46 protein-coding genes (1 of these 46 running past the window's edge) are annotated in these 57671 nt (G+C 64.3%); 32 read left to right on the forward strand and 14 right to left on the reverse strand.

Annotation, left to right across the window (positions count from 1 at the left end):
- Positions 1–419: 419 nt before the first annotated feature.
- The 4 genes from AAFU51_15875 to AAFU51_15890 all read left to right on the forward strand — a co-directional run bounded on the left by AAFU51_15875 (position 420) and on the right by AAFU51_15890 (position 5435).
- Positions 420–1187: a glycogen/starch synthase gene (locus AAFU51_15875; GenBank protein ID MEO1572736.1), complete on the forward strand. Its 768-nt coding sequence runs from the start codon at positions 420–422 to the stop codon at positions 1185–1187.
- A gap of 184 nt (positions 1188–1371) precedes the next feature.
- Complete coding sequence (locus AAFU51_15880) at positions 1372–2586, forward strand: DUF4270 family protein (GenBank protein ID MEO1572737.1); 1215 nt, start codon at positions 1372–1374, stop codon at positions 2584–2586.
- Between the two features lie 38 nt (positions 2587–2624).
- Positions 2625–3935, forward strand: coding sequence for a hypothetical protein (locus AAFU51_15885; protein ID MEO1572738.1), 1311 nt, complete (start codon positions 2625–2627; stop codon positions 3933–3935).
- A 168-nt stretch (positions 3936–4103) separates the two neighbouring features.
- Positions 4104–5435, forward strand: coding sequence for a hypothetical protein (locus AAFU51_15890; protein MEO1572739.1), 1332 nt, complete (start codon positions 4104–4106; stop codon positions 5433–5435).
- A gap of 124 nt (positions 5436–5559) precedes the next feature.
- On the opposite strand, the gene AAFU51_15895 is transcribed toward AAFU51_15890, so the two are convergent.
- Positions 5560–6528, reverse strand: a complete 969-nt coding sequence (locus AAFU51_15895) for a formate/nitrite transporter family protein (GenBank protein MEO1572740.1) — start codon at positions 6526–6528, stop codon at positions 5560–5562.
- Positions 6529–6705: 177 nt separating this feature from the next.
- On the opposite strand from AAFU51_15895, the gene AAFU51_15900 reads away from it, so the two are divergent.
- The 9 genes from AAFU51_15900 (at position 6706) to AAFU51_15940 (ending at position 17889) form a co-directional block, all read left to right on the forward strand.
- Positions 6706–7245, forward strand: a complete 540-nt coding sequence (locus AAFU51_15900) for a hypothetical protein (GenBank protein MEO1572741.1) — start codon at positions 6706–6708, stop codon at positions 7243–7245.
- A gap of 152 nt (positions 7246–7397) precedes the next feature.
- The gene (gene secD / locus AAFU51_15905) at positions 7398–9320 is read left to right on the forward strand and encodes a protein translocase subunit SecD (GenBank protein MEO1572742.1); all 1923 of its coding nucleotides are present in this window, start codon (positions 7398–7400) and stop codon (positions 9318–9320) included.
- A gap of 122 nt (positions 9321–9442) precedes the next feature.
- A complete protein-coding gene (secF, locus tag AAFU51_15910; protein ID MEO1572743.1) occupies positions 9443–10375 on the forward strand; it encodes a protein translocase subunit SecF in 933 nt (310 codons plus the stop codon).
- An 89-nt stretch (positions 10376–10464) separates the two neighbouring features.
- Positions 10465–10803, forward strand: coding sequence for an STAS domain-containing protein (locus tag AAFU51_15915; protein MEO1572744.1), 339 nt, complete (start codon positions 10465–10467; stop codon positions 10801–10803).
- 125 nt (positions 10804–10928) lie between these two features.
- The gene (locus AAFU51_15920) at positions 10929–12236 is read left to right on the forward strand and encodes an adenylosuccinate synthase (protein ID MEO1572745.1); all 1308 of its coding nucleotides are present in this window, start codon (positions 10929–10931) and stop codon (positions 12234–12236) included.
- Between the two features lie 79 nt (positions 12237–12315).
- Positions 12316–14790: a bifunctional aspartate kinase/homoserine dehydrogenase I gene (gene thrA, locus AAFU51_15925; GenBank protein MEO1572746.1), complete on the forward strand. Its 2475-nt coding sequence runs from the start codon at positions 12316–12318 to the stop codon at positions 14788–14790.
- Between the two features lie 88 nt (positions 14791–14878).
- Positions 14879–15508 carry a hypothetical protein gene (locus AAFU51_15930; protein ID MEO1572747.1) on the forward strand — a complete coding sequence of 210 codons (630 nt, stop codon included), beginning with the start codon at positions 14879–14881 and terminating at the stop codon, positions 15506–15508.
- Between the two features lie 77 nt (positions 15509–15585).
- A complete protein-coding gene (locus AAFU51_15935; GenBank protein ID MEO1572748.1) occupies positions 15586–16521 on the forward strand; it encodes an ATP-binding cassette domain-containing protein in 936 nt (311 codons plus the stop codon).
- 54 nt (positions 16522–16575) lie between these two features.
- A complete protein-coding gene (locus AAFU51_15940) occupies positions 16576–17889 on the forward strand; it encodes an ABC transporter permease (GenBank protein MEO1572749.1) in 1314 nt (437 codons plus the stop codon).
- A gap of 6 nt (positions 17890–17895) precedes the next feature.
- Here AAFU51_15940 and AAFU51_15945 read toward each other — a convergent pair whose 3' ends face one another.
- Positions 17896–18534 (reverse strand): hypothetical protein, encoded by a 639-nt coding sequence (locus tag AAFU51_15945; GenBank protein ID MEO1572750.1) that lies wholly within the window; start codon positions 18532–18534, stop codon positions 17896–17898.
- A 161-nt stretch (positions 18535–18695) separates the two neighbouring features.
- Positions 18696–20837, reverse strand: a complete 2142-nt coding sequence (gene rnr / locus AAFU51_15950; GenBank protein ID MEO1572751.1) for a ribonuclease R — start codon at positions 20835–20837, stop codon at positions 18696–18698.
- Between the two features lie 322 nt (positions 20838–21159).
- Here rnr and gltB point away from each other — a divergent pair, with 322 nt between their 5' ends.
- Positions 21160–25911: a glutamate synthase large subunit gene (gene gltB, locus AAFU51_15955; protein MEO1572752.1), complete on the forward strand. Its 4752-nt coding sequence runs from the start codon at positions 21160–21162 to the stop codon at positions 25909–25911.
- Positions 25912–25979: 68 nt separating this feature from the next.
- Positions 25980–27431 carry a glutamate synthase subunit beta gene (locus AAFU51_15960; GenBank protein ID MEO1572753.1) on the forward strand — a complete coding sequence of 484 codons (1452 nt, stop codon included), beginning with the start codon at positions 25980–25982 and terminating at the stop codon, positions 27429–27431.
- Positions 27432–27439: 8 nt separating this feature from the next.
- On the opposite strand, the gene AAFU51_15965 is transcribed toward AAFU51_15960, so the two are convergent.
- A complete protein-coding gene (locus tag AAFU51_15965; protein MEO1572754.1) occupies positions 27440–28504 on the reverse strand; it encodes a DUF5671 domain-containing protein in 1065 nt (354 codons plus the stop codon).
- A 148-nt stretch (positions 28505–28652) separates the two neighbouring features.
- Here AAFU51_15965 and sucD point away from each other — a divergent pair, with 148 nt between their 5' ends.
- The gene (gene sucD, locus AAFU51_15970; GenBank protein ID MEO1572755.1) at positions 28653–29531 is read left to right on the forward strand and encodes a succinate--CoA ligase subunit alpha; all 879 of its coding nucleotides are present in this window, start codon (positions 28653–28655) and stop codon (positions 29529–29531) included.
- 85 nt (positions 29532–29616) lie between these two features.
- On the forward strand, positions 29617–30246 hold the full coding sequence (yihA, locus tag AAFU51_15975) for a ribosome biogenesis GTP-binding protein YihA/YsxC (GenBank protein MEO1572756.1): 630 nt from the start codon (positions 29617–29619) through the stop codon (positions 30244–30246).
- 363 nt (positions 30247–30609) lie between these two features.
- Here the strand turns inward: yihA and AAFU51_15980 are convergent, their stop codons facing one another.
- Positions 30610–30996 carry a hypothetical protein gene (locus AAFU51_15980; protein ID MEO1572757.1) on the reverse strand — a complete coding sequence of 129 codons (387 nt, stop codon included), beginning with the start codon at positions 30994–30996 and terminating at the stop codon, positions 30610–30612.
- 137 nt (positions 30997–31133) lie between these two features.
- Here AAFU51_15980 and AAFU51_15985 point away from each other — a divergent pair, with 137 nt between their 5' ends.
- Complete coding sequence (locus tag AAFU51_15985; GenBank protein MEO1572758.1) at positions 31134–31745, forward strand: rhomboid family intramembrane serine protease; 612 nt, start codon at positions 31134–31136, stop codon at positions 31743–31745.
- Here AAFU51_15985 and AAFU51_15990 read toward each other — a convergent pair.
- A complete protein-coding gene (locus AAFU51_15990) occupies positions 31737–32441 on the reverse strand; it encodes an HAD-IA family hydrolase (GenBank protein ID MEO1572759.1) in 705 nt (234 codons plus the stop codon). The two genes, AAFU51_15985 and AAFU51_15990, sit on opposite strands and share 9 nt — an antisense overlap.
- A gap of 100 nt (positions 32442–32541) precedes the next feature.
- Here AAFU51_15990 and AAFU51_15995 point away from each other — a divergent pair, with 100 nt between their 5' ends.
- Both AAFU51_15995 and AAFU51_16000 read left to right on the forward strand, forming a co-directional pair.
- Entirely contained in the window at positions 32542–33237 is a 696-nt protein-coding gene (locus AAFU51_15995) for a phosphatase PAP2 family protein (protein ID MEO1572760.1), read from the forward strand.
- Between the two features lie 104 nt (positions 33238–33341).
- Positions 33342–34403 carry a beta galactosidase jelly roll domain-containing protein gene (locus AAFU51_16000; protein MEO1572761.1) on the forward strand — a complete coding sequence of 354 codons (1062 nt, stop codon included), beginning with the start codon at positions 33342–33344 and terminating at the stop codon, positions 34401–34403.
- Between the two features lie 129 nt (positions 34404–34532).
- On the opposite strand, the gene lpdA is transcribed toward AAFU51_16000, so the two are convergent.
- Entirely contained in the window at positions 34533–35987 is a 1455-nt protein-coding gene (lpdA, locus tag AAFU51_16005) for a dihydrolipoyl dehydrogenase (GenBank protein ID MEO1572762.1), read from the reverse strand.
- Positions 35988–36212: 225 nt separating this feature from the next.
- Between lpdA and AAFU51_16010 the strand changes: the two genes are divergently transcribed.
- Both AAFU51_16010 and AAFU51_16015 read left to right on the forward strand, forming a co-directional pair.
- Positions 36213–36404 carry a type II toxin-antitoxin system Phd/YefM family antitoxin gene (locus AAFU51_16010; protein ID MEO1572763.1) on the forward strand — a complete coding sequence of 64 codons (192 nt, stop codon included), beginning with the start codon at positions 36213–36215 and terminating at the stop codon, positions 36402–36404.
- 84 nt (positions 36405–36488) lie between these two features.
- Complete coding sequence (locus tag AAFU51_16015) at positions 36489–36800, forward strand: GNAT family N-acetyltransferase (GenBank protein ID MEO1572764.1); 312 nt, start codon at positions 36489–36491, stop codon at positions 36798–36800.
- Positions 36801–37018: 218 nt separating this feature from the next.
- Here AAFU51_16015 and folE2 read toward each other — a convergent pair whose 3' ends face one another.
- Entirely contained in the window at positions 37019–37843 is an 825-nt protein-coding gene (folE2, locus tag AAFU51_16020; GenBank protein ID MEO1572765.1) for a GTP cyclohydrolase FolE2, read from the reverse strand.
- A gap of 178 nt (positions 37844–38021) precedes the next feature.
- Between folE2 and AAFU51_16025 the strand changes: the two genes are divergently transcribed.
- The 7 genes from AAFU51_16025 to AAFU51_16055 all read left to right on the forward strand — a co-directional run bounded on the left by AAFU51_16025 (position 38022) and on the right by AAFU51_16055 (position 47324).
- Positions 38022–38633, forward strand: a complete 612-nt coding sequence (locus tag AAFU51_16025; GenBank protein MEO1572766.1) for a biliverdin-producing heme oxygenase — start codon at positions 38022–38024, stop codon at positions 38631–38633.
- Positions 38633–40960, forward strand: coding sequence for an ATP-binding protein (locus AAFU51_16030; protein ID MEO1572767.1), 2328 nt, complete (start codon positions 38633–38635; stop codon positions 40958–40960). The genes AAFU51_16025 and AAFU51_16030 overlap by 1 nt, the downstream gene beginning before the upstream one ends.
- Positions 40961–41194: 234 nt before the next feature.
- On the forward strand, positions 41195–41629 hold the full coding sequence (locus AAFU51_16035) for a response regulator (protein ID MEO1572768.1): 435 nt from the start codon (positions 41195–41197) through the stop codon (positions 41627–41629).
- Positions 41630–41660: 31 nt separating this feature from the next.
- Positions 41661–42539 (forward strand): response regulator, encoded by an 879-nt coding sequence (locus AAFU51_16040; protein MEO1572769.1) that lies wholly within the window; start codon positions 41661–41663, stop codon positions 42537–42539.
- Positions 42540–42599: 60 nt separating this feature from the next.
- A complete protein-coding gene (locus tag AAFU51_16045; GenBank protein MEO1572770.1) occupies positions 42600–43175 on the forward strand; it encodes a hypothetical protein in 576 nt (191 codons plus the stop codon).
- A gap of 6 nt (positions 43176–43181) precedes the next feature.
- Positions 43182–44726 carry a sodium:solute symporter gene (locus tag AAFU51_16050; GenBank protein ID MEO1572771.1) on the forward strand — a complete coding sequence of 515 codons (1545 nt, stop codon included), beginning with the start codon at positions 43182–43184 and terminating at the stop codon, positions 44724–44726.
- A 174-nt stretch (positions 44727–44900) separates the two neighbouring features.
- On the forward strand, positions 44901–47324 hold the full coding sequence (locus AAFU51_16055; protein ID MEO1572772.1) for an HDIG domain-containing metalloprotein: 2424 nt from the start codon (positions 44901–44903) through the stop codon (positions 47322–47324).
- A 49-nt stretch (positions 47325–47373) separates the two neighbouring features.
- Here the strand turns inward: AAFU51_16055 and AAFU51_16060 are convergent, their stop codons facing one another.
- The 6 genes from AAFU51_16060 to AAFU51_16085 all read right to left on the reverse strand — a co-directional run bounded on the left by AAFU51_16060 (position 47374) and on the right by AAFU51_16085 (position 54895).
- Positions 47374–48291: a GntR family transcriptional regulator gene (locus tag AAFU51_16060; protein ID MEO1572773.1), complete on the reverse strand. Its 918-nt coding sequence runs from the start codon at positions 48289–48291 to the stop codon at positions 47374–47376.
- Positions 48288–49508, reverse strand: coding sequence for an amidohydrolase (locus AAFU51_16065; GenBank protein MEO1572774.1), 1221 nt, complete (start codon positions 49506–49508; stop codon positions 48288–48290). Before AAFU51_16065 ends, AAFU51_16060 begins: the two co-directional genes overlap by 4 nt.
- Positions 49509–49606: 98 nt before the next feature.
- Positions 49607–50764 (reverse strand): glutamate--cysteine ligase, encoded by a 1158-nt coding sequence (locus tag AAFU51_16070; GenBank protein ID MEO1572775.1) that lies wholly within the window; start codon positions 50762–50764, stop codon positions 49607–49609.
- 167 nt (positions 50765–50931) lie between these two features.
- On the reverse strand, positions 50932–51786 hold the full coding sequence (locus AAFU51_16075) for a hypothetical protein (GenBank protein ID MEO1572776.1): 855 nt from the start codon (positions 51784–51786) through the stop codon (positions 50932–50934).
- 284 nt (positions 51787–52070) lie between these two features.
- Positions 52071–53387 carry an aminotransferase class I/II-fold pyridoxal phosphate-dependent enzyme gene (locus AAFU51_16080; GenBank protein ID MEO1572777.1) on the reverse strand — a complete coding sequence of 439 codons (1317 nt, stop codon included), beginning with the start codon at positions 53385–53387 and terminating at the stop codon, positions 52071–52073.
- Between the two features lie 413 nt (positions 53388–53800).
- Positions 53801–54895, reverse strand: coding sequence for an LptF/LptG family permease (locus AAFU51_16085; GenBank protein ID MEO1572778.1), 1095 nt, complete (start codon positions 54893–54895; stop codon positions 53801–53803).
- A gap of 209 nt (positions 54896–55104) precedes the next feature.
- Between AAFU51_16085 and sucC the strand changes: the two genes are divergently transcribed.
- The 3 genes from sucC to AAFU51_16100 all read left to right on the forward strand — a co-directional run.
- Positions 55105–56274, forward strand: coding sequence for an ADP-forming succinate--CoA ligase subunit beta (sucC, locus tag AAFU51_16090; protein MEO1572779.1), 1170 nt, complete (start codon positions 55105–55107; stop codon positions 56272–56274).
- A 43-nt stretch (positions 56275–56317) separates the two neighbouring features.
- Positions 56318–57364: an ABC transporter ATP-binding protein gene (locus AAFU51_16095; GenBank protein MEO1572780.1), complete on the forward strand. Its 1047-nt coding sequence runs from the start codon at positions 56318–56320 to the stop codon at positions 57362–57364.
- A gap of 91 nt (positions 57365–57455) precedes the next feature.
- On the forward strand, positions 57456–57671 hold the 5' portion of the coding sequence (locus tag AAFU51_16100) for a GNAT family N-acetyltransferase (GenBank protein ID MEO1572781.1). Its footprint extends 192 nt past the window's final position; 216 of the gene's 408 nt are visible here — the first part of the coding sequence; the start codon lies at positions 57456–57458; its stop codon lies beyond the right edge, outside the window.

Consider the following 57671-nt stretch of genomic DNA (forward strand, 5'->3'; position numbering starts at 1 on the left):
GCGGGCATGAGCAGCGAGGGTTGGTTGCTACTCATATCGGCTCGCCCGCGACCGACTCAAATGTCAACGCTCCCTAGCGTAGGTATGGAATAACCGGACCCCACGTAGCACACTGCGGTGCCGACGCCTAGCTTCCTTGAGAAGCCAGGCGTCGGTCGGTACTGGCGTGTCGTGCGAGGGCGACAATAAGGTCTGGGCGCCTGGGAAAGCTTGGTGAAGGATCGGTTTCGAGGTGGAGCGGCGGGGTATCTCGGTTGCCCTTCGAATGGCCCAGACCGTAGATTTACGCGCTCTTTTGGCCGCGCAAGGCCGCTTTGGCTGCACAAGGCCGCGCGGACGCACTCCGTCACACGCGCAGGCTGACCAACTCCCTTCCGGCCCGACCTCACTCTCCCCATCCGCCAATGGACGACCGCCCCATGCGAATCCTCTACGTCGCCAGCGAAGTGGCCCCCTTTTCTGAAACCACCGCCGGGGCCGGGTTGGTGCGGGTCCTGCCCGAACAACTGCAGGAAACCGGGGACTACGAGACACGCATCCTGATGCCTCGCTACGGGGTGGTCTCGGAGCGCCGCAACCGCCTCCACGAGGTCATCCGCCTCTCTGGCGAAGACATTCCCGTCGGCGACGACTCGGACACGCTTAAGGTGAAGGTCGCCTCGATTCCTGGCATTCGGATCCAAGTCTATTTCATGGACTCGGTCAAGTATTTCAAAAAGAAGGGGATCTTCAAGGGCAAGAAAGACGGCAAGGTGTTCGCCGATAACGTGGAACGCGCGCTCTACTTCGCCCGCGCCACGTTTGCTACGGTCCGCAAGCTCGGCTGGCAGCCGGACATCGTCCACGCAGTAGGATGGGTGGGCGCGTTTGCGCCCGTCTTGCTCAAGAACGAACTCAGCGGCGACCCCCTCTTTGCCGAGGCCAAGTCGGTGTACACGACGGACAAAACGGACCAGGCCTTCACCTTGACGGACGACCTCGTAGCACGCCTCGGCGTAGCGGGCACAGAGCCCTACGTGGGGCAGGATCTCCGCGCGATGGGCCTCAACTCGGCTGACGCCGTGGCCTATGCCACGGGTACGTCTGGCGAGCGGGACGGCGTCGTTCTCGCGGCAGAGCCTGCTGAACTCACCCAGCAAGCCATCGCGCTCTATACCGAACTCCACGGTTCTACGGTCGAACCGTAGCGCGCACGCGTCCCCGCTCATCGCACACCCTGCCGCTCGCGGCGGGGTTTTTCATGAACGATGGCCTCCGAGCGGTACCTCGGCCAACCGATCAGGTCGCATACGATCCGTTTGTACCGTGCCGTTCTGAAATCGGCGCAACGCCCGGCCTGCGCGCATCGCTCTCGCTCACCGCTCCCCACGCATGCATCGACTCTGTTTCCTCTGCCTCATCGCCGCGCTGACGCTCTTCGCCGCATGCGACGACCCGTCCAGTGCCGGGCTCGACCTCATCGGTGAGGAGGGTGGTGTGCCGACCAGCCGGTCGCTTGCCGCGAGCTCGGTCGCACAGGACACCCTCAGTGAAGTCACCGGTGGCTTCGCGTCGACGACCAGCCCGTCGGTCTCCAGGGCGCTGCTGGGACGGGCCGAGGACCCGCTATTCGGCACCGTTGCGGCCGACACGTTCATCGACTTTATCCGTCCTGGCTCGCTGCCCGAAGGCTTCTCCGACGGCACGGTCACCGGGCTGACGCTCGAACTGCCCGTGGACTACGTCTACGGAGACCCAGACGGCATTTCCAGGATCGAGTTGTACGAGATCACCAGAAGCTGGATTCCGACGGATGCGACCCCCGACTCGTCGTACGTCAACTTCGACGACCCTAGCGTCAGCCCGTTCGGCACGGTCGAGGTAAGCCGTAATGACTCGACGATCTCCGTGGAGCTTCCTGGCTCGTATGTGGAGGCGATTGGTGACACCCTCACGTCCTCTACATTCGGGTCGAGCTACCGCGGGATCGCGCTCCGTGCTGTTGGAAACGGCGACGGATACGCGGGCCCCGGCGTCGTGCGCGGGTTCGACGCGACGCGCATCCGTCTCGTGGCGGCCATCGCGGATACGACCGTCCGTTTTCGCGCCAGCGAAGTCGCCTCGCGCATCTCGTGGAGCGATTTACCTGCGACGCCCGCCGACCGCATCGTAGCCCGTGACGGGGCGGAGGAAGCCATCGATCTCGACTTCGTTTTCGATGCTGAGGGGATCGCTGGACAGCCGCTGAACAACGCAGAGTTCCGCGTGGCGCTCGACACGCTGCTGCTGGCGACGCCAGCGGGTGCCGGTGACTTTGAGCGACCTCGACCCGAGGCCATCGAACTGCTCCTGGAAGTGGAGAGCGAGGGCAACCCTATCCAGTCGCTGGGGGCGCTGGTCTTTGACGAAGATCTGGGGGTCTACCGGTTTGCATCGGGTTTGCTGACCTCGCTCGTACAGGACGAGTTGCTCGGCGCTGACTTCATCAAGGGCTACCGTCTTCGCGCTGTTAACAATCCCGCGTCTGTGGACGTGCTGCCCGTCTTTGCCCCCACTCTACCCGACCAAACGCCCCGCTTCGAGTTCGTTGTCTCGGGGGGCAACTAAGCCCCAGTCCACTGCTGACGCACCATACCGCCTTCTTGATGCTGCATCGTTCTGTCCTGCTTCTTGCCCTCGCTCTTCTTGCGTTCGGAGGGAGCGCCGAGGCACTGGCGCAAGGAGCCAACAACTACGGCTCGCTCTACTCCCGCTTCGGTGTGGGCGAACGGGTGTCGTTCTCCAACTCCCAGGTCGACGCGATGGGCGGCGCCGGACTGGCCGTACGCAGCTTCTCGTACGTGCCGCTCGACAACCCCGCCTCGTGGGGAGATATCACCCTGTCCCACTTCACGTTCAGTGCCCAGGTCACGGGCACGACGCTTGAGGCAGCGGACGGTACGACGAGTGACCTCGCGAGCGGGGGCCTGAATGCGATACAGTTGGCATTCCCGCTACTCAATCGCAAGCTAGGCTTAAACGTGGCCTACCGCCCCTACAGTCGTGTCAACTACAGGGCGATCCGGACCGACTCGTTCTCCCCAACCGACGGCACGGACCCGCTCGACTACCAGATCAACTACGAGGGCGACGGCGGCCTGCAGGAGATTCAGGCTGGCGTAGGCTATCGCATCACCACGAATGTCTTGGTCGGTGCGAGCATCAACGCCTTCTTCGGAAACATCGACTACCTCCAGCGGACGGAATTCCCGACCAGTTTCATCTTTGAGGAAACGCGGTCCACCGAGTCGGTGCGCGTCGCGGGCGTGACTGGTACGGTCGGCGTCCTTGCCTCGACGCCACGCCTCTTCGGCGAAAGCGATGCCCTCTCGTTTGCGGCGACTGCGCGGCTTCCTGCCCGGCTCCGAGGTGAGCGCGTCGAAACCATCGGCATCAGCCTCGACCGGGACACCTTGGCGACATCGGCCGATGGGTCGCTTCGGCTTCCGATGGAACTCGCTGCAGGCATCGCTTACGCGCCATCCAACGCCCTGCAGTTTGCTGTAGACACGCGGTATGAGCCGTGGGGTAGTCAGTTCGAGAGCGATTTCGTGCTTGGCGGCTTCGTGCCCGGTGGCAACGACGACCTCCAGGACCGATGGCGCGTTGGAGGTGGTCTGGAATGGCGCCCTGCAGGGACCCGTCGCCGCGCCCCGTATCTCTCTCGGGTCGCGTACCGCCTCGGCGGCTATATCGACCAAGGCTACCTCGCCCCGACGGGCTCCTCGCTCACCACCTACGCAGCAACCGTGGGCCTGAGCCTGCCTGCGCTCATCCCAACCGCCAGCTTCGACCTCAACCTCGAAGTTGGGCAGCGCGGTGACGCCGAGGGACTACTCGTGCGCGATACCTTCCTGAAAGCCTCCGCGACCATCAACTTCGGCGAGCGTTGGTTCCTGCGCCGCCGCATCGACTAGGCATTGCCCACGAAATCGCGTCAAATCTCGCGCAAACGGTGCTAGAGTTGGCGTTCGCAACTTTTCCATGGCTTCCCGATCTTTAGCACACCCGATCCCCGCCAGCACAAGCGTTTAGCTGGCAGACCTCCGTCGTCTCCACCACCGTCCAACCACCCTGTGAGCCAGATGAACCCGCGCCTCTTCCGTCTTCCGTTGGTCGCACTCCTCGCAGCCTTGGGGCTGGCCCTAGCGCCGCAGGCTCTCGCCCAGGAGGATCCGTACGCCGACCCATACCCCATCGACTGCTCCTGGAACGACGCCGAGACGACCTACAGCCTCTACTACGAGTACTACCGTCAGGAGGACTATGCCTCGGCCAAGCCCTACCTGCGCTGCATGCTCAGCGAGTTCCCGCTGGAGCCCAACAACGATGGTCGCAACTTTGACCGCGCCATCCGGATGCACACCCGCATCGCAGCCGACGTGGAGGACGCCACCCTCGCGGCAGCGTATCGGGATTCGGTGCTGTTCTACATGGACGCACGCACCGCAGCGCTCGACGAAGCCGGGCTGGAATACAACCCCTACGAGGCGCTGATCGATAAGGCCAACTACATGTACAACGTGGTATACGACGCGGACGGTGCCACAACGGGGCAGGGAGACCCGGACGAGGTGTTCCGCCTCTACGAAGAGGCCGACACGGCATATCCGGACTCGGTGCCAGACTTTGCGATCAACTTCTTGGGGCTGCAGTACCTCGGACGCGGGATGCGCGACCGCCTCATCGAGTGGGGTAGCAGTGCTATGGAGCGCATCGACACGGAAGACGGGCAAGAGTATTTCAAGGCCAACATCCTCGAAAACACGTTCGATGGACCTGAAGACAAATTCGAGTACCTCCTAGCGCAATACCGCGAAGGCGAGCGCGATTCCGCGGTCGTGGACGAACTCTTCGACCTCGCCTTCCGCCTCAGCAAGGACGACGTGCTCGTTGAGATGAAGCCCGTCGTGCTCGACGGCGACCCGTCCCCGCGCGCGATTCGCATCTTTCTCCAGATGGCCCAGCGCGACGGCAACATCGACGAGGCGATCGCGCTGATCGACCGCGTGATCGAGGGGGCCGAGGACGACCAACAACGGATCGACTACATGTACCGCAAGGCCGTGTTGCTCCAGGGCAACAGCCAGATGGGCAACGCGCGGCGGATCGCCAACGAGATCCTCGACATGAACGAGAACCACGGCCCGTCGCTTATCCTGCTGGGCGACTACTACGCAGGCCTCGCAGGCGGCGGCTCGATCGCAGCGGCCTCGCCGGTGTGGGTGGCGGTCGACTTCTACAACCGCGCCGCTAGCCGCGACGAGGAGGTGGCAAGCACGGCGCGGCAGAAAGCATCGAGCTACAGCCGGTACTTCCCGTGCCGGGAAGATGCGTTCTTCGAGGGGCTACGCGACGGGCAGGGCTACACGACGCCGCAGGGCGTTCGTACCACCGTCCGCCTCCGCGGCTGCTAGACGGAAGGCCTCCGACATCATCAGCCTGCCAAGTAACCGGCGGCTTCCTGCGAGGAGGTCGCCGGTTTTTCGTCACGGCACTGCAAGGCGTCCGCACTACGCCTCGCTCGCGTGATTGCTGCGGCTATTCAGAGTGGGGGCTCACGGAACGGCGCATCAACATCTCCTTCCAGGTGAGTGTCCCGCGGTCGCTGAATGTGCTGTCGTGAGTCTGAGCGAAGTTGAGCACGGCCACCAGGAGCACGCCTCCGACGGTGTTGCCCGCCGTGGTCGGGAGGATGAACGACGTGAAGGCTTCCACAAAGCCAGCCTCACCGAGGAATGCGAGGAAGAACACCTCGCACGAGCCTACGATGCAGTGGAACAAGTCGGCGGACGGGATCAAGAACATGATCACGAACACCAGGAAGAAGCGGGTCGTGGCATCACGGACGGCGTGCGTCAGCCACACCATCCCAGCGACGAGCCACCCTGCAATCAGTCCTTTCCAGAACAGTTGCGTCGGCGTCGTTTCGAGCGCGTGCTTGCCGAAGTCGCGAGCGTACTCGAACGCCTCCGGCGTGAGGATCGGAGTATGCGCAATGGCAAACGCTGCGATGGCAGAGCCAAGCAGGTTGGCCGCATAGACGAGCGTCCAGAGTGTGAGTAGGCGCGGGATCGAGGCCCGTCGCGTCAGCACCAGAGCAACCGGCGTGAGGGTGTTCTCCGTAAACAGCTGATAGCGCCCCAAGACGATGAACACGAAGCCGATGGGGTAGACGACGTTGCCGAGCATTTCGGCGTCCGTAGCGCCGGTGACGCCCGCTTTCGCGATGAACGAGAGCGCGATCGACAAGCCAGCGGCGAGCCCACTGAAGAAGAGCAGGCGGTTCGGCTCGCTAAACTCTTCGTCGGCGGTCGCGACGACGCGCCTGAAGATCTCATTCGTCGAGAGGATGTCGCGCACCGCGCGCCCCGAGGCGGGTGCGCCGGAGCCTGACGAGTCCATCGCATCGCGGACGCTGCGCCCGATGTCGCCCGCCAACTCGCCTGGGGTAGTGGGGTGCGGATCGGAGCGGGCGTCGGGGGCACGTACGAGGGACTGCGGTTCCATAAGGACAAGGCGTGGATCAGAGAAGGGCTCGATTTCGACGCGACGCGATCCTGGCGGGTTTCTCGAAGACCTCGCGCGCAGAGCCTCCGAAGCAGTTGCCCTGGGTCGCAACACCGCGCTACCTTTCACGTCTTGGGTGCTCTCCCTATTCTTGCGCGCAACCATGCGTGCGTAGCCATGCGCTTTTTCCGTTCTGCCATACTCGCTCGCCTGATCGTGGGGAGCGTGCTGCTGGGCTTCCTCAGCGGCGCGGCGGGGACGGTAACCGAGGCCGATGCAGAGCACCCACGGCAGACGTGGCAGCGCGCCCTCGCTGACGGCACGCTCGACCGGGCCATTCAGCAGGCCCGCAGCGCAGACGACGTGGCAGCCTCAGACGCCCAGGTTGCGGTCTTCCTCGACGTGCTTGCTGAAGCACCCGGCGGAGATCGCCTGGTTGCCTACCTGAGCACCGTCGCAGATCCTGCGGACGTGCTGCGTGCCTTGCTCGGCACGTCGCACCTCGGTGCGGCCATGCCGTTTATGCTCGGCGACACCTGGATGGCCCCTGCGCCTCCGTCGTCGTCCACGCTTGGCGCGCGTGCGCTCGCGGCGGCGTCACTCGGCACCCCGATTCACCGACCGGCGCGTCTCTTCGGCATGGCCCCTGTTGGCGATGTCGACGGCGCTCCGGTCCCTCGCGAACGGTATCCGGCGGTTCAGCCGCTCGGACCGTAGTGATTGCTCGGCGACGCGCGACCGCGTTGCCACCCCCAGGATTTCACCACGAGCGCCCGGTGGTCGGGCGCTCCTGCACCGCGCTTTTGTGCCCGTGTGGCATGGTGCCGCGTGCGTAGCGAACTGCAACCCCCATCTATCTCCACTTAGCCATGCAAGGCAACGGATTTAAAATCTTCTCCGTCCTCGCGTTCATTCTGCTGTCAGGCTACTACCTCTTCCCGACGCTGCAGAACAACCTCTACCAGAACAAGCTGGAAGAGCTCGCGGGCGCGGACAGCACGGAATACCTCGAGGCCAACTACGAAGCCATCGAGGACGCCAAAATCAAGGCGCTCAACCTGGGCCTCGACCTCCAAGGCGGCATGCACGTCATGCTGGAAGTGGGCGTCGACAACCTCATGCGCGAGCTGGCGACGAACCGCGACGAGACGTTCACGACGGCGCTTGGCGCCGCGCAGGATCGCGTGGAAGCCGGCGACAACGGCAACTTCGTCGACATCTTCTACGACGAGCTCCAGAACGTTGACCCCGAAGTACGCCTGTCGCGCTACTACCGCAACGTCGGCGAGACGCTCAGCCGCCGCAGCGAAAACGACGAAGTGCTGCCTGTCCTCCGCGAGGAGGCCAACGAGGCCGTCATCCGCGCCGTCTCGATCATCCGCCAGCGCGTCGACCGCTTCGGCGTGTCCGAGCCCTCGATCCAGAAGCAGGGCGAGAGCCGCGTCGCGGTCGAGCTCCCCGGCGTGGATGACCCGCAGCGTGTGCGTGATCTCCTCCGTGGGACGGCTCGCCTGGAGTTCCGCCTGATGGCCGACCCGCAGGAGTTGCAGACCTCCCTCGAAGAGATCTACAACTATTACGAGGAGCAAACGGCGCAGGCCAACGCCAACGCCGCCTCGGACACGACGCAGGTGGCCGACGCCGGTACTGCCGACGCCGACACCACCGAGACGCTCGACCTCGGCTTCGGCGACGCCGCCGATCCGGCCGACACGGGCAGCACCGATGTTGCTGAGGCTGCCGTGAACCCGCTCCAGGGGCTCGTCCGTCCAGGGCAGGGCACCATCTTCGCGCAGGTCGCCGAGAGCGACACCGCGATGGTGCGGAGCCTCGTCATGGCTCAAGCCGTCCGCAGCCTGCTCCCGCAAGGCATCCAGCTGATGTACTCCGCCGACGCTGTTGGCGAGACGGAGCAGGGCTTCGAGGTTTTTAACCTCCTCGGCGTCCGCAGCCGCGCCGAGCTCACCGGCGACGTGCTCACCGACGCGCGCATTGCGTTCGACCCGACCACCAACGCGCCGGGCGTCTCGCTCTCGATGAACAACGAGGGCGCGCAGAAGTGGAGCCGCATCACCGGGGCCAACGTCGGCAAGCAGGTGGCGGTCGTGCTCGACAACATCGTCTACTCGGACCCGGTCATCCGCAGCAAGATCAGCGGCGGGCAGACCCGCATCGACGGCGTGAGCCGCCAGGAAGCGCAGGACATCGTCACGGTGCTCAAGTCGGGCGCGCTGCCCGCGCCAGTCAACATCATCGAGGAGCGCACCGTTGGTCCGAGCCTTGGTGCCAAGTCGATCCAGGCTGGCACGTGGTCGGTTATCGTCGGCTTCCTGCTCGTGGTTGTGTTCATGGTGTTCTACTACCGCACGGCGGGCCTCATCGCCGACGTGGCGCTGCTGTTGAACGTCGTGTTCATCTTCGGCATCCTGGCCGCGTTCGGCGCGACGCTGACGTTGCCGGGCATCGCGGGCATCGTGCTCACGATCGGTATGGCGGTCGACGCCAACGTGATCATCTTCGACCGTATCCGCGAGGAGATGAGTACGGGCAAGACGCTCAAGGCGAGCATCCAGGGCGGCTATGATAAGGCGCTCTCAGCGATCCTCGATGCCAACATCACGACGTTCCTGACGGGCGTGATCCTCTACAGCTTCGGCGTCGGCCCGATCCAGGGCTTCGCCGTCACGCTCATGGCCGGCATCGTGTCGTCGCTCTTCACCGCCATCGTCGTGACGCGCCTCTTCTTCGACTACCTCGTCGCCGAGAAGCGCCAGAGCGTGGCCTTCGGCTGAGACCCGCCACCACGCACGACACCGACTTTCATCTTCGTGTCCGTTGTCATTTGTCTCTGGTCCTCTGCGTCGCCCCGTGCGATCACCAGGACCGATGACAACGGGCCAGTGACCAACCTCTCATGCGACTCTTCGAAAACGCCAGCTACAACATCGTTGGCAACCTGAAAATCGGGTATATCATCTCTGGTGTACTCCTCACTATTTCTGTCATTTCCCTGCTCACCCGCGGCGTTGAGACGGGCATCGACTTCCAGGGCGGCACCGAGTTCGTCGTCGAGACGAGCGAGCCGCTCACGGTTGGGGCTGTGCGTTCGACCCTCGCGGACGCGCTCGGCACCGAGCCCGAGGTGAAGGAATACGGCTCGGCCAACGAACTGCTCATCCGCTCGACGGTCGGCGGCGACGTGACCGAACTGAGTGCCCTCGTCGTGGGCGCGCTCGAATCAGCCAACCCCAACGTCACGCTCTCGCTGCAGAAGACCGACTCCTTCGCGCCGCGCTTCGCGGACGACCTGAAGCGAGGCGCGCTCTATGCCGTCCTCGGTTCGCTGTTCGTGATCTTCATCTACATCCTCGCGCGTTTTGGCTCGATCATTCCGACGCGCATCGAGGACCTGGCCTTCCCGCTCGGCGCCGTCGCCGCGCTCGCGCACGACGTGACGATCACGCTCGGGCTCTTCTCGCTGCTCCAGGGCGTGGTACCGTTCTCGCTCCAGATCGACCAGGCGATCATCGCGGCGTTCCTCACCATCGTCGGGTATTCGCTCAACGATACGGTGATCATTTTCGACCGCATCCGTGAGTACGCCAACATCTTCAAAACCGACGCCTACGCGACGGTTGTCAACAAGTCGATCAACCAGACGCTCTCTCGCACGGTGGTCACGTCGCTGACGACCTTCATCGTGGTGGCGGTGCTGTTCATCGCGGGTGGGCCCGTGCTGCGCGGGTTCGCGTTCGCCCTCATCATCGGCGTGGTGATCGGCACCTACTCGTCGGTCTTCGTAGCTTCCCCGGTGGTCGTCGCGCTCAAGTCGCGCAACGAGCAGTAGGGACGGTGTAGAGGGCGGGGAGAAGGGTCTGCTTCTTCCTCAACGTCGCACCGCTCCCCGCCCCCAACTCCCAACTCCCTATCTCTAACATGACCATCACCACCACCGAACGCGACGGCGTGACCGTCCTGGCCCTCGACGGCGACGTGATGGGCGGCCCTGACGGTACGGCTCTCCACAACCGCTTGAGCGACCTGCGCACGGAGGGCATCCAGCAGGTCGTGGTGGACCTCACGGGCGTGCGCCTCATGAACTCGTCCGGGCTCGGCATGCTTATCGGCGGGCTCACGACGATGAAGAACGGCGGCGGCGACCTGCGCCTCGCCGGGGCCTCGTCGCGCCTGCAGACGCTCTTCACGATGACGCGCCTCGACAAGGTCTTCCGGCAGTTCGAAAACGTCGATGAGGCTGTGGCGTCGTTCTCCTGATTCGGGACGGGTGACCTGTGACTAGCGGTTGCAGGGTTGCCACCATGCTCCTACAAGTTGCGGAGACACGGCGTTCTCTTCCCCCAATTCGCTCCTCACCTCACCAGTCGCAAGTCGCTCCCATCATGCCAGTCACCATCGTCATCGGGTCCCAGTGGGGCGACGAGGGCAAAGGAAAAGTCGTCGACCTGATCGCGCCCAAGCACGACATCGTCGCACGCTACCAGGGCGGGGCCAACGCGGGCCACACCATCGCGTGGGGCGACCAGCAGTTCGTGCTGCACCTGATCCCGAGCGGCATTTTCCATGAGGAGGCCGTGTGCGTGATTGGCAACGGCGTCGTGATCGACCCGGTGGCGCTGATGGAGGAGATCAAGCAGGTCGAGGCGCTCGGCGTGAAGGTCGAGGGGCGGCTCTTGATCTCGCACAACGCGCACCTCATCATGCCCTACCACAAGCGCATCGAGGCCGCGAAGGAGGGCGCACGCACCGCCAACAAAGGCGAGGCCATCGGGACGACCGGGCGCGGTATCGGGCCGTCCTACGTCGATAAGTTCGCCCGCGTCGGCATCCGCGTCGTGGATCTCCTCAGCCCGGACGTGCTACGCGAGAAGCTGCGCCTCAACATCGAGGCGAAGAACGACGTCCTTCAGAAGGTCTATGGCCACGACCGCCTCGACGTGGAGGCCATCATCGAGGAGTACGTGGACTTCGACCGCCGCATCGACCCGTTCGTGACCGACACGACGGACTACCTCACGCGTGCGCTCGCCGACAATAAGTGGGTGCTCGCCGAGGGGGCCCAGGGCGCGCTTCTGGACGTCGACTTCGGCACCTATCCATTCGTGACGTCCAGCCACCCGACCGCTGGTGGCTGCTGCACGGGCCTCGGCGTGCCGCCGACCGCCGTGGACCGCGTCATCGGCATCGTCAAGGCCTACTCGACGCGCGTGGGCAACGGGCCCTTCCCGACCGAACTCGACGGCGACCCGGAAGGCGTCGGCGAGATGCTGCGCAGCGTCGGCCACGAGTTCGGCGCTACGACGGGCCGGCCGCGGCGCTGTGGATGGCTCGACCTCGTGGCGCTGCGCTACACGGCGCGTCTCAACGGCTTTACCGAACTCGCGGTCACCAAGCTCGACGTGCTCTCGGGCATCGAGACGCTTAAAGTCTGCACGGCCTACCAGATCACGACGCCGGAAGGGCAGACGAAGGTCACCGACCGCTTCCCCAACAACATCGCCACGCTAGCCACGGTCGAGCCGCTCTACGAGGAGTTTCCCGGCTTCGAGGGCGACCTCGGCACGTTGTCTGATGCCGCTGACCTCCCCTTGGAAGCACGCGACTACCTCACGTTCGTTGAGGATTTCCTCGGGGTGAAGGTGACCGTCATTGGCACGGGTCCGAAGCGGGAAGAGACGCTGCTGGTGTAGGCTACGGCACCGGGACACGCTGAACCTGATCGCCTAGTCAACCTGATCGCCTAGCCGAGCGCCGCAACCCACAGGACCAGTGACCAGGGATCAAGGACAAGCGGTCATCCACAAGTTTGGTGGTACGTCGGTGGGCACGCCCGGGCGCGTGCGCGACGTCGTGCGCCTCATCGCGTCGGAGCGCTACCGGCAGCGACGCGGCCAACTGGTGGTGGTGTCGTCGGCGTTCGGCGGTGTGACGGACCGCTTGCTGGAGGCTAGCCGCGCGGCTGTGGCGCGCGAGGAGACGCACCGGAGCATCCTCGGTGAGATTCGAGATCGCCACGAAGCTGCTCTCCGGGACCTTGCCGATCCAGCCGAGTACGCGACGCTTCGCGCCGACCTCGATGCGCTGTGGGAGCAGGTTCGCGAACTCCTCGATGGCGTGTTCCTGCTCCGCGAGTGCAGCCCCCGGTTCACCGACGCCATCATCTCGGCGGGTGAGCGCGCGAGCGTACCGCTCGTGGCCGCGGCTTTCCGAAAGGCGGGGCTTCCGGCGCGCGCGATCGACGCGCGTGAACTCGTGCGCACCGACAACCGCTTCGGCGAGGCGACCGTCGACTTTGCGACGACGCGCACGTTGACGCAGGTCGCGTTTGGCTCGTTGCCGCCCGATGTGACCCCCATCGTGACGGGCTTTGTGGCCGCAACGCCGGAGGGCGTCACGACCACGCTCGGGCGCTCCGGCAGCGATTACACCGCGACCATCCTCGCCGACGCGCTTGACGCCGGACGTGTCGTCATCTGGACGGATGTCAACGGGGTGCTTTCAGCGGACCCACGCCTCGTTCCGGAGGCGTTCACGCTGGACCGACTGAGCTATCAAGAGGCCGCGGAGCTGGCGTTCTTCGGCGCCAAGGTGCTTCACCCGCGCACGATGCGCCCGCTCGTGCGCCGCAGCGTACCGCTCGACATCCGCAACACCATGGATGCAGAGGGGGCCACTACGGTCATCTCTGACGAGCGAACGGGGGCAGAGGGCACCGTCAAAGCCGTTACGGCTGTGCGAGGCGCGGCTCTTGTCACGTTGCGCGGCAACGGCGCTTCGGGCGCCTCGGCGTTGGCCGCCCGCGCCTTCGACGCGCTCGCAACGGCAAGCATCGACGTGTTCCTGATGGCGCAGGCATCGAGTGAGCAGACCGTGACGCTGGCTGTTCGCGGTAGCGACGCCGATGGGGCACAGCGCATCCTCCAGACCGCGCTGTCTTCGGAGTTGGAGCGGGGCGACCTCCTCGGCGTCGACGTAGAGCCAGGCGCGGCGGTCGTGGCGGCCGTCGGCGACTTCATGCACTACGCGCCGGGCGTGGCTGGGCGCATGTTTGCCACCTTGGGAAAGGCACGCATCAACGTGCTGGCCATCGCGCAGGGCGCCTCCGACACCGCGATCTCAGCGGCCGTCTCTGAAGCGGACGCCTCGGCGGCCGTACGCGCGCTGCACGAGGCGTTTGCGATGAAGCGTACCCGCGCCCACCTCGTGCTCGTCGGGGCGGGAGCCGTCGGGACTCGTCTGCTCACGCTCCTCGACGCGCAGTACGAGGCGCTCCTCGACCAGCAGGTCAACTTGAAGCTGGTCGGCCTGGCGACGACCTCGCAGGCAGCCTACGACCCGAATGGTCTGCCGCGCGCCGATGTGGCGCTCCGCGACGACTATACCCTCGCCGATCTGCTCGGCGCGATCACGACCGCGCGCCTCGAACGCCTAGTCGTGATCGACGCGACGGCGTCGGAGACCGTGGCGCGGCACTACCCCGAACTACTGCGGGCTGGCATAGCTGTCGTGACTCCGAACAAGCAGGCCGGGACGCTCGAACGAGCGTATTGGCGAGACCTGCAGAGTGCGGTCCGGTCGCGCCGCGCGTCGTTCCTCTACGACACGACCGTGGGGGCCGGACTGGCGCTCTTGGCCTCGCTCCGGGAAGCCGTACGCACCGGGGACCGCGTGCGCCGGGTCGAGGGGGTGCTGTCGGGAACGCTCGGCTTCGTGTTCAATGCCCTGCGCGACGGCGTGGCGTTCTCTGAAGCCGTCCGGCAGGCACACTTGGCAGGCTACACGGAGCCCGATCCCCGCGACGACCTCGTCGGCATCGACGCGGCGCGCAAGCTGCTCATCCTCGCTCGCGAGCTCGGTCCCGATGCCGGCTTTGGCGACCTGGAGTTGGCCGATGTGGAGACGACCTCGCTCGTCCCGGACGAGTTTGCCACGCTTCCCTTGAACCGCTTCTGGGAGCGCCTGCCCGAGCTCGACGACGAATGGCGGCGTCGCACCGAAGACGCGGACGGGGTCTTGCAGTATGTGAGCACGCTCGACGTGGAGGCTGGCGTGCTCCGGTGCGTTGTCCAGGCGGTGCCTGTTGCGTCTCCGCTCGCCCGTCTCTCTGGATCCACGCACATTGCCATATGTACGACGGACCGTTACGCCCCCGAACCTCTTATCGTGCAGGGACCCGGGGCCAGTATCGACATCACGACAGCCGTTCTCCTCGCCGATGTGGTGCGAGCCGCCCAGGCCATGTAAGTCGAACCAGCTAGGTCAAACGTCCTGCACGCGGGTCTCGTGCTCCGATTCGACGAGTCCGCTTCACCCACCCCACGTTGCACTGCTCATGCGCCTGACTGCTGAAGTACGCTGGATCTGGCCCGGTCCCATCCCCGACGATGTGCAGGCGTGGTTCGATGGGTTGGGCGATCAGCCGCCCATCGAGAAGCACCGCACGGATCGGTACCTCGTGCCGACGGCCCCGGGTGGCTTGAACGTCAAACGCCGCAAAGGACGGCTGGAGATCAAGCGCTGTGCGGGGATCTACGGCGTCGAAGACCTAGCCGTCAACGTGCGCGGGGCCGTCGATATCTGGACGAAGTGGCGCTTCCCGCTCGACGATCCCGACCAGCGCCCTGACACGGACGAGTGGTGGGACATCGAGAAACACCGCCTCACGCGCGTCTTCGTGCTGGACCGCAACACGCTGCGCGAAGCCACGTCAGAGAACGCGCCCGACGAAGGCTGCGACCTCGAACTGACGCGCCTCGTCGTCCAGGGCAAGGAATACTGCTCGATCTGCTTCGAAGGCTTCGACAACGACGCGGAGTCGAGAGCCGACACGCAGCCGCTTGTCAACATGCTTCGCCTCGCTATCGCCTTCACGATGCGTCACGGCCCCCCGCGTCCGCTGCTCGCCGACTGCTCCGTGTCCTATGCCGACTGGCTTCGCACCGCCGTTTATGGGGACGAGTGAGTTTCCAAGCCTAGTGTAGGCACTCACCGTCTCATCCCGACAGTCCTTCGAAATCAATTCCACCACGCTAGTTTGACATGCTCCACGTTGATCAGGTCGTCAAACGCTACGGTTCGTTCACCGCAGTTGACGGCGTGTCCTTTACGGCCGAGCCAGGGCGCATTTTCGGGCTGCTCGGGCCGAACGGGGCAGGGAAGACGTCCACGATCCGGATGATCACATGCATCACGGTACCGGATGCGGGGTCGGTGACCCTGGGAGGGCAGTCTGTCGGGCCGGCCTCGCAGCGCCGGATGGGCTACCTCCCCGAAGAGCGCGGGCTGTACAAGAAGATGAAGGTGGGCGAGCAACTCGTCTATCTCGCGCAGCTGAAGGGCATGCGGCGGTCAGACGCCGAGAGAACGTGTCGCGACTGGATGGGGCGCCTCGAACTTGGAGACCAGTGGAACGCGGAGGTCGAAGCCCTCTCGAAGGGCATGCAGCAGAAGGTGCAGTTCGTAGCCACCATCGCGCACGCGCCTGATCTGCTCATCCTCGATGAGCCCTTTAGCGGCCTCGACCCGATCAATGCAGACTTGCTGCGCGACATCATCCAAGAACTCCGCGCCGACGGCCGCATCATCCTCTTTGCCTCACACCGCTTGGAACAGGTCGAGAAGCTCTGCGACGACGTGTGCCTGATCGCGCAGGGCAACGTGGTGCTCTCCGGCGCGCTGCGTGACGTAAAACGACGGTTCGGGTCGAACACCCTCACCGTGCGCTTCGACGGCCCCGACGCGTGGCTCGACGGGTTGCAGCAGCAGCGGCTGGTCACGGTCGAGTCGCGAAGCCGTGGCGCTGCCGAGATGCTGCTGGCCGGCGCTACGCCCGCACGCCAGGTCTTGGAGGCAGCGCTCAACGCTGGCGCCGACGTATCCCACTTCGAGCTACACGAGCCGCCGCTGAATGTGATCTACAAGCTGGCTGTCGAGCGGGGGGTGAGTTCGGACCTCGAGTCGATGGTGAGTCTCTAGCTGCCATCGCCTCACGCCGAGCCGTTTCACCCACCTCCCTGTTCTCGCTTAGCCATGTCCCTCACCCTGATCGCGCAAACCGAGTACAAGCGCCGCATCCGCTCGAAGTGGTTCATCCTGACCACGCTGCTCGCGCCCGTGCTGCTCGCGGCGATGTTCGTGCTCCCGATTTTCTTCTTCGTGCTGCTCGACGAGGCCGAGACGACCCCGATCGCGCTCGTAGATGAGACGGGCCGCCTCGTCGACGCTGTCGAGGAGAGTCTGGGTAGTGGCTTCGAGGTAACGATCGCCGACGCTGGCCTACCACTGGATAGCCTCCGGGCTGACTTGCTCGCCGGAGACGTTGCGGCGTACGTCGTGCTGCCCGCTGGGCTCCTCGCTGGCGAGGCCGATGCGGTGCTCTACAACCAGGGCGGCGGTGGTATCTCGCAGCAGGGTGACCTCCGACGGGCCATCCGCGACGCCGTGGAAGCGGAGCGGCTCCGGGCAGCCGGGCTTTCTGAGGAGGTCATGGCTGATCTCGACCGCGGCGTTGGATTTACAGTGCGCACGGTGAGCGAAGAAGGGGAGAGCGCCGACATGACCGGCGCGTCGTTCATGGTCGGCTATGCGATGGGCTCGTTCATGTTCTTCGTGGTCTATTTCTACGGCCTGATGGTCTTGCGTGGCGTTATCGAAGAGAAGGCCAACCGCATCGTCGAGGTGATGGCGTCGAGCGTCCGGCCGTTCGACCTGATCGTCGGCAAGGTGCTCGGGATTGGGGCAATCGGACTGACCCAGCTTGTAGCTTGGGCGGTGCTCATTCTCGGCGGCCTGTTCGCGCTCGGGAGCCTTCTGCCGCTGTTTATCGATCCGGCCACCGTGGCAGCCGCGCAGGACCCTGAGGCCGCGGGCCAGGCTGCGGAGGCGCTACCGTTCGATGTGGAGGCGTTCGGGCAGCTGTTCTCGCCCGTCCTTTTCCTCACGCTCGGTGTCTACTTCCTGGGTGGCTTTGTGCTCTACGCCGCGCTCATGGCGGCCGTCGGGGCGGCCGTCGATCAGGAGTCGGACGCACAGTCGCTGATGGTGCCGCTCATCATGCCGCTGGTCGTCACGCCGCTCTTAGTGCTGATGCCGATCCTGAACGCGCCCAACGCGCCGTTCGCGCTCGGCATGTCGCTCGTCCCGCCGTTTGCGCCGATCCTGATGGTGGCGCGCCATGTGGTCACGGACGTGCCGTGGTGGCAACACACGCTCGGCATCGCCCTCCTGGGAGCTACCGCGTTGGGGCTGCTTTGGGTTGCGGCGCGAATCTATCGCACGGGCATGCTGATGTATGGCAAGAAGGCATCGTTCAAGGAGCTGTGGCAGTGGGCGCGGGCCTCGTAGTGCCAGCTACCACACGAACGAGACGCCGAGGCCGAAGCTGTCCACGGTTCCTCGTACTGACGGGTCGTCCAGGAAGTCGGTAAGCGTCAGTCTGTAGGCAAACTCGACACGCGTGTCGGGCCACCCTGGGGGTTCCAAAGCCAGACCCAACCCGACGAGCCCGCTCACGCTGAAGCGAGCGAGTAAGGGGGCTAGCGAATCTGCCTGGGTATCGGCAAACGTGATGCGCCCGAGCAGGATGTCCATACGCGGTCCAGCCGTGAAGTACGTTCCGAAGTCGCTTTGACCGCCAGGAAAGAGCCGTCCGAGCGCCCCGAGCGAAAGGGTGTTGAACGCCGTGGTGACGTCTTGCTCGCTGGTGCGGCCACCTGGCAGGATGCTCCGGGGAAAAGCCGTGTAGGAGTAGCTTCGCATCGACACCCCAACTTCAGCGACCACGCCAAACACGTCCGTCGGGGTCACTTCTGCGATGAACGCGGCTTCGAAGCCAGGTCCACGGTTCGTAGAGGCGCGCGCTGTCGGGCCGTAGTCGAGGGCAATCGACGAGAGCGTGGCACCTACACGGTAGCCATATGCGATGGAGCGCTGCGCCGTTGAGGCGTCCGTGCTGAGAAGCAGAGTCAGGAAGAGTAGAGTGCAGCGCATGTGTGCATAGACCGATGAGTGCCGACGCGAAGGTACTCAGACCCGTCCACTTCTCGAACGCTGATCTTTCAGCTACCCCGCGAACACCAAGGCGATCTTGCGGCTCGCCACGTCGTCGGCGGCGATCTTGACGCGCGTTGTCAGAGCCGCCCTCGGGCGGGTTACCCCGCGAACACCAAGTCGATCTTGCGGCTCGCTACATCGGCGGCGGCGATCTTGACACGGACGCTGTCGCCCATGCGATAGACGGTCCGCGTGTGCTGCCCAACGAGGCGGTAGTTCTCGGGGTCGTACTCGAAGTAGTCGTCCATGTCGCGGACGTGCACGAGGCCCTCGACGAGTAGGTCTTGGATCTCGACGAACACGCCGAACTTGGTCACGCCCATCACGACGCCGTCGTACTCCTCGCCGAGGTGCTGCGCGGCGTACTCGACCTGCTTGAGCTTCTTCGACTCGCGCTCGGCATCGACGGCGACGCGCTCCTGGTCAGAGAGGTGGCGGCAGGCGATCTGTAGGCCCTCCCCCTCGACGGCCGAACCACCCGCGAGGTAGCGCTTGAGCAGCCGGTGAGCGATCAGGTCAGGGAAGCGCCGGATGGGCGAGGTGAAGTGGCTGTAGAAGTCGAACCCCAGCCCGTAATGCCCGATGTTTTCGGTCGAGTAGACCGCCTTCGACATCGAGCGCAGTGCTTCGACCTTGATGACGGCGGCCTCCGCCGTGCCGCGGACGTGTTCCAGGAGGTCGTTGAGGTCCTTGCGCGTGACCGTTCCATCCGTGACGGGGAGGCGGTAGCCAAACGCCTTCACATAGCGCGCGAGCGCGAGGATGCGCTCCGTGTTCGGCGTGGCGTGGATACGGTAGACAAAAGGCTTGCGCTTCGACTTCGACACCTTGCCGATCTCCATCGACACGCAGCGGTTGGCGAGCAGCATGCACTCCTCGATGAGCCGGTTGGCCTCGATGCGCTCCTTGCGAACGATGTCGATGGGCGTCCCTGCGTCGTTGAGGACGATCCGCACCTCCGGCGTGTCGAAGTCGATGGAGCCCTCCCGCAGGCGCTTTCGCGTGAGCGTCCGCGCGAGCTTGCCCGCGAGCAGCACCTCGTCCTTGACCTGATGATCCTGGATGCCGCCGTCGAGAATCTGCTGCGCCTCCTCGTAGGTCAGCCGCGCCTTCGAGTGAATCACGGTTTCGCGGATCTCCCAGTCGCGGATTTTACCGCGCGCTGAGACGGTCATCAGACACGAATACGTCAGCTTGTCCTCGTGCGGGCGCAGCGAGCAGACGCCGTTGGAGAGCCGCTCCGGTAGCATCGGAATGACGCGGTCCACCAGGTAGGTCGACGTGCCACGCTCGAACGCCTCGCGGTCGAGTTCGGTGTTCTCGTGGACGTAATGGGACACGTCGGCGATGTGGACGCCGAGCCGGAAGTCGCCGCTGTCGAGCCGCTCGATGGAGATGGCGTCGTCGAAGTCTTTGGCGTCCTCCGGGTCGATTGTGAAGATCATCGCGTCGCGGAGGTCGAGGCGCCGGGCGATCTCCTTCATCGGAATCTCGACGGGAATCGCCTGAGCCTCGGCCTCGACGGCGGGGGGGAAGTCAGAGCGGATGCCCTGCGCGAGCGCTACGGAGAGTACGGCCACGCCGGGGTCGTCGGGCCTGCCGAGCACGCTCAGGATGCGGCCTTCCGGGGAGCCTTTCGGGTCCTCGTAGTGGTCGATGGAGACGACCACCTTGTCGCCCTGCTCGGCGCCGTTGAAGTGCTCCTTCGGCACATAGATGTCTTTCGTCTGCTTCGGGTCGTCTGCCTTGACGAACGCAAAGTGCCCCATCTTGTCGAACGTGCCCACGGTGTGCGCGCGCCCACGCCGCAGCACCTCGACGACCTCAGCTTCTTGCTTGCGGTCGTGTCGCCCGCGCACGGGGGCGGCCAGCGCCACACGGACACGATCACCGTGTAAAGCATTGCGAAGCCGGTTGGCGCGTACGAAGAGGTCGTCGTCCGCGTCGGTGCGGTCGAGGTTCACGAAGCCGTAGCCGCTCGGGTGCATGGTGAGCGTGCCTTCGGCGAAGGCCCCCTTGCGCTGCTTACGATGCTGGTAGCGGTTGCCCTTAACCTTCTGGACGAGGCCCGCCTCCTCTAATTCCGAGAGTACGTCGCGGAAGAGGCGGAACGGCTCGCGTCCCTTGCCGAGGGAGAGGTACTTCGCGAGTTCCTTCGGGCGAAAGGCTTGGGTGCCGTTGTTCCGAAGGAGGGCAAGGAGGTCGCGCTTGAGCGCGGCGCGGTTGAGGGGGCGGGGCATCAGATGAAGTGCGGGGTGAAAAGTCTGAACTACAGCATACACGAACGGGCCCATGCCGTCACTGTTCGGAACGCTGAAGAGCACATGTGAAGGTATGGAGAAGGGAAGCGCTTGCAGGAAAAAAGCCAGGAACGCGCGCAGGCTTCTGGAAGCGCTTCTGAAAAGAAGATGGAAGGGCTTTTCAAGCAGATAGCCTAGCCATTGGGGACAAGAAGGCACTAAACGCGCGCTTGTGTGCCCGCGCTCTTGTCCGTTTTGTGTCCATACATCTTCCCATGTGCGCGCCCGCACCACACATCTCCTGCGCCTTCCCCCCGGTGTCATGTCTGTCCCACCACCCGTTCCCGACGACCCTGCTCTAGCCCAGACACAGCGCTTGCTCTACGATCCTCGACAGCATCACGACGCGTGCGGCGTGGGCTTCGTCGCCACACTCACCAATACGCCGTCGCACACGATCGTCCGGCACGGGCTCGAAGTCCTGGAGCGCCTCAACCATCGCGGAGCATACGGGTGCGACGAGGCGTCTGGGGACGGTGCAGGCATCCTGCTCCAGCTCCCGCACGCCTTCCTCAAAGCGAAGGCCGCCTTGCGCGAGGTTCGCCTTCCGCGCCCAGGCCATTATGGCGTCGGCGTGGTGTTTATGCCGAAGGATCTGGAAGCGCAGCAGACCTACCGCTCCCTGTTTGAGGACACCGCAAGCGCTGAGGGCATGAAGGTGCTCGGTTGGCGCCGCGTCCCCGTCAAGAGCGGCGTGTTGGGACCGGTGGCACGCTCCAACGAGCCAGCCATCTTCCAGGTCTTCGTCCGCCGAGGGCGCAGCTTCCGACGCGCGCCGTTCGAGCAGCGGCTCTATGTGCTCCGCCGCCGGGCCACCAAGGCAGCCCACGCGCTCGCCGGCAAGCACGAAACGCTGCCGCGTGGCTTCCACCTGATCAGCCTGTCTAGCCGCACCCTTGTCTACAAGGGTATGCTCATCCCCGAGCAACTGAGCGCCTACTTCCCCGATCTGCGCGACCCCACGCTGGCAAGCGCGCTCGCGGTGGTCCATTCACGCTTCAGCACCAACACGCTGCCGGAGTGGCATCTCGCGCAGCCGTTTCGGATGCTCTGCCACAACGGCGAAATCAACACGGTGCGCGGCAACCGCAACTGGTGGAGCAGCCGTGAGGCGCTGTTCTCGTCGAAAGACTTCGGGGCCGACCTCGACCACGTCCGACCCGTGATGACGCCTGGCGACTCCGACTCGAAGTCGCTCGATGCGGCCGTGGAGTTGTTGGTGCACGGCGGGCGCACGCTGCCGGAGGCCGTGATGCTGATGATCCCCGAGGCGTGGCAGCACGAAGGGGAGCCAGGGACGGGGACGATGGACGCCGCACGTAAGGCGTTCTACGAGTTCCATGCGTGTCTCATGGAGCCGTGGGACGGCCCCGCTACGATCCCGTTCACCGACGGTCGATTTCTCGGTGCTGTTCTCGATCGCAATGGCCTGCGACCGTCGCGCTATACCGTGACAGACGATGGCCTCGTCGTGCTGTCGTCAGAGACGGGCGTGCTCGACCTCGACCCTGCTCGGATTGTTAGAAAGGGTCGCCTGGAGCCCGGCCGGATGCTCCTGCTCGACCTCAAGGCCGGTCGCATCATCGACGACGCTGATATCAAAGCGACTATCGCCAAGAAGAAGCCTTACCGGAAGTGGCTCGACCAGCACCTCGTACCGTTTGCACGGGTCCAGGGGGCGGCTGAGCGCCTTTCGCCACGGGACGAGCAAGGCTCGGCGCACGACCTACGCACCCGTCAGCGTCTCTTCGGCTTCACGCTCGAAGACCTCACGCTGCTGCTCCCGCCGATGGCGCGCGGCGGCAAGGAAGCGCTCGGCTCGATGGGCGACGACACGCCGCTAGCCGTGCTGTCGGACAAGCAGCGGCTGCTCTACGACTACTTCCGCCAGAATTTTGCGCAGGTCACCAACCCGCCGCTGGACGCGATCCGCGAAGAACTCGTCACGGCACTCTCGATCCACCTCGGCGCAACGGGTAACCTCCTCGCGCCAACCGCGGAGGCATGCGAGGTCATCCGCCTCGATCAGCCGATCCTAACCCAGACCGATCTCGCCGCGTTGCATGCCTACGGTAAAGCGTATCCGGCCTTCCGTACTGCTACCCTTGACGCGACCTGGACGACAGGAGACGGGGAAGCTGCAGGCAATGCTGGGAGGGCGCTTGACGTAGGCCTGGACGCACTTTGCGAAGCTGCCGACGCCGCCATCGGCGCTGGCGCTACCATTCTCGTCCTCTCGGATAGCGCGGCGGGGCCCGCTCGGCTTCCCATCCCGTCGCTTCTGGCGGCAGGAGCAGTCCACCACCACCTCGTGCGCACGCTGCGTCGCGGGCGCTGCGAACTCGTCATCGAGACGCAGGAGGCGCGTGAGGTGCACCATATGGCGTGCCTCCTCGGCAACGGCGCAACGGCCATCTGTCCGACGCTCGCCCTCGACTCGATCCGCAACGCGGCCGGGCGCGATGGCTTTGACCAGAGTAAGGCGGAGGCGAACTACGTCAAGGCCCTCGGTAAAGGACTGCTGAAGGTGATGTCGAAAATGGGCATTTCGACGCTCCAGAGCTACCAGTCGGCGCAGCAATTCGAGGCACTGGGGGTGGCACGATCCGTCGTCGACGCCTACTTCACCGGCACGCCGACGCGCATCGAGGGCGCCGACCTTGCCGATATCGCACAGTCGGCCGTGCGTCGACACGCGACAGCGTTCCAGGAGACACACCGGGACGGCGTGTCGGCCATCGACGTGGGCGGTCGCTATGGCTGGCGGCGCGAGGGCGAGCGTCACCACTACGGCCCCGCGTCCATCGGCCATCTGCAGCATGCCGTCCGGACGAGGAATTATGAGAGCTACCAGCAGTTCGCCGAGGCTGTCGACATCACGAACGCGCAGCGCGGCACGCTGCGCAGCTTGCTGGAGTTCGACGATGACGACAGCGCGGACACCAGCCGCGCGATCCCGCTCAGCGAGGTTGAGCCGTGGACCGAGATCGTGAAGCGGTTCAAGACCGGCGCGATGTCGTACGGCTCCATCTCCGCCGAGGCGCACGAGACGTTGGCCGTGGCGATGAACCGGCTCGGCGGCAAGAGCAACACCGGCGAGGGCGGGGAGGACCCGAAGCGCTATGCCCGCACGCACAAAGCGCGGAGCGCGATCAAGCAAGTCGCTTCGGGCCGTTTCGGCGTTACGATCCAATATCTCGCCGGGGCCGACGAGATCCAGATCAAGATGGCGCAGGGGGCCAAGCCGGGAGAAGGCGGCCAGCTTCCTGGCAAGAAAGTCAACGACGAGATCGCGCGCACCCGCCACTCGACGCAGGGTGTTGGGCTCATTTCGCCGCCGCCGCACCACGACATTTACTCGATCGAAGACCTCGCGCAGCTCATCCACGATCTGAAGAACACGCGTCCCAAGGCGCGGATCTCGGTCAAGCTCGTTGCGCAGGCGGGCGTCGGGACGGTCGCCGCAGGCGTCGCAAAGGCGAAAGCGGACGTAATCCTCATCAGCGGGTCCGACGGCGGCACCGGCGCCTCGCCGCAGACGAGCGTGGCACACACGGGCCTCCCGTGGGAACTCGGCCTCAGCGAGGCGCAGCAGGCCCTCGTGGCGACCGGCCTCCGCAACCGCGTGACCATCGAATGCGACGGCCACCTCAAAACGGGCCGCGATGTGGCGATCGCGGCCCTGCTCGGCGCTGAAGAGTTTGGCTTCGCGACAGCCCCGCTCGTGGCGATGGGCTGCGTGATGATGCGCAAGTGCCACCTCAACGTGTGCCCTGTTGGCATCGCCACGCAGCATCCAGCGCTCCGGAAGAAGTTCGCGGGCACCCCCGAGCACGTCGTTGAATACTTTCACCTCGTCGCGCAAGACCTGCGGCGCCTCATGGCACGCCTGGGCTTCCGCACCGTCGCCGAGATGGTCGGCCGCGTGGGTCGACTTCGACGCCACGAACCGACGGAGGACGAGCGGCAGCGGCCGTCGGCACGGAAGCGTGCGGGCCTCGACTTGCGTCCGATCCTGGCGCAGCCTCGCACGCCCGATGTGCTGCTGCCCTACGTCGTCTACCAGCAAGACCACGACCTGGGGAGCAAGATCGACCACCGCTTCATCGACGCGATCCAGGAGCGCCTCGACCCGCGCCTGCTCGACGCCGACGATCCGGCCGACCTGGAGCCGCTCACGCTGCGTGTCGCACTCAAGAACACGCACCGGTCCTTCGGGACGATGCTCTCCGGCGCGATGGCCCGGCGCGTGTTGAAGTATGACCACGACTATCCCGACGGGGCTGTCACGGTCTGGGCGACCGGCTCCGCTGGACAAAGCTTCGGCGCATACGGCATCCGCGGCCTCGCGCTCCACGTCGAAGGCGACGCGAACGACTACCTCGGGAAAGGCCTCTCGGGTGCCACCATCTCGGTACGGCCGCCTGTCGCGGCGTCGTTCGTCGCCGAGGACAACGTGATCGTCGGCAACGTGGCGCTCTACGGGGCGACCTCGGGGCGGCTTTTCGTGCGCGGTAGGGCGGGCGAGCGCTTCGCCGTGCGCAACAGCGGCGCTGAGGCCGTCGTGGAGGGCGTCGGCGACCACGGGTGCGAATACATGACCGGCGGTCGAGTCGTCGTGCTTGGTGCGACCGGTCGCAACTTCGCGGCGGGCATGTCAGGCGGCCTCGCCTACGTGCTGGATACCGACGGACGCTTTGCTGCTGAGCGCTGCAACCCCGAGATGGTCGATCTCTTCGCGGTTGAACCTGCCAGCCCGGATTCGGTCGCACTGCGCAACCTGATCGAAGCACATGCCCACACGACAGGCAGCCACCTGGCCCGCAGGCTCCTAGATACCTGGACCGAGTCGCTGCGGCGGTTTGTCAAGGTCTACCCGACCGAGTACCGACGCGCCCTCGAAGGGCCGACTAGTTCCGGCGATGGCATCGCCTCCGACCGGGATTTGGCGAGGTACACCGTGCGCACCTCGGGACGCGACTGGGGCTTCGGTGACCGGGAAAAGAGCGAATAGGAAATACTGGGTCATCGTCTTGGCTGGCTAGTGCGGACAAGTGACCCGAGACGTAAGAAGAGCAACCAATGACGAAAGACCACCTCGACTTTATCGAGCGCCCCCGGCGGGGACCTCAGCGCCGCGACGTGGCAGCCCGCGTGCGTGACGACCGCGATGTGTACATCCCGCTTGTCGAGCAACAGGTTACGCAACAGGCGCGCCGGTGCATGGGTTGCGGCGTGCCGTTCTGCCAGAGCGGCTGCCCGCTCGGCAATGCCATCCCCGACTGGAACGACGCGGTCATGGACGGCCGCTGGCGCGACGCCTACGAGCGGCTCGCCGCGACCAATAACTTCCCGGAGTTCACCGGTCGCATTTGCCCCGCCCCCTGTGAGTCGGCGTGCGTGCTCGGCCTGATCGAGGACCCTGTCACCATCGAGCACATCGAGCAGGCCATCGCCGAGCACGCATTTCAGGAGGGCTGGGTGCAGCCTGCCACGCCCACGCAGGCAACAGGGAAGCACATCGCTATCGTCGGGAGCGGCCCTGCGGGGCTCGCGGCGGCGGAGCAACTCCGGCGTGTCGGCCACGGGGTCACGGTCTTCGAGCGCGACGAACAGCCCGGCGGGCTCCTTCGCTACGGCATCCCCGACTTCAAGCTTGAAAAACACGTCGTCGAACGCCGCGTTGCCTTGCTCGAAGCGGCGGGCATCCAGTTCCGGTGCAGCGTTGAGGTTGGCCGCGACGTGACGTTCGTGGACCTCCGCACACAGCACGACGCGGTGCTCCTAGCAACCGGAGCCACGCGCCCCCGCCCGCTCGGCGTCCCCGGTGACACTCTAGACGGTGTGCACTACGCCTGGGAGTATCTCTGGCAGGACACGCGTCGTGTCGCCGGGGTCGCGCCGCCATCCATCGACGCAAAGGGCAAGCACGTCATCGTCATTGGCGGCGGCGATACGGCCTCGGACTGTATCGGCGTGGCGAATCGCCAGGGTGCGGCCTCGATCGCCAATTTCCACATTTGGCCCGCGCTGCCCACCGAACGCCCGACCGACCAGCCCTGGCCGTTCGTCGCGCACACGCTGGAGGTGAGCAGTTCGCACGAGGAGGGCTGCGAGCGTGTCTGGGCCGTCGCCACGCAAGCGTTGCACGGCGAGGAGGAGGTATGCCGCCTCACAACGCTCGACGTGGAGGTAACCGAGCAGGATGGACGCCGGCGTCGCCGGGCGGTGCCAGGGACAGAGCGCGAGTGGCGGGCCGACCTCGTGCTGGTCGCCATTGGCTATGCGGGCCCCGAGACAGAGCCACTCGTGGCGCAACTGCCGGTTGAACTTGACGAGCGCGGGCGTATCGCTACGGACGACCGCTTCGCGACGGACCACCCCGGCGTCTTCGCCGCAGGCGATAACCGGCGTGGGGCTTCACTCGTCGTCTGGGCGATCTCCGAGGGCCGCGAAGCCGCGCGGGCCATCGACACCTACTTGGTGGGTGCGTCGACGCTGCCTACCAAAGGCGATGGTGATCTCGTCGGGTGAGAATCACCTCAGTTCGAGGCGTTAAGGTTGAAGCACTGCCGCCCTGTGCCTTCAGGAACGATCTCGGTGCTCGGCGGCGTGTAGCGCTGTTCCGGTCTCGGCGCGTCGAAGGTGGCGCAAAGGGTGTAGGTCGAGTCAGAACGGACCTCATAGTCGTAAGCAACCCCAGTCTCTGGATCAAGGAGCACGTCGTCAGAGCGGTATTCGATCGCGGTCACCTCGGTCAAGTCGGCAGGGAGAGTTCGTTCGCGTGCCCAGTACGTTGCGAGCGAGGACTCGACGAAGCGAAGGTCGTCGATGCGTTGGTCGTCGAGCTGCACGCCTCGGGCCGTGGTCGGCGAGCCGATGACGAAAAAGCCAGCTACGATGCCAGCCGCAATGACGCCGCTGAGGCCCATGCCGATGCGTCGGGACCAGACGGAACGCTGTTGTTCGAGGGGGGCGTCGTCGCGGCGCAGGTCGAGCAGGTAGAAGACCAAGATGCCGCCCGCGATCATGCCCACAACAACGACCTTGAGCAGGAATCGGAGCGTCAGGTCGCCGCTCAGGAGGTTGTACAAGAGCGACATCAGGTCACCCACAAGGATGCAGACCGTCACAAAGAGCGTCAGGTAGGTCAGCCACTTGCGCACCCTCGATGCGCGCTTCTCTGGTTCCCGCTCAAGCGAGCGCCCGATGAAGCGGGCCATGAAGAGAAACGTTGGAAAAGCAACCAGGATGGCTGCGATGGCCCACCGGATGCCGTCTGCGCGGTAGCGAAGCGTGTAGTCGGGGTCCGTGGCGTCGGGTACGGCTACGTCGATCAGGTCGAAGAGCAGCACGCCGAAGAAGATCGCCCAGAGGTAGAGCGTCGTGAAAAGGACGAGGTACCAGAACGCCTCCTTCGCCGAGAGGTAGGGTTTGGGCCGCGGGACAGGGACGGGATAGTCCACATCGGCGAACGACCGGAGGGCGGTGTGTACCTGCTCCTCGGGCCACCCAGCGTCGCGCAAGGTTGCGGCGATTTCAGCGCGGTCTCGGCCAAGGGCAAGGGCCTCGCGAACGAATCGAAGAAGAGCGTCAGGTTCAGACATAGGACAGGGCGCGGTGAGTGGGGACGAGAACCTACGACCAGGCTGTGAAACCTCCGCAAACGGGCCGGAGAGATACGGCGAGGGCGGTAGTTTACTGCCGCGTTTCGTCTCCCGACCATCATCCATCCTAGGCGCCAGGCCTTTCCCCATGAGCATCCTCGTAGACAAGAACACCCGCCTCGTCGTCCAGGGCATCACTGGCAAGGAGGGCAGCTTCCACACCGAGCAGATGCTGGGCTACGGCACGAACGTAGTCGCGGGCGTGACCCCTGGCAAGGGGGGGACGACTCATCTCGACCGGCCGGTCTACAACACCGTCTCTGAGGCTGTCGAGAAGGCGGGCGCTAACGTGAGCGTGATCTTCGTCCCGCCGCCCTTCGCCGCCGACGCCATCATGGAATCCGCCGATGCAGGCGTGGACCTCGTGGTGTGCATCACCGAAGGCATCCCCGTGCGTGACATGGCGATGGCCTACGAGTTCGTCACCGAGCGCGGCGCTCGCCTCCTCGGGCCGAACTGTCCCGGCGTCCTCACCCCCGGCGAGTGCAAGGTGGGCATCATGCCGACGATGATCTTCTCCGAGGGGCCCATCGGTGTGATTTCACGCTCAGGTACGCTCACCTACGAGTGCGTGGACCAACTCACGCGCGAAGGCCTCGGGCAGACCACCGCCGTTGGCATCGGCGGCGACCCGATCATCGGCACACAGTTCATCGACGCCATGAAGCTCTTCGCGGAGGACGAGGCCACCGAGGCCGTCGTGATGATCGGCGAGATCGGCGGCTCAGCCGAAGAAGAGTGCGCCTACTGGGTGAAAGAGAACATGACGAAGCCCGTCTTTGGCTTCATCGCGGGCCGCACAGCACCTCCGGGTCGCCGCATGGGCCACGCCGGCGCGATTGTGTCGGGGGGTGAGGGCACGGCGGATGCCAAGCTCCAGGCGATGGACGAGTGCGGCATCACGACCATCCTCAACCCTGCCGCAATGGGCGAGACGGTCAAAGCCCACCTTGAACGCGTCGCCTAGCCACGTGCGGCCGCTCTAAACTGCGAAGGTGTGGATGTCGCGTACGTCCGCACCTTAGCACGTTCTTTCCCTCACGCTTCTTCGTATGGACATCAAGTCGATCCGCTTCGTCAAGGGCGCTGCCAAATGGCATCAGCTGCCAGACGACGGCCGGCCAGAGATTGCGTTCGTTGGCCGCTCCAACGTAGGGAAAAGCTCGCTGCTCAACGCGCTGGTGGGGCGGCGTCAGATTGCGCGCACGTCCAACACTCCGGGGAAGACGCAGGAGTTGAACTACTATCTCGTCAACGAGGGCGTGGCGATCCCTGGAGTTGGAGATGGCGGATTCTACTTAGTCGATCTGCCGGGCTTCGGCTATGCCAAGATCTCCAAGACGCAGCGGGCTGCCTGGCAGCAGCTCATCGGACGCTTTGTCACCGAGCGTGACCCACTCCGCGTCGTGTTCCACCTAGTCGACAGCCGTCATGAGCCGCAGAAGCTCGATGTCGAGTTGTTCGAGGTTATGCGCGGCGGGGTGATTCCCAACGTAATTGTGCTGACAAAAGCCGATAAGCTGTCCAAGAACCAGCAGCGGAGCCGTGTCGCCAAACTGCGCAAAACCCTGAAGGCCCGCGACCTCGCGCTCCCAATCGTGCTAACCAGCGCGGCAAAGAAAACAGGAGTGGACGATGTGTGGCAGTGGGCTGCGACGCTACTCGGGGCCTCCCAACCGTAGGGCTCACAAAAAGCAGCGCCCAAAGAAAAAGGAGCCGCCGGTTTGAATGGCGGCTCCTCCGTGCGCTGGGGATGTGCACGTGCGCAGTAGGGAGAGGCGGAACAGGACGTGGCGTGCTAGAAGTGGGGGCGTGATTGGGAGGATGAGCGTGGGGAGAGGTGCAGGTCGGAACAGTGTTGAACCGAGTACGGCGTGTCGGCAGTTGATGTCTGTCGCTTCAGAGAATACTTGTGTGCAAGCACGGCCTGGGAGACCATATGACTGTTGCAACGGCAATATATAACAGCCAAAACGTCCACCGTGTCATAGCACCTCGGAACTCCGTGTAGGACTGTTCGGACACGGCAACCGGGAAACCCCTGGTCAGGGAAGAGGGCTCTGACGCACCAGTGTGAGCGTGTCCGTGGCGTCTTCAGTACGGAGTCGAAGCGTATCCCCTGCAAAGGAGGGACGATACTGCTGCACTGCGGCAGCATCGCGGAACGTGATGGAGCCATCGCGTGCTACCTCGTAGGCTGCGCGCAACGTCCCCGCGGGGCCTAGCCGCCGCTGCTCCCGGATAGTGAAGGTGCCGTCCGCAGCAAAGGTGTACTGTTGGCCCGCCGTGGCCGAGCGGAAGCTGTCGCCGCCCGCGACGCTCCATGTGCCGAGCAACTGCTGGCCAACGGTTTCTGCGCGGTCCTCGCACCCCGTGGAGGCGAACAGAAGCGCGGAAAGGGCAAAGGCGACGAGCCTGGTGCGAACAAGCATGAACATGACGATGGGTTGAGGTGGAGACGGAAGCTAGCGCAACGAGGGCGCACCAAGCGCGAGACAGGAGGGGAGAGCAACAGAACCTCATAGGTCGCGTGTAACGGCCTCGACCCTTACCCACCACCAGGCCGCCGATGTTTCTAGACGCGCCCGTCACGCTCTTCCTGCTCATCGTCAACGTGCTGATCGGGGTCTACACGTCCTCTGCCGACCCGAGCCTCGTAGGGCGGATGGCGTTCCGTCCAGCCCAGGTGCTGCGTGACCGGGAATGGTATCGCTTCATCACAGCGGGCTTCCTCCATGTCGGGATTGCCCACCTCGCGTTCAACATGGTCACCCTCTTCTTCTTCGGACCCGTAGTCGAGGGAATTCTGGGGCCCGTCCGGTTCGCACTGCTCTACATCGGCTCTGACGTGGCTGCCAATGCGCTGACGATGGCCCGACACCGAAAGAATCCGACCTATTCGGCCGTGGGAGCCTCAGGCGCGATCTCCGGTGTGGTCTTCTCTTACTGTCTGTTCGACCCGTTTGGGCTACTCTACATATTTCTCGCGATTCCGATGCCCGCCATCCTCTTCGCGGTGTTGTACGTGGTGTTTTCGGTGCAGGCCTCCCGTCAGGGTGGCGGGCGGATCGCCCACGAAGCGCACCTGGGCGGTGCCATTGGTGGGTTGGCGCTGACGATTCTGCTCTACCCCGCTGCGCTGTCGTTCTTCGTAGCGCAGGTGTTGGATCGGCTAGGGTGACTCCCCCAGGAGACCATCCAGGTCGGACCAGTTGGTAAGTACCGTCACCCCGGTGTGGCCTTCGGCGCGTCGGACATCGCCGCGAAACCAAGCGACGTGCCAGCCAAACGCAGTCCCGCCTTTGACGTCGGAGTGCCACGAGTCGCCGATGTAGAGTACCTCCTCGGCGGAGACGCCGGTAGCCTCGGTTGCGTGCGCAAAGATGCCTGGCCGAGGTTTCATCACCCCGATTTCCTCGCTCACCACGATCGCGACTGCACGGTCGCGGAGCACAGGAAAGCGATCTAACTTGGCGTGCTGGGCTTCCGCGAACCCGTTGGTAAGGATGCCAACCGGATACCGATCAGCCACGGCCATAAAAGCCGCCTTGGCGCCGTCCATCCAACGCCATGCCCCCGCGTAGCGCTCCATGTAGTGTTCCCCGAGCGCGTGCGCTTCGATGCCGGTCAGGTCAAACGCATCGACGAGGGCACCGAAGCGCTCGCGTTGGACGTCGTGGCGGGTGATGCGGCCCTCGCCATAGGCCTGCCACAGGCGACGGTTTGCCGATGCATAGACGGACTGCACATCGGCGAGGTCGTGTCCGTCAAAGTGGGCAGCGAAGTCTGCGTGGAGTGCTGCCAGCGCTGCATCCTGTGCCGCATGGTGGTCAAGGAGGGTGTCGTCGAGGTCGAAGTAGACAAAGCGGGTAGGCACGGTACAGGCGGAGGGCGTGAAAAAGCGCGGGGTCGGGGTTGAGTCCCCGAGGCATTGGTGCGGAAGTTCGGCACAACGACGGTCCCATGACTTGCTACCTATGCGCCACCTCCTCCTCATCGCCTTGCTCTGGACGCCCTTCGTTTCTGCCGATGTTGCGGCGCAGCATGCCGAAGTTAGCAGGACGGACTCACACACGTCCATCGATGCGCGCCTCACTCATGTTGTCTACGCCATAGATGCCCCGATATTTACGGGTGCGATGAAGGGTGTCCATGTCGCCTCGGTGCCTCTGATTCTGAGCCTTCCCCCGGTCGTTTGGGGAGGGGCCCTGCTCACAGGTGGAGACTTGCAGGGTCCGACCGCGCTTTCGGCCTCGTGGCTCGGCACCTATGGCACGGTGACGCTGCTCAAGAACGTGATTCGACGCCCGCGTCCCTTCTTCGTGCTAGACGGCATAGAGCGTCGCGGAGCTGGCCCCACCGATGTCATCGACCGCTACAGCTTTCCATCGGGGCACGCGAGCCTTGCCTTTACCATCGCGACCTCGCTGAGCTTGTCCTACCCGGCGTGGTACGTCGTCGCGCCATCATATCTCTGGGCCTCGGCGACGGCGCTGAGCCGGGTGTGGCACGGCGTGCATTACCCGTCGGACATCGTCGTGGGGGCGCTCCTCGGTAGCGGCATTGCGGTCGCGTCCCACTACCTCATCGCTTCCCTGCTCGAAGGAGACAGCGAAGAGCCGACCGCGTTCAGCCAGCCTCCTCTGGTCGGTTTTGTGCTTCCCATTCGGTAGCCGCTTCGGTCGTGACAATCGTTGACACGGTAGCGAACGATGGGTGACAACCGGCGCTCGCCCTGCTCGTTTCTTGGGAGTGTTCGTCACACCACGCCCTCGTCATGCGCGTCGTCCTATTCCTCCTGCTGTTTTATGTGCCTCCGGTCTGCGGCTTTGCGCTGCAAGCCGAGGGCGAGCCCAACAACGACTGGCAGCGCATCGTCGATCTGCGCGGCACGTGGCAGTTCCGCCTCGGCGACAACCTGTCCTGGGCGACCGCTGCGGACGACGGCGCCTGGGAGTCGATCTTTGTCCCCGCTGCTTGGGAAGACGAAGGCTTCTGGGGCTACGATGGCTTCGCGTGGTACCGTACCACGTTCCAGGTGCGACCCGCCGACGCTGCCCGGACGCTCTTCCTCCACCTAGGTCGTGTTGACGACGTGGATGAGGTTTGGATCAACGGTCACTTCGTTGGCTCGACCGGACGGCTCGGACCTGCCTACGAGACGGGGTACCACTCCCTCCGCATCTACCGCGTCCCCAGTGAATACCTCCGCACCCGCGGCGACAACGTCCTGACGGTGCGCGTCTACGACGATGAACTCGGCGGCGGCATCGTCGAGGGAAAGATCGGCATCTACGCGGCTCGCAACGCGCCGGAGATGGAGGTGGATCTCGCTGGCGCCTGGCAATTCCAACCCGGCGACGACCGGCGCTGGTCAGCACCCGGCTTCGACGACCGCAACTGGAACACGATCACGGTACCCGGTCGCTGGGAGCAGCAGGGCTACTGGCAACTCGACGGTTTCGCGTGGTATCGCACCTCCTTCACGCTCAAAGACTGGGAAGGCGACAGTCGCGTCCTGGTGCTCGGCTTGGTCGACGACCTCGACGAGGCCTTCGTCAACGGACAGCGGGTTGGAGGAACCGGCCGCATCGACCGGCGCGAGGTACGCGGCGACGAGTGGCAGGACCTGCGTGCCTACACCATTCCTGCCGATGTGCTGCGCGAGGGTACCAACACGGTTGCCGTGCGCGTCTACGATGGCTGGGTTGACGGCGGTATCCACCGTGGCCCCGTTGGGCTGATGCAGTCGGAGGCGTTTGAGCGGTGGCGGGAGCAGGACGAAGGCGGCATCATCGGCTGGTTCCGCTCCATTTTCCAAAAGAACGGATGGGATTAGGGCGACGGCCGCGGTCGCGTCTCACGGCTCGCGACAGACCACGGCTGCGCCCAAAAGAAGCGCCCTCGGTACCGACGGGGACCGGGGGCGCTTCTGTGTTTGCGCGTGCTGTGCGTACTCGCGAGCAGGCTAAGCGTTGATCGCCATGCCGTAGGCGTCGCGGGTGGCTTCCATGACCGCCTCCGAGAGCGTCGGGTGCGGGTGCATGGTGTCCATGATCTCCTGCGCCGTCGTCTCCAGTGTGCGCGCTGTGACGGCTTCCGCGATCATCTCCGTGGCGCTGTAGCCGATGATGTGGCAGCCGAGGAGTTCGCCGTACTTCGCGTCGTAGACGACCTTCACGAAGCCGGTCTGGTCGCCGACGGCCGCGGCCTTACCGGAGGCCGCAAACGGGAATTTTCCGACCTTGATTTCGTAGCCCGCGTCTTTCGCAGCAGCCTCGGTGTAGCCGACGGAGCCGATCTGCGGGAGGCAGTAGGTGCAACCAGGCACGTTGTTGTAGTCGACAGCGTGCGGGCTGTGGTCGAGCTTGCCCTCTTCGAAGGCGATGCGTTCGATGCAGACGATCCCCTCGTGGCTGGCCACGTGCGCGAGCCAGGGCGCGCCGATGACGTCGCCGATGGCGTAGAGGCCGTCCACGCCGGTGCGGTAGAACTTGTCGACTTGGATCGCGCCGCGCTCGACCTTGACGCCCACCTCGTCGAGGCCGAAGCCTTCCACGTTGCCGACGACGCCGACGGCGGAGAGCACCTGGTCCACGACCATCGTCTCCTCGCCCTTCTTGGTCTTGATAGTCACTAGGCACTGGTCGCCCGACGTGTCCACATGGTCGACCGACGCGCCGGTCATGATCTTGACGCCCATCTTTTTGTAGGCTCGCGCAAGCTCCTTCGACACGTCCACGTCCTCAATGGGGACGAGGCGGTCCTGCAACTCGACGACCGTCACGTCGGTGCCCATGTTGTGGTAGACGTAGGCAAACTCGACGCCGATGGCGCCCGCGCCGACGATCACCATCGAGTCGGGGCGCTCAGTCTGGAGCATCGCTTCTTTGTAGGAGAGGATCTTTTTCCCGTCGATGGGGAGGGAGGGCAACTCCCGCGCCCGCGCGCCCGTGGCGATGATGATGTGCTTGGCCGTGATCTCGCCCGCTTCGCCGATGGTGTCGCCGTCCATCGTCTCGCTCGGCTCGATGGTCACCTTGCCGCCGCCCACCAGCGTGGCTTTGCCGAACACAACGTCGATCTTGTTCTTCTTCATGAGGAACTGGACGCCCTTGTTCATCTTGTCGGCCACGCCGCGCGAGCGCTTCACGACCGCCGCCCAATCGGGCTCGATGGCTGGACTGGCGCCGTCGCCACCGAACGTGAGGCCATAGTCGGCCAGGTGGGTCAACTGCTTCATCACCTCAGCGCTCTTGAGCAGCGCCTTCGTGGGGATGCAGCCGATGTTGAGGCAGACGCCGCCCAGCTTGTTTTTCTCGACGATGGCGGTCTTGAAGCCGAGTTGCGAGGCGCGGATGGCGGTCTCGTAGCCGCCCGGGCCCGAGCCGATGACGAGGACGTCGTAGGTGCCGGATGCCATGATGGGAGTGCGGGGTTGGGTCCGTGTGTAACTGTTCGCATCAGTATACCACGGCGTCCCTATTTCGCTTCGCGGAGGGCGTGAGAAATGCGGGAAGGCGGGGGCACCACGCAGAGCGGGAGTCGGCGCGTGCGCGGTTCAAGACCCGAAATCACTAGATCAATTCGTCCCGATGTTTATGCCTAGATTCCCATATGCTTCCGTGTGTCCAACCTCTCCACTCCTATGTATAGCACCCGCGGCATCGAAGCCGTCGCCACCATCACCGAACTGCGCTCGAACACCACCGAGTTGCTCGACCGCGCGAAGAAGGTTAAGAGCGCGATCCTTGTGCAGAAGAACAACGACCCGCACGCTGTCCTGATTTCCTACGATTACTACCTCGAACTCCTGAACGCGTTAGAGAATCAGCGCTAGGAGACTCCAGCGAGCCGGAAACGCTCACTTGACGGAACTATCTAGTAGCAGTCCGACACCCCACCTCCTCATCGCACCTGAGCCATGTCCGCTGATCCGAGTACGCTTGCTGTCCTCCACAACACGGAGAAGAGCCGCTTCGAGGTCACGGAGGGCGGCCTCCTGGCGAAGGCCGAATACATGGTGACCAAAGACGCACGGATTGTCTTCACGCACACGGAGGTTCCGGCTGAGTGGGAAGGCAAAGGAGTAGGGAGCCGCCTCGCGAAAACGGGGCTCACCTATGCGCGGGATCACGACCTGAAGGTGATGCCTCTTTGCCCGTTCATCGCGAGCTACGTCCGACGTCACCGTGAGGAGTACCAAGACCTCCTCGCTCCCGGATTCAACGTGTGACGGACGATACCTAGAGCTTGTCATAGAAACCGTAGTCTGGCTCGGCCCCTAAATAATTAGCCGCCATTCCCGCGAAGGCGGGGATCGATGCGCTGGCGGGGTAAGGTGAGAAACCGCATGGATTCCCGATCAGGGTCGAGAATGACTCTGGAGGGCGGTGCTGAGCGTTGGAGACGTCAATTTTGAGCGCTGGGCGCCGTTCTAGTTCATGACAGCCTCTAGGCTCCCGGTCGCACCCAAGACACCCGCGCGAAGGCGTTGTGGTTGTGAATCGACTCGAAGTTGGTGACGCCGACGTCAAACCAGGAGATGCGTGCGTCCTCACGAAGGCGCACGGCTACGTTGCGGAGAATGTCCTCGACGAACGCGGGGTTGTCGTAGGCCGCCATCGTCACGTGGCGCTCGTCCTCGCGCTTGAGCAGCGGGTAGAGGGGCGACGAGGCAGACTGCTCTGCGAGCTCGATCAACTCCTCGAACCAGATCATCGAAGGCGTCCCGTCGGCCTCCCGGGCAGTGCGAACGGCTATATCGATTCGCCCCCGCTGGTTGTGGGCGCCGTAGTCGGAAATCTCCTTCGAGCACGGGCAGAGGCTGGCGACGTGAACCTCCACACGCTGCACAATGTCGACATGCGTGCCGTCGTCTTCAGCGGAGAGGGCACAGGTGTAGTCCATCAACGCCGACTTTCCGGTGGCGGGCGCTGCCCGGCCGAGAAAGAGCGGGAACGAGACATCGATCTGGGCGACGGGGGCCTTCAAGCGCTCCCGCAGCCGCGCCAGGAACTCCGGGAGGCTCTGCGTCGAGAGGACGCCCTGGTAGGATGACAAGACCTCGATGAAGCGACTCATGTGCGTCCCCTTAATCTCGGCGGGCAGGGCCACCGAGAGCGCGAGGGTAGCCGTTGTCTGCTGCGAGCCGTGCTCGCGATCGAGGACGGAGAGGGGGTAGCGCAGGTTCGAGATGCCAACCCGCTCAATGGCAACGCCGCGGCGGTCGGGCGACTGCTGGATGTCGGGCAGTGAGGAGGTGACGAGGTCGTGCATGGAGCAGAGGCGGGGGAAGCGGAAAGAGGAACGCAGTACGCCCCACTCGGGCGAAGGTTGATGAAGGAACGGGGACGCGATGGCCAGGCGAAACGTAGGAGAAACGATGGGAGAATTCAGGAAATCCCTGATTGTGGTCGTTTTGAACGTCTGTCTATGTTGCTTTGCCCTTTCTCAAATGCCCCTCCCTATTGTGACGGCTTCGATGCTTAAGGCCGCGACGCGTGTGCCTCACCAGGTTCTAGAACGGAGCCCGGCCTTGGCGCTCCTCCTCGCGCACGACCTGACCCAGGAACGGTACGTCGATCACCTTAAACGCCTCTACGGCTACGTTGCCCCGACCGAAGCGGCGCTGGCGCAGGTGCCCCACTTCGAGGCCTGGGTTCCCAACGCCGCGCTGGGCATTAAGGAGGCATGGCTACGAAAAGACCTGGCCTATCTAGGCGTGACAGACGTTGACCTGGCCGCGCTGCCTCGCTGCGAGATCCCCGTGCCTTCCACCTTGTCTGAGGCGATTGGGATCAGCTACGTGCTGGAAGGAGCTACGCTGGGCGGCGGCATTATCGGACGGCACCTCGTTCGGTCGCTAGGCGTCACGCCGAGGACGGGCGGCGCCTACTACCACAACTACGGCGTCAAGCGCGGCCCTCGGTGGCGCTCCTTTCGGGGGGCCCTGGACACGTTTGGCCAGCGCTACTCCGATCAACAAGATGCCATGTGCGAAGCAGCCTTCGCCACGTTTGCCCTCATGCACACGTGGATGAACCACCCCGTCTTCGCCACGACGTGATGGAGGCCAGTACGCACATCGCTACCGACGTGGACGTGACCGTCACCAATTGTGATCGGGAGCCCATCCATATCCCAGGAACGGTGCAGGCGCACGGCGCGCTGCTCGTGGTAGACCGTGCTGGCGCAGTCGTACAGGTGAGTGCGAACGTGGGCATATTCATCGGACGTGAATCCCAAGACGTGCTGAATCAGCCTTGCTCAGCGTGCTTTGTCGATGCGGACGGCGTTCGTCTGATGCGTGCCCTCGGAGACGGGCAGGACTGGAGCGAACTGAATCCGCTCCCGCTCGTGACGCACAGTGGGGTGCGGGTCAACGTCATCGGACACCGGCAGGAGGGAGGTACTGTCCTGGAACTGGAGCCTAGCGAGGACGCCATTTGGTATCCCGAGCCGCAGCCGGTGCAGCGTGCCATCCGGGCGCTCAACAGGGCCGCTACGGTAGAGGCCTTGCAAGATGCTATCGTGACGGAGGTCAAGCGACTCACCGGCTTCGACCGGGTGATGCTCTACCGCTTCGACCGCGACTGGAACGGCGCGGTGGTCGCCGAAGCGGCACGCGAGGGGATCGGCTCGTTTCTAGGTCTGCGCTTTCCTGCATCCGATATCCCCGCCCAGGCGCGCACGCTCTACGCGAAAAACACCCTTCGCCTTATCCCCACGGTGGAGGCCGAGACAGCGGCTCTCGTCCCGGAGCGCAACCCGCTGACCCGAGAACGGCTCGACCAGAGTGCGTGCGTGCTGCGCAGCGTTTCACCGATCCACATCCAGTACTTGAAAAATATGGGGGTGGCCGCCTCCATGTCGATTTCGGTGCTGGATGAAGGACGACTGTGGGGGCTCATCGCGTGCCACCACTACGCCCCTCGCTACGTCCCATATCGCCTCAGGGCGGCGTCAGACCTGCTCGGTCAGGTCTTCTCCATGCAGTTTGCGCTCCGGCGCAAGCAATTCGCTACGTCCGTGGCTGCCGACGCGCGGCAGCACCTGACGAGGCTGGTCGAGCGGACGGTCGAGGCCGAGCACATCACGTCTGTCCTATGTGGCATGGCGGAAGACAAGCACGGCGACGAGTACGGCGAAGAACCAGGGCGTTTCTCCGCGCTCGACTTGTTCGACGCCGATGGCATCGCGGTCTGCCTCGAAGACGAAGTGTGCCTCCTCGGTCAGACGCCATCGAGCGAGCACGTCTACGCGCTGCTCGATTGGATTGCCGACCGGAACCATGAAGCAGGCCGCACGCTCGTGCAGACGGACTCCCTGCGCGACGTGTTGCCCGCACGTCTTGCTCCTATCGCAAAAGACTGCGCAGGGATGCTCGCGGTCTCCGTCGCCGATGATTGGACGAGCGCGGTTGTCTGGTTCCGGAAGGAAGAGCCGCAGACGGTGACGTGGGGCGGCCAGCAGAAGCAGGCCCACGTCGAGGAAGACGGCACGCTCACGCTCCACCCGCGTGCCAGCTTTGAGGCATGGCAAGAGCAAGTGACGGGGCAGGCAACGGCCTGGTCGGACGCCGACGTTGAGATGGCAGGCGAACTTCGGCGGGTGCTCGTCCGGGTCATCCTCCAGCGCGCTGAGGAGCTAGCGCGGCTCAACGCAGACCTGACCCGCTCCAATGCGGAGTTGGACGCCTTTGCGTATATCGCCAGCCACGACCTGAAAGAGCCCCTGCGGGGCATCACTAACTACGCTCAGTTTCTCATCGAGGACTATGCAGACGAACTAGGCGAAGACGGCCAGGCCAAGTTGCTCACCATCGCACGGCTCGGGCAGCGGCTGGACACCTTCATCGATTCGTTGCTGGAATACTCCCGCGTGGGGCGCCACGAGCTTACTGCCGAAGAGGTACCCATCGAACGCGCACTGGAGGAGAGCAAAGAACTCGTTCACGCGCGCCTGTCCGAGAAGCGAGGTCGCGTCGATGTAGTGGGCGACTTGCCCGTCGTGCTCGGCGACGCAGGGCGGATCGTGGACGTGTTTGCGAACCTCATCTCCAACGGACTGAAGTACAACGAGTCCGAGCCTCCGATCATCGAAGTGGGGAGTGTCCCTGTAGCACGCCTGAGCGAGAACCAACTGGAAAGACTGCCTGAAAACCACGTTCTGCTCTTCGTTCGTGACAACGGCATTGGCATCCGGCCGCGGCACTTCGAAGCAGTCTTCGGCATTTTCCGCCGACTGCACGGGCGCGACCAGTACGGTGGTGGTTCGGGTGCGGGCTTGACGATCGTTCGCAGGATCGTGGAGCGCCATGGTGGCGTAGTCTGGGTCACCTCTGACTTCGGAGAAGGGTCTACCTTCTTTTTTTCGTTCCCAGTCGCCCCGTAGAGACGGTATTGTACCAAAGCACTGAGAGCGAAATCGACGCCACCCGTCCACTGTTGACTCGTTTGTGCCTGCACGATGCACTCACCCCACATCGTCACTGACCTCGTCGTTGCTCCATGGTACTTCACGCTCGGACATCTCCGTCCCCAAGAAGCGCTGCCCAATCGCTCTGCCTTCGGAACGGGAGCGAATGATTCAAACGTCAGAGCATCCACAACCCGCGATGTGAGCGGCGTGCCTGATCTGCATCCTCCGCTGGTCTACGTCGAGGACAGTCCTGAGGACTACGAGGCGGTGCGTCGCTCTCTGCGAGCTATCGGGTTTACGGGCGAGCTGCACCACTACGCGACCGGCGACGATGTGCTCGATTACTACGCCGCGCTCTTGGATGCGAAGAAGCCGTTGCCTCGACTGTTGGTGCTCGATCTCAACCTCCCAGGCACAGACGGGCGCGATGTGCTCGTAGAACTGCGGGCACACGAGCAGTTGCGCGATCTCCCCGTCATCATTCTCACCACGTCTCAAAATCCGACGGATATATCGCACTGCCAGCAACTCAATGTGCTAAGTTACTTAACGAAGCCTGTTGATCTCGCCGAGTTGAGAACCAAGCTTCGCCACATACTCGCGTTCATCGAAGCGGGGGACCCGCCGCCTTCGTTCGCCTGAGGGCTCCGTCTGTCACCGCGCACCTTTTGCCATGGACGACCGGACCACACAGCCTACCTTGCAGATCCTGCTGGTGGATGACTCTGTCGCTGACCGGGGCACATTCTCCCGGCTTCTGCGCCGCGTGGAAGGTCGCCGCTATAACATCGCTGAGGCCGAAACGGTTGAGGCGGGACTGGAGTGCTATCGTTTAGCGCCACCCGATTGCGTGGTCCTCGACTATCGCCTGCCTGACGAGAGCGGGCTGTACTTTCTGCAGCAACTGGCCGAGGCGGGCGAGCAAGCGCCGTTTCCTGTCGTGATGGTTACGGGCTCCGGCGACGAGCGTGTCGCGGTAGAGGCGATTCGCGCGGGTGCCGCCAACTACATCGTCAAGGCCCAATTCACGCCGACAGGGCTTGCCCACGTCATTGACCAAGCCGTCGAGCGGGTGCAGAGTCATCGCGAACTGTCCGCGCTTCGGAAGGCCGTGATGGAGCAGAACGAACGCGAGATCGAAGAGACGGAGGCACGATGGCGCGTGCTCGCCAACTTGCTCGCCTACGGGGTGCTGGTGGTGCAGGACGGCCTCATCCGCCAGGCCAACGACGCGGCAGCGTCGCTTCTGGGTCTAGCCTCGCCTAACGAGCTCATTGGGGCCTCGTGGGACTACCGGATTCCTCCTAAGGAACGTGGCCCCATCCGCGAGGCCTGGAACAGTGCCACCTCGACTCTTTACCTCCGCCACCACGTGCGTGTGGCTGACGGGTCACTGCTCGCGTTCAACCACCTCGCCGCGCAGATCCTCTACCACGAACGCCCAGCCCATCAGGTCTTGGTATCGTTAGGGCCCCTGCCTATGGCAAACCAGTCAGGCAACGGCTCGACTGTCATGCCCGAGGCGTTGGACCTCACAGCAGTCGGCGGTTGACACACGGCTCCTGCGGTGGGAGTTTGAGCACGATCTGTCTCCCGCTTCCTCTACGCGCCCGTGACCCAGCCGCCTGCTCCGTCTGTCCTTGATTCGTGGCGTGGGCGATGGGCCTATCGGATCGCTTCGGCTGCGGCAGAAAAACGGAACGCGGCGGCCTGGAGCGGTCACCCAGCGGCACGCAAGGTGCTGGTGGTGCTCCCCGACGAAGACGATGCAGTCCGTAGCGTCTGGCGCTTTCTCAAACGCCTCGACGTGCCCTCGGCCAACGTCATCCCCGTGTCGCGAGGCGGACACGTCGTCTACGCCCCCGACGATTTCATCGGACGCGTCCGCGTGCTGCAGCCGAACGAGTACCGCCGGGTCACGGGGCTGCCGAAGGCTGCGCAAGCCGCATCGCTGTGGGCCGAGGGGCCCGAAGTGGCCCTGAGCCTGCGGCATCCGTTCGACTTAAATGCCGCGTTCCTCGTCGGCGCCTCGCCGGCTAGCTTCCGGATCGGCTTTCACGATCCGCTCGCCGAGCCGTTCTTCGACTTCATGCTCGCGCCAACCTCGAATCTTGATACGGCCCTCGCAGCGCTGGAGCGATACCTCGTCGGTGTGTCCCCGCCCGTGCTCTCGTTCCGCGCCGACTGATTCCGCATGCTTGCTCCTCTCGACTATGTGGTGCTGGTGGGCTACCTCCTCGGCGTGGCCGCACTCGGTATGGCGGTGCGCGGCCGCCAGGACTCGGCGACAGACTACTTCCTCGGTGGGCGCGATCTCCCCTGGTGGGCCGTCTGCTTCTCCGTCATCGCGACGGAGACCAGCACTCTCACGGTGATCGGCATCCCGGCGGTGGCCTACGGGGGAACGCTCACGTTCCTGCAGCTCACGCTGGGTTTCTTGATAGGGCGCGTCGTCGTGAGTGTGGTGCTGCTGCCGCGCTACTTCCGCGGTGGGCTCGTGACCGCCTATGCGTTGCTCGGGCAGCGATTCGGGCCGGCTATGCGGCGCACGGCCTCCATCACCTTCATGGGCACGCGCCTCCTCGCCGACGGCGTCCGGCTCTTCGCCACGGCGATCCCGCTGAAGGTGGTCGCCGACGCCGCGGGCTTCTCTTTGAGCTACGCCGCCATCATCGCTGTGATCGGACTCATCACGGTGGCGTACACGTTCGTCGGTGGCCTCCGCGCCGTCGTCTGGGTCGATGTCGTGCAGATGATGCTCTACATCGGAGGCGCGCTCCTCGCCATCGGGCTGCTTCTCCAGGGGATGCCGGACGGCGCATGGCGGCATGCGGTCGCCGCTGGCAAGACGCAACTGCTCGATCTGAGTTTTGCTGACCGTGACGATGCGTTCAGCGCCCTACTCACGTCGCCCTACGCGCTGCCCGTAGCCGTGCTCGGCGGCGCGGTCTTCACGATGGCCTCGCATGGGGCCGACCACCTGATCGTACAGCGTCTGCTCGCCTGTCGGACCCTTAGCCAGGGGCGGCGCGCGCTCATTGGGAGCGGCGTGGGCGTCGTGGTCCAGTTTGCCCTCTTCCTCGCTGTCGGGCTGCTACTCTGGGTGCACTACGGCGGAGCATCGCTCACCGACCTAGGCCTGAGCCGAGGCGACGAGGTCTTTCCCAAGTTCATTGTGGAGGAGATGCCCGTTGGGCTCGCGGGTCTGCTGCTCGCTGGCATCGTGGCAGCCGCCATGAGCACGCTGTCATCGAGTCTCAACGCGCTCGCCTCGGCGACCGTCTTCGACGTGCTCGGGCGCGCCCCAGACGATGCGCGGACGGTGACCTTGAGCCGCTTCTCCACACTGGGATGGGGGATCGTGTTCATCGGCTTCGCCACGCTCTTCGAGAGCCGCGACAACCCTGTGGTCGAGCTCGGCCTCGGCATCGCCTCCTACACGTATGGCGGCTTGCTGGGGGCCTTCTTGCTCGCGCTGGTCAGCCGCCGCGCCCGCCAAGCCGACGCCCTCGTTGCGTTTCTGGTGACCGTTGCAACGATGACCTGGGTCATCTTCGCGGTGTGGTATGGCCCCGAGGTTGGCTGGTTGGTTGACCTACGACCCACGCCGGAACGTCGTGCCGAACTTGGACTCGTTGGCCTTGCCTGGCCCCTGTATACGGTTGTGGGCGCTGCGCTCTGCGTCGGTGTCGGAACACTTCTGGGGCGTCGCCATCCCCAGGGCGCGGCCGTATCCTGACGTGGCACTACCTTTCGCGTCAGAAGTAGCACCCCCCAGCCTTTCTGCCGCCACAACATCGCCTTTGCCCGCATGAGCTTCCTGGAACGCATCGGACTGGCATCACGGCCGGCGGCAAGCCGGATGAGAAAGGCAGGGGCGAAGCTCGAACCAGCGCGACCCCGTGTGCTTGGCATGATGCCGCCAATGACCCAAGGTAGCCTGTGGGTTCGGGTAGCCCTGTTCCTCGGACTGGTCGTGCTCGCGGTCTTTGCGCATCCGCAGAGCTCTTCGTACAGCACCACGGTGAACGTGGGCGATGCCTGGCAAGGCCGTGACGTTGTTGCCCCGTTTACCTTCCCAATCCGGCTCAGCAGCGCCGAACTACAGGCCCGCCGCGATTCCCTGCGGTTCGCTGTGCCGCCGGTCTTTAGGGATGTCGTGGACGCAGACCAGCAGAGTACGGCCAAGGCCGATACGCTTCGGGAGCGCTTCGCATCGATCTTCGAGGCCTACGGTGACTGGCAGCGAGCAGCCGACCGAGGCCAAACCGATGAAGCGATGGCTGACTCCGCCCGCTATCGGTTGCTGCGCGAGAGCCTCGGGGTCCCCGTCGAGCCCGTGTTGTGGGCGATGTTCACCGAGGAGTATGCGGCGCGCACGCCTGGATTATCTGCGACGACGCGCTCGCCGCAACGAGGGCCACGCACCGACGAGGTGCTTGTGCGCTACGCTGAAGTGTTTGCCAGTGACCTCTTGCCTGACGGCGTGCTCGATGTGGCGAAGGACTCGGTGCTGGCCGAGTCCATCATCGCGCGAGACGAAGACTCCTTCCGAGAACGGCGCTTCCTTACGGAGCAAGTCCGTGGGCTCGATGAGGCCGAGGCCTTCGCCAGGAACTCCTTCCTCCAGTTTTTCGCGCAAGACCAGCGCCTCGTGGACTTTGGCACCTCGCTCTTCCGCGAGGTCCTGGTTCCCAACCTGAGCTATCAGGCCGCCGCCACGGAAGCCGCGTATGCCGAGGCTGAGGGCGACATCTCAGGGCTGCGTGGCCAGGTTAGCAAAGGCGTCGTGATCGTGCGGCGCGGCGACGCCATCACGTCGGAGATCAAGGCGCAGCTCGAATCGCTGGGCATCGAGAGCGCCGAGCGCGCCGGCGACGCAAGCTGGTGGCGCGTCCTGCTCGGCCGAGCACTCCTCTCCGCTGCGGCGCTGCTGATCTTCTTTTTGTATCTGTACCTACTGCGCCGCCACCTCTTCGATGTCACGCGCTACGTCGTGCTGATTTCGCTGCTCTTTGCCATCGCACTGCTAGCCTTTGCGCTCGCGGTGCGGCTGCCCAGCGACCTCGCACTGTCGATCCCCGTTGCGATCGTGTCGATCCTGCTCACCGTCGTCTTCGACTCGCGCGTGGGGCTGATCGGCACTGTCACGCTCGCGCTGCTCGGAGGGCTCATCTTCGGCTACGAGTTCGTCTTCGCCTTCGCCACCGTATTCGCGGGCACGTTCGCTGTGTTTTCCGTCCGCGATGTCAAGAACCGCAGCCAGATCTTCTTCACCGCGGGCCTCGTGTTTGTGGCTTACCTCGTGGTGATCGGCGGCACCACACTGCTGCGCGCCGACCCGTTCGACCGGCTGTGGGACGAGCTGCTGCTGATCGCCATCAACGCGCTCCTGCTGCTCTTCACGTACCCGCTGCTGTGGGTCTTCGAGCGCACGTTCAACGTCACGACAGACCTGACGCTGCTCGAACTCTCCGACACGAACCGGAAGCTGCTCAAAGAGCTTTCGCTTCGAGCGCCGGGCACGTTCAACCACTCGTTGCAAGTCGCCAACCTCGCCGAGGCGGCCGCCGATGCCGTTGGCGCAAATGCGCTGCGTGCACGCGTCGGAGCGCTGTATCACGACATCGGCAAGATGCTGCGGCCGGAGTACTACATCGAGAACCAGCAGCCCGGCGAGAACCCGCACGACTCGCTCACGCCCTACATGAGCGCCCTCATCATCGCCAGTCACGTCAAAGACGGCGCTGAGTTGGCCCGCGATAGGGAGTACGGACCGCTGCCTGACACCGTCCGGGACTTCATCCCCACGCACCACGGGACTACGCTGATGGAGTACTTCTACAACCGCGCTCTCGAGCAACGCGACGAAGGTGACCCCGAGGTGGAGACGGCCGACTTCCGCTACCCCGGGCCGCGGCCGCAAACGACCGAGCAGGGCATCGTCATGCTCGCTGACTCCATCGAGGCGGCAAGCCGTAGCCTCAAAAAGCCGACGCCGAAGCGGCTGGAGTCGCTCATCGACGGCATAATGCGTGCGCGCACTGAGGACGGGCAGTTAGCCGAGACTGAACTTACGTTCGCTGACCTGACTAAAATCAAGGAGACGTTCCTCTCGATCCTGTCGGGGGTCTACCACTTCCGGGTCAAATACCCCGATCAGCGCGACGACGAGGGCTCGGACGACGGGTCTTCGGGCCAGCCCTCCACGCCGGGCGATGGGCCTTCCGGCGATGGCGCAGCCACAAAGCCGCCGTCCCGCCGCGATCCAACACCGACGCAGCCGCTCCCGCCTCCGACGGAAGAGCAGGCCACACCGGACGCACCCCTCACCTGAGGGCAGCGTGATCTCTACCCCTCATTGTGAGCTTGCTCGAGGACAAGGCTCACCTGCTGTAGCTGTCGCGTATCAGCTCAAGTGCGCTCCGCTCGGCTTGGGGTGCATACTCCGCGTGGGGTAGCGATCCAGCCAAGCTCCTAAACCGCCGCCGCATGGCCGAGGTGTACAGTAAATAGTCAAGTTGGCCGAGGAGCGGCTCTAAGTCGTCGCGCGAGGCAGAAGCTGGGAGCGCTAGAACCTGCCCCGAAAAGCCGGCATGGAAGCGCAGCGCGTCGCGAATGGGCGCCAGCGCGTCTGTGTGCCTGGCTGCCAGCCCCAGCGTCGCTGCGGGCGAGAGGCGGGCTACCGCGTCCAGGACCGCGCGAGGCGGGTAGAGCAACACGCCCTCGACCTCGGCACGAGGAACGCGGAGCTGCACACCCGCCACGCTCGTATGCGCCGTCACGATGAGGTCAGCGTCGGAGTGGGCGTCGAGGGCAGCGAGTGTGATAGGGTCCACGGGCTCCTGCAGTACGGCCTCCACGTGCCGTGCCCCGGTCTCCGCTTCCTCAACGTAGGTACCTACGAAGAGCACCTTTCGTCGCTGCTCGGGCGGTTCTCGAAACGCCAGCTGCTCTTGGATGACGAGGTCGATTTCGTCTTCGGACAACCCCATACCTACCAGCGCTCGTAACGCCTCCTCCACGATGGTGGCTCCCCGCTCTCGACGCTCGGAGGGCGTGAGGGGCGCGCGCTCAGCGACCCAGAAGCCGCTACCTGGTTTGGCCTCCACGAGCCCGTCCGATTCGAGCGCCTGGTACGCCTTGCGGACCGTGTGAAACGAGAGGCCGAGTTGTTCACCGAGGGCACGGGTCGACGGGAGCAGTTCACCCGACCGGTAGCGCCCGGCCCCGATCAGGTAGCGAAGTTGCTGGACGAGCTGCTCGCTGACCGGCAGCGCCGAGCCGCGGTCGATGTCGATCATGGCTCGATCGCCTGGGCGTAGTCCAACAACGTGTCGCACATGAGCCTGGCAGCCAACGGCATCGCTGTCTCGTCGAGGTCGAACAGGGCGTGGTGGAGCGGATACCGAGTTTCAGGGCTGCACGAAGAGCCGATGCGCACCATCGCGCCGGGAATCTTCTCGAGGTAGAACGAGAAGTCCTCGCCGCCCATGCTCGGCAGGGTGAGCTCCCGCACCGACTCGGAACCGTATCGGGTTGCCGCTGCACGGTGGACCGAAGCGATGCACGCCGGCTCGTTGACAACGGGCGGAAGCGTCTCGCCAAAGTCAACGTCTACATCGGCGCCGTAGAGCGCGCCGAGGGCCCCGGCAACACGGCGCAGCTTTTCCAACAGCATGCGGTGCGTGCCTCGGCTTGCTGTGCGTAGCGTCCCGCCAAAGCGCACCTCTGAGGGAATCACGTTGTAGGCGTCGCCGCCTTGGAAGCGGCACGCAGTCAGGATCGACGTCTTGCGCGCATCTGTCACACGACCGGCGAGCTGGTAGTATTGCTGCAAGATCTGCGTGGCGAGCCAGATCGTGTCCACCGTCTCGTGTGGGCGCGCCGAATGCCCAGCCAGCCCGCTTTTGACCCGCACATCGAACATGGTGGCAGCGGCAGTGAGGGGCCCTACTCGAAGGCCGAACTTACCGGCCGATAGCGCGGGGTCCACATGCACGGCAAAGACGGCAGCGAGGCCTTCAAGGACGCCGTCGTCGATCATCACAGGTGCACCCGACGGCGCCGACTCCTCATTCGGCTGGAAAAACACGCGGACGCTGCCGTATAGATCGGCGCGGCGTTCACGCAGTAGCATGGCGACCCCGCACGCAATGGCTGTGTGGGCGTCGTGTCCGCAGAGGTGAGCACGGCCCGGGATTGCCGAGGCGTAGGGCGCATCCTTGGCGTCCTGAATGGGGAGTGCGTCCATGTCCGCGCGATAGCCCAGCATTGGCCCCGGGTGTGCGCCACGGATCTCGACAAAGAAGCCCGTTTTTGCAAGCGGGTGCGTGACCGTGAAGCCATGAGCTTCGAGCCACGCCCGAACGTGCTGCGACGTGTTCTCCAACGCAAACCCAATTTCGGGGTGCTGATGGAGATGCCGCCGCAACGGTTGCAACAGGTCGAGCAGGTCGCGGTCGCTCAGGGAAGGCGTGAGCTCAGCGCGCGGAGTGTCCAGTGTGGGAGCAACGGACATAGGGATGGAGACGATCTACAGGGTATCGCCCGGGAAGAGGCATCTTCGGGCGTTCATAAGCATGGTCAAGCGGGACACCGCACTGAGCGGGCCGCCTTCTAAACCACGTCCGCCCGCAATTCGTTCGCCAGATTTGCGACGATCGCGGCGAGCCGGTCGAGCTCGTTGCCCGTAGCGTCGCTATGTACCACGCGCTGTCGCTCGTAGGAAGCCCCCCGTTGGAGGATGCGCCGGACCGTCTGCAATTCCGCGAAGCAGTGAAGCCGGTGAGCGTAGCTCTCCAACTCGGCGAGGAGGGCGGGGATCGATTCGCGGAGCGGCCGTTGGTCGCCGGTGTTGCTGGTGATGACGACCGCGTCGAGGCCGTTGCGGCAGGCGCGCCACTTGTTCTCGCGAACGATCCACGGGCGCAAGATGGTCATCGGGTGCCCCTTGTCGTAGCACTCCGACAGCCACACCACGAGGGACTGGACTAGGGCGACGAGCGCCATCGTCTCGGTGAGCGTGCTCGGGGCGTCACAGATGCGGATCTCTAGGGTCCCGAACCCGGGGTGCGGGCGGATGTCCCACCAGATCTCCCGGATGGTCTGGATGGCTCCCGCGCGGATCAGCGTGTTCATGAACTGCTGGAACTCGCTGTAGTTCGCCAGGCGGTAGGGGAGGCCGGCGGTAGGCATCCCCTCGAAGATCTTCGTGCGCGTCGACGCGAGGCCGCTGTCCTCGTGGTCAGCGTACGGGGACGAGGCAGAGAGCGCGAGCAAATGAGGGAGAAAGGTGGTCAGCCCGTTCATCACTGCAATGGCCTTCTCACCGCTTTCGACACCGACGTGTACGTGCAGGCCGTAGATGAGGAGCCGTCGGGCAGGCCACTGAATGCGCTGGACGAGTTGCTCGTAGCGTTCGTTTGGAAAGATGTCCTGTTCGCGCCACTGCGCGAACGGGTGCATCGCCGCCGACGCGAACGTGAAGCCTAATTCGTCGCCGATGTTGTAGAGCGTACCCAGTGTTTCCGAGAGGTCCGCGCGTGCGTCTGCAACGGTGTCGCAGATGCCGGTGATGATCTCCACCGTAGACTGCGTCAACTCCTGCTTGATCTTAGGATGATCGCCAACGCGGTCCAGGATCTGTGTAGAGCCAGACGTAAGGTTGAAGGTGGTCGGATCGACGATCTGTACTTCCAACTCGACGCCCAGGGTCGGACGGGGGGAGCCATTAAACGGGATTTCCGTGATGGAATCGAACGCGGTCAGGGCCATCGGTGGTAAGGCTGTAAGCAGGTGAACGTGCTGAAAAGTAGGCACGTCGCAGCGAATCGGAAAGCAGCGGGGTAGGGCGGGTCGTGGCCCAAGAAAAACGCCCGGACGGCGAGTAGCCATCCGGGCGGGGTCAGCATGTGCTCAACTGCCGATTCCGACGCCAGAGACTAGGCGTGAAACAAGTCGTCGTAGCGCGTCAGCATGCGTTCAGCTTCGGCGCGAAGCGCGGCCAGTTCGTCGTCGGCTGTCGCAAGCGTTGGAAGAAGCGCGGCGAGACGGTCCGAGCGGTCGGGCTGCTGCGCGAGGGTCCAGTAGGCGTCGGCCCGATGGAGCGCAGCTTCAAATCGGGACGGGTCGGCTTGCACGGCTGGGTCGTCAAGCAGCGGTAGCGCAAAGAGCGCGCGCGCATCGCACTCACGTCCTGGATCGAAGGCAGCGTCGGCAGTTGTGTCAAGCAGCGCCTCCAGCGAAAGCGTGGGGGCCTCCGTGGCTTCCGCTTCCTGACGGACGTCGGACGGCAGCGCCTCCCACGCCTCGCCCATGGCCGTGAGCAGGTCGGCAAAGTCCTCCCGGGCGTCGGCGTCAGCGTCGGGGCCGTAGCAGTGGGTTAGAAGGGTGCTGCGTTGTGCATCGCGTGCCGCAGCATCGAGGCTGAAGAAGGCCCACAGCAGCCGGGCGGTTTCTAACAGCGTGACGACCGTCGCGTCGGCGCTGTCGCGTGCAGTCGCGAGCTCATAGGCTTCCTGCTCGATCACACCGTAGCGTTCAAGAAGCGGACGCGCAAACGTGACGAGCGGGCTGAACTGCACGCCAGATGCGCCAGTCAGGAGGGCGTCTACCCGCTCAGCCTCGACGCGCTGCCGGGTCGGATCGTCGAACCGTGTTGCCTCGTCGAGATCCATCGCATTGAACGCAGCCCCGTCGCCTGCGTGCGTGTCGAGGTCGGTGAGTTCAGCGTCGTAGAGCGAATCGTGGTCGAGACGGTAGTCGGCGTCGAGACGATCGTCGTGCCAAGCGGTCATGGATGCGGGAGCAGTGGGGGGAGGGAGAACAAATGCCTCCGAGAGCGGCGTGCCGTCCAAGCCCATACGTCGCCAAACGTTCCGGAGAGCACGGCCGTGCGACATTCTTCGCACGGTATCCGACACGCGGCGCGCGGTATCCGACACTGTGCCCTCCGTGGACGCTGACCGTGACCTGAACCGCTCAGCAAGGCAACCGCTCAGCAAGGCAACCGCCTCGCACGAGTAATGGCGTCTGTGCGAGGCGGCATGAAATCAAGTGGTCAGAACCCGTAACGATAGAGCTAGCTCTCAGCGAGAGGCTCAAGTACGGCATCGCCTGGCTTCACGCCTTCGGGTGCAAACTCCGCCCACACTTCTTCAATAGCGGTGAGCAAGCGATCGAGGTCCGACGTGGTATGCGTCGCCATCAAGCTGATCCGGAATCGTTGCTGGCTGACCTTGACGGCTGGATACTCAATGTGATTGAGGAAAAGGCCACGCTCGTGAAATGCCCGGGCAGCGGCGCGTAAATCCATGCCCACTGGGACGGGCAGTGGTAGGATGCCAGTGTTTCCGCTTGCCTCGAAGCCCAACGCACGGAGACCCTGGGCGAGGTATGCCGCATTGTCGATGAGGCGGGTCTGCAATTCAGGCTCCTGGTCCAGAAGATCGAGACCTGCAAGGACTGCTGCGACGGTGGTGGGCGGGAGCGAGGCGGAAAAGACGTAGGCGCGGGACGCAAGGCGGAGGTAGTCCGCGATGGGCTTCGTCGTTGCCGCAAAGCCGCCCGAGACGCCAAACGCTTTGGAGAACGTGCCCACGATCACGTCTACACGGCCCTCAACCCCAAACCGAGTGGCCGTGCCTCGCCCACCTGGCGCTGCGACACCCGTTCCGTGCGCATCGTCCAGGATGCTGATGGCTCCGTAGCGTTGGCACGTGTAGATGATGTCTGTGAGCGGCGCGAAGTCGCCGTCCATCGAGTAGATTCCCTCGATGCCGACGTAGCGGTCTCCGGGTTGCTCGTGCATGGCTGCGAGCAGAGCGTCCAACTCGTCGAGGTCGTTGTGCGGAAACGAGGTCATCGAGGTGCCGCCGAGCCTTACGCCGTCGATGAACGAGGCGTGGCTAAGGGCGTCGTACACGATGTGGTCTTGGGGCGTCGGGAGAGCACTCATGACGCCGACGTTGGCGCTGTAGCCACTGCCGTAGAGCACACAGTCTTCGCACCCCTCAAACTCAGCGAGGCGCTCTTCGAGTTCGCGGTGCAGCAGTGAATAGCCGTTGAGCAGCGGCGGCCCGCCAACACCAACGCCGAACTGCCGGATGGCGTCATGGACGCGTTCGCGTACGTAGGGGTGGTTGGTGAGGCCGAGGTAGCTGTTCGAGCCGAACATGAGCATCGGCTGCGTAGCTCCGGTCCTGTCGGCGACCAGCACCTCGCGGTCGATTGGAGAGCAAACGATCCGGGAGCCGACCCCGCCCATGCTTTCCTGTTTTGCTCCGGCGAGCCATGTCGAGAAGAGCGCGGCGCGCTCATGAAGAGGAAGACGGCGGCCGCGAACGAGCACATCGCGAACCGTCAGCGACTTCCCCTTGGCGGATCCCAGGGTCGTCATCGAGAGAGTGGTGGTACGTTGGTGGTGGACGCTAAGTAGCCATGAAATCGCGGAATGATTCCAATTGATTAGCGTGTGTGTAAAAAAGAAACAACACGGTGTCTAATTAATCCATAGGACATCCTTGTCAAGGCGTGTGGTTTCTTGGACTACAATTTGATAGGTATTCGAAACCAGACTGTCGTCTCCATTGCCGTATAACCGTTATGAATCGAGGGCCCGAGGGTTCACCCGACATACCTCAAGAGTCGGTCGGGCTCGCGCTGGTCCGTTTGGCATGCGGGAGTGGTGCCCATATGTCATTGTGGCACCAGCTCTTATGGGAGTCCTATCTCGACGCTGGCCAACCCTTTGGCGTCACAGAAGCAGACTGCCTGCGGTGGTGGGGCGCTCAGGTCAATGCGGAAGACTCCTTACTTCCTGACCCGCAGTAGTAATGAGATGGCGACCCCGGCGAAGAGCAGGTGGGCCAGCCAGGCTGCAAGGGCGGGCGGCAAGTTCTCCGAATAGCCAAAGGGCTCGATGACTTTCTGCAACGCCAGATAGACGAAGGCAACGGCAAGGCCCAGCGTCATTTGCGCCGCCTGTCCTCCGCGCCGTCGCACCGATGCAAGCGGGACGCCGAGGACAACCAGGATGAGGTTCGCGAACGGATAGGCAAACTTGGTGTAGTAGCCAACCTGGGGCCGCCCGGTTTTCTGGGCGCCCGCTCGCTCCAGCGCCGCCAGATAGGCCCGCGCCTCGGGAATCGTTAGGCGTTCTGCGTCTCGTTCTGTCCGGGCGAGGTCGCGCGGTTTCACGGTCAGCGCGGTGTCCAGTGCTTGCACGAAACTCCGGGACTCGGACCCATCCGGGTGAAACGTTCGACGGGTAGCCCCTTGCAAGGTCCACACGCCGAGCGAGTCGTTCCAGAGCGCCTCTGTGGCATCCAGGCGGCGCACGATGCGCGTGCCGTCGTCTGCCTCCTCAAAGTCCTGCAGCGACACGCGAAAGCCGCGGGAGCGAGCCCGGTCGTAGAAGCCAACCATCAAGAGCGAACCCGGTGCATTTTGCCGGTAGAGTTCCGTGACTTCGGCGCCCTCCGGGGCAGATTTGTAGTACTGCTCCTGGAAATCGAGGACGGTCACGTTGGCTCGTGGCACCACGTAGCCGTTGAACCACAACATGAAACCGGTTACGAGCAGCCCTACCAGCATAAACGGCGCAAGGATGCGGTAGAGTGAAACGCCGGCCATCGTCATGGCGGCTAGTTGAAGCGACTGGCTGAGCCGCGCCGTAGTGTAGATCGTGGCGAGGAACAGCGCGAGCGGGCTCGTGAGCTTGACGATCTCCGGGATGTAGTTCAGGTAGTACGTCCCGAAGACCTGCTTCTGGGTCGCGCCGCGGTCGATGAAGTCGTCGATGTATTCAACATAGTCGAGCACCACGAAGAACACGATCAGCAGCGCAATCAAGAAGACGGACGCAATGCTGAAGCGCAGGATGATGTGGCGGTCGAACGTGGTCAAGCTCTGGCGGGTCGAAGGTCGAAGGTCGAAGGTCGATAAGGTGCAGGGTGGGTTTGCTCTCGTCAAGCCGCGGCGTCGATCTCCCCAATTATCCCTCTGAGAGTGAGGCGTCTCGTCCCAGACTTCGCACTTCTTCCTTCTGCCGTCCTTCTTCCCAGGCGTAGCTTCGCAGACGCTCTTTTCTACCCAGCCAGCCTATTCGCCCGTCCATGAAGATCCACGAGTATCAGGCCAAAGACATTCTCGGAAAGTACGGTGTTGCTGTGCAGCGCGGTATCGTCGCCGACACCGTCGAAGAGGCTGTCGCCGCCGCGAAGACGATGCAGACGGACGGCGTCGAGCAGTTCGTTGTCAAGGCACAGATCCACGCGGGCGGGCGTGGAAAGGGCGGTGGCGTCAAATTTTGCCCGACCATCGACGACGTTCAGGGGAAGGCCGAGGCCATCCTGGGAATGCAACTCGTGACGCCGCAGACAGGCGCCGAGGGGCAGCTTGTACGCAAGGTGCTCGTGACCGCCGCCGAAGACATCGCACATGAGTACTATGTCGGCGTCACGCTCGACCGCGCCAAGTCGATGAACGTCATCATGGCCTCGTCTGAAGGCGGCGTCGAGATTGAGGAAGTGGCAGCGACCAACCCCGAGAAAATTGTCAAGGTGTGGGTCGAGCCCGGTATGGGCCTGATGCCGTTCCAGGCCCGCGAGGTCGCCTTCCGGCTCGGCTTTGAGGGCAAGGCGTTCAAGCAGGCTGTCAAGTTCATCACCGCGCTCTACAAAGCCTTTGAGGCCGAAGACGCCAGCATTGCCGAGATCAACCCGCTCATCCTCAACGAGGACGGCGACGTGATCGCGCTGGACGCGAAGATCAACATCGACGACAACGCGCTTTTCCGCCACAAAGACACTGCCGCGCTGCGCGACGTCCACGAGGAAGATCCGCTCGAAGTCGAGGCGTCGGCGAACCACCTCAACTACATCAAGCTCGACGGCAACGTCGGCTGCATGGTCAACGGCGCCGGCCTCGCGATGGCGACGATGGACATCATCAAGCTGGCGGGCGGCGAGCCGGCCAACTTCCTGGACGTGGGCGGTGGCGCGAACGCGCAGACCGTGGAGGCGGGCTTCCGCATCATCCTGAAGGACCCGAACGTGAAGGCGATCCTCGTCAACATTTTCGGCGGTATCGTCCGCTGCGACCGCGTGGCGAACGGAGTCGTGGAGGCTGCGAAGAACGTGGACATCAATGTGCCGCTGATCGTCCGTCTCCAGGGCACCAATGCTGAGCAAGGCATGGCGATCCTCAACGAGTCGGGCCTCGAACTAGAATCGGCGATCCGCCTACAGGAGGCCGCCGACAAAGTCACGACGGCCCTCGCCTAGGAGGTGTGAACGTGTGGACGTGTGATTGCGTGAAGGTGTCTCAGTGACGACCCGCCAGCCTCATTCGTCCACACCGGTACACACGCACACCGGCGAAGCTGCCGGCATCGCCGTGGAGAGCGTCACGAAGCGCTACGGCGATCTCCTGGCAGTGAACAACGTCTCGCTCGAGGTGCCAGCGGGGTCGCTGGTCGCGCTTCTTGGACCGAGCGGGTGCGGCAAGACGACGTTGCTACGCCTCGTCGGTGGCTTCGAGACGCCCGACGCTGGACAGATCACGGTCGGCGCGCGGGACGTGACGAAGCTGCCGCCTCAGCAGCGCCCCTCGGCGATGGTCTTCCAGAGCTACGCCCTCTTCCCGACGATGACGGTGGGCGAGAACGTGGAGTATGGTCTGCGCGTCCGCAAGGTGCCTCGGTCGCAGCGCCGCCCCCGTGTCGCTGAAGCGTTGGGGCGTGTGGAGCTTGACGGCTTAGAAGCGAAGCCTGTGACGCAGCTTTCGGGCGGGCAGCAACAGCGGGTCGCGCTCGCACGAGCCCTCGCGGTAGCGCCCGCCGTCCTGCTGTTCGACGAGCCCCTCTCAAACCTCGACCAAGCGCTTAGAGAGGCTACCCGGCGGCAACTCAAGACGCTCCTGCCAGACCTGGGCACAACGAGTCTCTACGTCACCCACGATCAGCAAGAAGCGCTCGCGCTCGCTGACCAGATCGCCGTCATGCAGGCCGGTTGCATCGTGGAGGTCGGGGCCCCGGAGGCCCTGTACCGAAAGCCGCGCACCGCCTACGTCGCTCGCTTCCTCGGGGGCAGCAACGTGGTCGAGGACCCGCTGCTTGCCGAGCGGATTGCAGGGGAAGCCGGGCCACCAGGTTGCGTACTCGCGGTGCGCCCTGAGCATCTCCGGCTCGTCGATAGCGCCGCGCCTCAGGCTGTGCCCGTGCAGGTCCGATCCCGGCAGTTCCTCGGCACCTACAGCGAGTGGGAGGTCGAGACCGAGGGCTCGATGCTCCGTCTGTGGCTCGGTCCAGACGTGACGATGCCGGACACGGTTGCTATCGCTGCAGATCGCTGGCGCTGGGTCGATGCCACCTGAACGGTGCCCCTATCTTCGACGTGCGCAGATATCTTGGACGTGCGCGGACTCACCGCGACTGACGACACCCACCGCCGAACGCTCGACAACCATGTCTGGAACGCTAACAACCATTGAGATTCGTGAGGGGCTCGATGGGATCACGCCCGCCCGCGTCGCCACACTCTACCGCCGCGCTCCGCTGCTGCGGCCCGTTGGCTCTGCGGAGCAGCTCCGGCGTATGTTCGATGCCTCGTCCCTTGTGCTTTCAGCCTGGATGGGAGAGCGCCTGGTCGGCCTCGCGCGAGTGATGACGGACGGCGTCCAG

The organism is Bacteroidota bacterium (assembly GCA_039821555.1).
In the GTDB taxonomy this organism is placed as follows: domain Bacteria; phylum Bacteroidota; class Rhodothermia; order Rhodothermales; family Rubricoccaceae; genus JBCBEX01.

Excerpts from the sequence above, each read along its gene's own strand:
- AAFU51_15875 (MEO1572736.1), top strand. The coding sequence starts at position 420 with ATGCGAATCCTCTACGTCGCCAGCGAAGTGGCCCCCTTTTCTGAAACC.
- AAFU51_15880 (MEO1572737.1), top strand. The coding sequence starts at position 1,372 with ATGCATCGACTCTGTTTCCTCTGCCTCATCGCCGCGCTGACGCTCTTC.
- AAFU51_15885 (MEO1572738.1), top strand. The coding sequence starts at position 2,625 with ATGCTGCATCGTTCTGTCCTGCTTCTTGCCCTCGCTCTTCTTGCGTTC.
- AAFU51_15890 (MEO1572739.1), top strand. The coding sequence starts at position 4,104 with ATGAACCCGCGCCTCTTCCGTCTTCCGTTGGTCGCACTCCTCGCAGCC.
- AAFU51_15895 (MEO1572740.1), bottom strand. The coding sequence starts at position 6,528 with ATGGAACCGCAGTCCCTCGTACGTGCCCCCGACGCCCGCTCCGATCCG.
- AAFU51_15900 (MEO1572741.1), top strand. The coding sequence starts at position 6,706 with ATGCGCTTTTTCCGTTCTGCCATACTCGCTCGCCTGATCGTGGGGAGC.
- secD (MEO1572742.1), top strand. The coding sequence starts at position 7,398 with ATGCAAGGCAACGGATTTAAAATCTTCTCCGTCCTCGCGTTCATTCTG.
- secF (MEO1572743.1), top strand. The coding sequence starts at position 9,443 with ATGCGACTCTTCGAAAACGCCAGCTACAACATCGTTGGCAACCTGAAA.
- AAFU51_15915 (MEO1572744.1), top strand. The coding sequence starts at position 10,465 with ATGACCATCACCACCACCGAACGCGACGGCGTGACCGTCCTGGCCCTC.
- AAFU51_15920 (MEO1572745.1), top strand. The coding sequence starts at position 10,929 with ATGCCAGTCACCATCGTCATCGGGTCCCAGTGGGGCGACGAGGGCAAA.
- AAFU51_15930 (MEO1572747.1), top strand. The coding sequence starts at position 14,879 with ATGCGCCTGACTGCTGAAGTACGCTGGATCTGGCCCGGTCCCATCCCC.
- AAFU51_15935 (MEO1572748.1), top strand. The coding sequence starts at position 15,586 with ATGCTCCACGTTGATCAGGTCGTCAAACGCTACGGTTCGTTCACCGCA.
- AAFU51_15940 (MEO1572749.1), top strand. The coding sequence starts at position 16,576 with ATGTCCCTCACCCTGATCGCGCAAACCGAGTACAAGCGCCGCATCCGC.
- AAFU51_15945 (MEO1572750.1), bottom strand. The coding sequence starts at position 18,534 with ATGCGCTGCACTCTACTCTTCCTGACTCTGCTTCTCAGCACGGACGCC.
- rnr (MEO1572751.1), bottom strand. The coding sequence starts at position 20,837 with ATGCCCCGCCCCCTCAACCGCGCCGCGCTCAAGCGCGACCTCCTTGCC.
- gltB (MEO1572752.1), top strand. The coding sequence starts at position 21,160 with ATGTCTGTCCCACCACCCGTTCCCGACGACCCTGCTCTAGCCCAGACA.
- AAFU51_15960 (MEO1572753.1), top strand. The coding sequence starts at position 25,980 with ATGACGAAAGACCACCTCGACTTTATCGAGCGCCCCCGGCGGGGACCT.
- AAFU51_15965 (MEO1572754.1), bottom strand. The coding sequence starts at position 28,504 with ATGTCTGAACCTGACGCTCTTCTTCGATTCGTTCGCGAGGCCCTTGCC.
- sucD (MEO1572755.1), top strand. The coding sequence starts at position 28,653 with ATGAGCATCCTCGTAGACAAGAACACCCGCCTCGTCGTCCAGGGCATC.
- yihA (MEO1572756.1), top strand. The coding sequence starts at position 29,617 with ATGGACATCAAGTCGATCCGCTTCGTCAAGGGCGCTGCCAAATGGCAT.
- AAFU51_15980 (MEO1572757.1), bottom strand. The coding sequence starts at position 30,996 with ATGCTTGTTCGCACCAGGCTCGTCGCCTTTGCCCTTTCCGCGCTTCTG.
- AAFU51_15985 (MEO1572758.1), top strand. The coding sequence starts at position 31,134 with ATGTTTCTAGACGCGCCCGTCACGCTCTTCCTGCTCATCGTCAACGTG.
- AAFU51_15995 (MEO1572760.1), top strand. The coding sequence starts at position 32,542 with ATGCGCCACCTCCTCCTCATCGCCTTGCTCTGGACGCCCTTCGTTTCT.
- AAFU51_16000 (MEO1572761.1), top strand. The coding sequence starts at position 33,342 with ATGCGCGTCGTCCTATTCCTCCTGCTGTTTTATGTGCCTCCGGTCTGC.
- lpdA (MEO1572762.1), bottom strand. The coding sequence starts at position 35,987 with ATGGCATCCGGCACCTACGACGTCCTCGTCATCGGCTCGGGCCCGGGC.
- AAFU51_16010 (MEO1572763.1), top strand. The coding sequence starts at position 36,213 with ATGTATAGCACCCGCGGCATCGAAGCCGTCGCCACCATCACCGAACTG.
- AAFU51_16015 (MEO1572764.1), top strand. The coding sequence starts at position 36,489 with ATGTCCGCTGATCCGAGTACGCTTGCTGTCCTCCACAACACGGAGAAG.
- folE2 (MEO1572765.1), bottom strand. The coding sequence starts at position 37,843 with ATGCACGACCTCGTCACCTCCTCACTGCCCGACATCCAGCAGTCGCCC.
- AAFU51_16025 (MEO1572766.1), top strand. The coding sequence starts at position 38,022 with ATGCCCCTCCCTATTGTGACGGCTTCGATGCTTAAGGCCGCGACGCGT.
- AAFU51_16030 (MEO1572767.1), top strand. The coding sequence starts at position 38,633 with ATGGAGGCCAGTACGCACATCGCTACCGACGTGGACGTGACCGTCACC.
- AAFU51_16040 (MEO1572769.1), top strand. The coding sequence starts at position 41,661 with ATGGACGACCGGACCACACAGCCTACCTTGCAGATCCTGCTGGTGGAT.
- AAFU51_16050 (MEO1572771.1), top strand. The coding sequence starts at position 43,182 with ATGCTTGCTCCTCTCGACTATGTGGTGCTGGTGGGCTACCTCCTCGGC.
- AAFU51_16055 (MEO1572772.1), top strand. The coding sequence starts at position 44,901 with ATGATGCCGCCAATGACCCAAGGTAGCCTGTGGGTTCGGGTAGCCCTG.
- AAFU51_16060 (MEO1572773.1), bottom strand. The coding sequence starts at position 48,291 with ATGATCGACATCGACCGCGGCTCGGCGCTGCCGGTCAGCGAGCAGCTC.
- AAFU51_16065 (MEO1572774.1), bottom strand. The coding sequence starts at position 49,508 with ATGTCCGTTGCTCCCACACTGGACACTCCGCGCGCTGAGCTCACGCCT.
- AAFU51_16070 (MEO1572775.1), bottom strand. The coding sequence starts at position 50,764 with ATGGCCCTGACCGCGTTCGATTCCATCACGGAAATCCCGTTTAATGGC.
- AAFU51_16075 (MEO1572776.1), bottom strand. The coding sequence starts at position 51,786 with ATGACCGCTTGGCACGACGATCGTCTCGACGCCGACTACCGTCTCGAC.
- AAFU51_16080 (MEO1572777.1), bottom strand. The coding sequence starts at position 53,387 with ATGACGACCCTGGGATCCGCCAAGGGGAAGTCGCTGACGGTTCGCGAT.
- sucC (MEO1572779.1), top strand. The coding sequence starts at position 55,105 with ATGAAGATCCACGAGTATCAGGCCAAAGACATTCTCGGAAAGTACGGT.